Here is a 56,712-nt window from a genome sequence, read left to right as displayed (position 1 = left end):
TCATCATTTCGATTCTCGTGCTGGTGGCCGGTATTGCCGGTCTCTTTGCCCGCAAGAAGATGTGGCCGGCCTTCGAGGGACGCAACTTCATGCCGCGCAGCGGCAACGAGCTCCTGCAAAGCCTGCAAGATGGCTGCGCCAAGCTCGGCCAGGTATTGGGCAAGATGTCCGATTCCCACAACCCGTCCCGTCACATCCTGCCGATCGTCATTGTGATTATCGTCCTGGCGGGGACTACCTTGTTTGGCGAGGGGGTCGACGGCGTACCGCTGCAACCGCGCGTCGATGGTCTCGATAACCCGTGGGACCTGCTGCCGTTGGGTATCATTGCCTTGTCCGTATTCGGGCTGGTACGCACCAAGAACCGCCTAACCGGCGCCGTCATGATCGGCATCGCAGGTACGGGCGTTACCTTGCAAATGTTCCTCTTGGGCGCACCGGACGTCGCGCTGACCCAGTTCATGGTGGAAGCCCTGTCCGTGGTCGTCATGATGATGGTGCTGCGTTACCTGCCGGAGACCTTCCAGCCGGTTACTGATAAATCCCGCAGGGTAGGCTCCATCGTTATCGCCGTATTGGCCGGTATCGCTGCCTTCCTCGGCGTCTGGGGCCTGATGGGCCGCCACGAACGCTCGGACTTGGCGCTGTGGTACCTCGACGAGGCACCGGATATCACGGGTGGCGATAACGTCGTGGCCACCATCATCGTGGAATTCCGTGCACTCGATACCTTGGGCGAGCTGTCCGTGCTGGGCATGGCCGCCGTCGTTATTGCAGCCATTACTACGACGCTGCCGCGCTTCCCGTTCAGCTCGGGTACGCGCCCAGCGCCTTTCGGTCAGTCGCAGCTGAACTCCGTGCCGCTGCGCAAGGGAATCAATATTGTCATTCCTTTGCTCATCATCATGTCCGTCATCGTCTTCTTCCGCGGGCACAATGCCTCCGGCGGCGGATTCCCCGCGGCGCTGATTATGGGTGCGGCCATTGGCCTGACCTATCTGTCCCGCGGTTCCGATGAAATCGTCTTTGGCCGGATGACCCCAGTGCATCTGACCGGCATCGGCATCATTACGGCGCTATTGGCAGGCTTTATTGGTTACTGGCACGACGGCTTTGGCAATGGTGGTTTCCTCACTGCCTTGCACGGCGAAGCCTTTGGCCAGCACTGGACGACGTCCCTCATCTTCGACCTCGGTATTTACCTGGCCGTGTTGGGCATGCTCACGATGGCCATCAACGCCTTGGGCGGCTACCTCAGGCCAGGTACTGAGCGGGACTTCCTGCCGTGGATTCATGATGATGACTCGGCCCTGCCGGCCACGCCGCGCATCGCCGTTGAGGATGCGGACGATCCGTATCCAGACCCAATCAACCCGTCGACGGATCCGCTCGCTTTGCTCAGCCCCAAAGAGGCAAAGACAAAGCAACGTCGCCGTTCTAACGCCAACCGAGGAGGGGAGAAGTAATGATTCTCGCGTTAACTATCGCCATCCTCTTCGGGGGCGCCGTCTACCTCATTCAACAACGCGGCCTGGTCCGCATTGTGTTGGGCATGATGGCATTCGGCCACGGTGCCAACCTGACCTTGTTGGCCACTGGTGTGTACTCCTACCGAGGCGAAGCATTTCCCTCAGAGGTACCCCACGATCAGATGGCCGACCCGCTACCGCAGGCATTCGTGCTGACGGCCGTTGTTATCTCCATGGCAACCTCGACCATCCTGTTGACCATGGCTGCGATGGGCAAAAACGATGACACCGATGTTGTGGAACCCGTCGATGACAACACCATTGACCACGCATTTTCTACCTTGGGCCGCGATGCTCAGAACCGCGCGATTTTGGAAGAGTCCGCGAATGAGCTCGATCGCATTGGCCGGGTAGACCACGACACCCCCGTGGCTGAGCGCGGGGTAAATAGGAAGAAGGAGGATGAAAAATAATGGCTGATGTTGTAGCCCAACTTCTTCCGCTTTTCCCGGGCATTCCGCTCATTGCCGCGGCTCTTGCCTTGCTGGCGCCGTGGCGCGCCGTTCGCGATGCGATCATGCTCATCATCCCCGGAGTCGGTGTCTTCGCCGGCCTGGGACTGTTGATCTACACCATGAACAATGGGGTAGTGGCGCATACCGTGGGCCTCTACGTAGGAAATGTGGGTATTCCGCTCGTTGCGGATGCCTTCTCCGCGCTGATGATCATCACCACGATGATCGTGGCCTTTGGCGCTAACTGGTTCGCCATCGTGGGCGGGGAGACGAAATCTCGTTATTACCCTTCGCTCACGCTGATTCTTATCACCGGTGTATGCGGTGCGCTGCTGACCGCTGACCTCTTTAACTTCTTCGTGTTCATTGAGGTCATGCTGTTGCCGTCCTACGGCCTTATCACCATGTCGGGCACGTGGTCGCGCTTGGCGGCAGGACGCGCGTTCGTCCTCGTTAACCTTTTTGCCTCCACGCTGCTGGTGGTTGGTGTCGGCTATATCTATTCCGTCACGGGCACGGTCAACCTGGCTGCCTTGCAGGGAGCCGCCGCCGGCAACGGCCCGGTGACCGTCGCCGCGGGCATTATCCTTATTGCGATTACCGCCAAGGCCGGTGTCTTCCCGGTGCAGTCTTGGCTGCCGCGCACCTATCCAGGCACGTCGGCCGCGGTGATGGGCCTTTTCTCCGGCCTGCACACGAAGGTCGCCGTCTACATGCTCTACCGGCTGTACGTGCAGCTTTTCGATCTCGAGCAGCGGTGGAACGTACTCATCATCGTCCTCATGCTGATCTCGATGATGATCGGTGCCTTCGGTGGTCTAACCGAAAAGACGATTCGCCGCGTGCTGGGTTACCAGATGCTCAACGGTATGCCGTTCATCTTGGTGATGCTGGCCTTTACCTCGGAAGACCCAAGTCGCGCCTTGGCCGCCGGTATCATGTACACGATTCACCACATGGTGACCGTTGGCTCGTTGATCCTGGCGTCCGGTGCTATCGAAGAGACCTATGGCACGGGTGACTTGACCAAAATATCCGGCCTCGCACGCCGCGATACCATTATCGCCTGGATTTTTGCCGCCGGTGCCTTCTCTGTGGTGGGCTTCCCGCCATTCTCCGGCATGTGGGGCAAGCTCATGATCGTCTTCGAGGTCGCCCGCAATGGCGGCGCTTGGGCCTGGATTGCCATTGCCGCCATCATCATCGCCTCCTTCGCGGCATTCTTGGCGATGTTGCGCGTCTGGCGCGAAGCCTTCTGGGGACACGATCTGCCCTCGGACAAGGTTCCCGATGAGCTCATCATCCGCAAGAAGCTGATGGCACCTTCCGCAGCGCTCATCTTGGTCTCGCTGGGCATGTTCATTTTTTCCGGCGTGGTTATTGATGTGGTGGAAACCGCAGCCGAACAACTGCTGGACACGACGGCTTATACTGACACCATCTTGGGCGATGACTCAGCCGCACTACCTAATATCGATGACATTCAGGAGGGCCGATAAATGCATGCCGTAGCTTATGCACTCTGGCTCATCAAGGAGATTTTCGTTGCTGGGTTCACCCTGGCGATGTCAGCATTTAAGCCCGATAACGAATACCACCCGGTGATCATCCGGTACCCACTGCGCGTTACCAGCGCCTGGGAGATTTTCTGGTTCACCTCCTCCATTACCGCTACCCCTGGCACGCTGTCCTTGGGACTGCGCGAACCACCGCGCAAGGGCTTGCCCCGCATCGTGCTAGTACAAGCGGTACAGGGCTCCGATCCTGCCGCGATCGTGGCTGACTTGGCCGATATGGAAGAGCACTTGGCACCGCGCGTTAAGAGCATCGACTATGGCGTTCCTGGGCAAGGGGATACGACGGAGCTCGATGAGGCTTTCTACGAATTCCCCTTGGATACCCTGGGCCGCTATATGCGCTCGCCGGATCTCGCGCGGGCGGAGGACACTCCGCTTTCGGAGAGCCAGGCGGACGTCGAAAAGCCCAAGCACCTCGCCCGGAAAATTCAACGCAGGAAGGAGACCGACCGATGATTGATTTTGCAACATTGTCCCCATTCGGTTGGGTTGTACTGGTGTGCGTGTTCATCATGGGCGGGGCCGCCTGGTGCGGGGTGCTATTGGCGCTGCGCACTCGCGATGAGCTCACCCGCGCGGTGATGTCAGACATCGTCTTTTACGGCATGATCTGCATGTACCTCGGTTGGTCAATGATCAACAATGCCCCACTGGCCTATGACATTGCCCTGATTGGCGCCATCGCGGCCGGTATTTTGCCGACCTTGTCTATGGCCCGCATTATTTCGAAAGGTCGGCGATAAGCCATGGCTGTTTACGAGATTATTGCTTCGGTTCTGCTCATTGTGGCTACCATCCTTGTGGTGGCAACCGTGGTCTCCTTGTGGCGCGCACCGGATGCCCTGACACGTGCCAACCTGATGGGCCCGACCGTGGGGTTGGCGGTTCCGCTTATTATCCTCGCCAAGCTAGTCGTGGATTTTGGTCAAGATGGCTTTTCTTTGGCGCTTCTTATCAAGGGCCTCATCGCATGCTTTGGCGTCTGGATTATCGGCTCGGTGGGCTCGTTCTACCTGGGACGTTCCATCTATGGCGTTGCGGTTACTGACGTCAAGCACGCCAAACACAATAATGAGAAAATTCAGACCGTCTTCGCCAATGAAGACGAAATCTAGGGATTTCCTACCCTAGTGTGCAGCGCGGGTTCGTACCTTTTCCATGGAGGGTGTGCGGCCCGCGTTTCCTTTGCGCTGCCGCGGTGTTTAACGCAGTGGATGCAGTTGTAATTGCAGATCGCCACCGTAATTCGGGCACATCCGGAAGTTGGGCCGGGCTAGACTGGAACGCAGCATATCCGCGCCGCGCTTGGCCACCGAATTATACTTTTCATTAGGAGGATTAAATGAAACTAATTACCGCCATTGTTAAGCCGTTTACTCTGCCGGATATCCGGGAGGCGTTAAAACAGCAGGATGTACACGGCCTTACAGTGACCGAAAGCCAAGGCTTTGGGCAGCAGAGCGGGCACAGCGAGGTTTACCGCGGCGCCGAATACGCGACGGACTTTGTGCCCAAGGTGAAGTTGGAGGTTTTGACCGCTGATGACCAGGTGGAAGACCTCATTGATGCCATCGTGGATGCCGCTTATACCGGCAAGATTGGCGATGGCAAGATTTGGATTACCCCGGTAGAAGACGTCATCCGCATCCGCACCGGGGAGCGCGGCGAGACCGCCCTGTAATTACAGATGGTGGCAGCATCCGCTCTTCGCAGCGAGGCTTATGCCGGGGCGGTGCGCGTGCTCCAGGACTTAGACCTGCCGCCGCACACGGCGCTAGCTGCAACTGGCTCTTTAGCCAGGCAGGAGATGACTCCCTATTCCGATATTGATGTCATCTTGATCTTCCCGGAGGACCACGAGCCAGATCCCCGCTTGGTAGAGGACTTGTGGTATCCGGTGTGGGATGCCAAGTATCGGTTGGACTTCGCCCTGCGCACCCCGCAGGAGTGCGCCGAGATCGCTCTGCAGGACGCCTCGGCTGGCTTCGCACAATTGGACCTGACGTATATCGCCGGCGAGAAGCCGCTTGTCGATGACGCCCGTCAGCGCCTCCTGCACGCGTGGCGGCGGCAGCTGCAGCGGGGCTTTGATAGCTTCGTCGCTATCGCCATCGCCCGGTGGAACCGTTCTGGCGCCGTTGCCACCATGACCAACCCAGACTTAAAAAACGGGCGAGGGGGATTGCGCGATATTCAGCTCCTGCGCGCTTTAGCCCTAGGAAATCTGTGCGATCTGCCTGTGCTGGAAGAAGAGCGGCGGCTGCTACTCGATGCACGGACCCTGCTGCACGTAAAGGCTCGCCGCCACCGCGATATTTTGGATCCGGACTTTGCCGCAGATGTTGCTGATGAAATGGGCTTTAACAGCCGCTATGAGCTAACGGCGGCATTGGTAACTGCGGCCTCTGCTGTCGATGAAGCGGTAGAGCGTAGCTTGGCCACAGCCCGCGACGTTTTGGGTAGCCGCAGCGCTAGTAAGTCGCAGGGAAGGAGCCGCGTGCGGCGTCCCCTCGACGTGGACGTTGTGGCCGATGGCGACGTTATCTCCCTGGCCCGTACGCCCAATCGTGCGGATCCATGGCTGTTGACCCGAGTCGCGGCGGCCGCAGCACGGACGGGTTATTCCGTATTACCTGCGACGTGGCGGGCGTTGCAGGAGCTGCCGGCTCCACCGGAGCGGTGGCCGCGGGCGGCCGTCGATGACTTTTTCGCCATTTTGTCTTCGCCTTCTCATACCCCGCGGGTGATTGCGGAGCTGGATCGCTATGGCCTGTGGGAGCGCTTGGTCCCCGAATGGGGTCATGTGCGCGGTTTACTGCCCAGGGAACGCAGCCACATGCATTCCGTGGACTATCACTTGGTTGCCACCGTGACGCGCTGCGCCGAGGTCCGGACCTCGGTGGCCCGCCCAGATCTCCTCCTCTTGGCTGCGTTGTATCACGATTTGGGCAAGGGCCATGACCGCCCGCACGAGCAGGTAGGGGCAGAGCTGGTGGCACGGCAGGCCGCGCGCATGCGGTTTAACCTTGCGGATATATCTCGCGTGCAAACCGTGGTGGCAGAGCATACGAGCCTGGCGCGATTGGCGGCGACGATGGATCCGAGTTCGGACGCCGCGCGCGATGCCCTATTAAATGCGTGCCATTATGACCAATTGACCATTTCGCTGCTTGCCACCTTATCCAAGGCGGATGCCTTATCGACGGGCCCTGGGGTTTGGTCCGCTCGCACCGCTCAGGCGCAGGCCCTTATCGTGGCCCGCGCCTTGGAGGCCAATAAGCCACGCATAGTGACCCGCCCCTTAGTGCGTGTTCCGCAGGACGAGTATGGGGTAGGGCTTGCGGTTGATTGGCAGGAGGAAGTGGTCACAGTAACCTGGTCCGGCGCCAATAAGGCGGATTTTAAGCGCATTTTTGCGTTGATTTCCGCCCTAGGGTGGACCATTGTGCGGGCCAATTTCGTGCGCGGTGATGCTGGTGGTTATCAGGCGGAGTTTGTCATCCGCACCGTGCAAAAGACGCTTAGAGAGGCCGCGGAACCGGACAGGTTTATCCAGTCCTATAATTCGCGGACGTACACCGAGCTTCCCGAGATCGCAGGTGAGCCCACGACGGCGGCGTTTAACGTGGGCGGAATCTTAGAGATTCGCACCGTGGAGAGGATAGGCGCGTTGGGCTATCTGGTGGAGGCTTTGCCGGAGTTTATGTGGCTGCGCCATGAAATCTTGGGTGCAACGATGATTGTGCATGTGTTCTTTGGAGCTTCGGTTTCTCGCGCCCAGGTGGTGGGGAATGTGACCAGGGCCCTGGCTAGGGACTAAGATTGAATAATTGAACTTTAGATCGATCTAATTTAAGGGAGCGCATCCGTAGTGTTTGACTCACTATCAGACCGCCTACAGTCAGCCCTGGCGGGCCTGCGCGGCAAGGGCAAATTAACTGAGGCGGATATCAACGCCACGACTCGTGAGATTCGCTTGGCATTGCTGGAAGCTGACGTTTCTCTGACGGTGGTGCGCGGGTTTATCAAGCGCATCAAGGAACGCGCGCGCGGCGCGGAAGTATCTGAGGCGCTCAACCCCGCCCAACAGGTGGTCAAGATCGTCAATGAGGAGCTCATTGAGATCCTAGGCGGCGAAACCCGCCGGTTGAACCTGGCCAAGAATCCTCCGACCGTCATCATGCTGGCCGGTCTGCAAGGTGCTGGTAAAACCACCCTGGCCGGTAAATTGGCCAAGCACCTCACGAAGCAGGGGCACACCCCGATGCTCGTGGCCTGTGATTTGCAGCGCCCAGGCGCTGTGCAGCAGCTGCAGATCGTCGGCGAGCGCGCGGAGGTCCCTACCTTTGCCCCAGACCCAGGTACCTCCCTGGATTCCAATGACCACGAGATGGGTACCTCGCACGGGGACCCGGTGGACGTCGCCAAGCGCGGTATTGCTGAGGCGAAGCAGAAGCAGCACGATGTGGTCATCATCGATACCGCCGGCCGCTTGGGCATTGATGAAACCTTGATGACGCAGGCGCGCAATATCCGCGACGCCGTAAACCCGGATGAAGTGCTGTTCGTCATCGACTCCATGATTGGTCAGGACGCCGTGCAAACGGCGGAGGCCTTCCGCGATGGCGTGGACTTTACCGGCGTGGTTCTCACGAAGCTGGATGGTGACGCTCGCGGTGGTGCAGCTCTGTCCATTCGTGAGGTGACCGGCAAGCCGATTTTGTATGCCTCTACCGGTGAGAAGCTCGATGATTTCGATGTCTTCCACCCAGAGCGCATGTCCAGCCGCATCCTGGGCATGGGTGATCTGCTCTCCCTAATTGAGCAGGCGGAAGCCACCCTGGATCACCAGAAGGCCGAGGAAGCGGCCTCTAAGCTTGGCTCCGGCGAGCTGACGCTGAATGACTTCTTGGACCAGATGCTGATGATCCGCAAGATGGGTCCGATTGGCAACTTGCTGAAGATGATGCCTGGCGGCAAGCAGATGAATGAGATGGCCGCCATGGTGGATGAAAAGCAGCTGGATCGCATCCAGGCCATCATCCGCGGTATGACCCCAGAAGAGCGCGAGAACCCGAAGATTTTGAACGCATCGCGCCGCAAGCGCATCGCCAATGGTTCCGGTGTGAGCGTTTCCGAGGTCAACCAGCTCATCGAGCGCTTCAACCAGGCCAAGAAGATGATGTCCAAGATGGCCGGCCAATTTGGCATGGGAGGTGGCGGACGTTCTGCCACCAAGAAAAAGCCTAAGGGCCGCAAGGGCAAGAACGGCAAGCGCAAGAAGGGCAAGGGCGGCGGTGGCAACCGCGGACCCAAGATGCCGGGCGGTATGCCAGGCATGGGCGGCGGTATGCCGTCGATGGAAGAGCTACAGCAGCTGCAACAGCAGATGGGAGGCGCTGGCGGTGCCGGTGGCCTCGGCGGTGGAAAGATTCCCGGTATGCCCAAGATGCCTAAAGGCATGGAGAATATCGACCTCGATAACCTCAACTTTGGCAAGGGTAAAAAGTAGCCGCGCAGAGAAATAAATAGAAGGTGGCCCATTGCTTACAGGTAATGGGCCACCTTTGTGCGTGCCGTCGCGGGGAGCGTTTACACCGGATCGTTTTCCGGGGTATTGGGGTACGGCACTGGGTTGGCGCGCCGCGCGCCACCGGTGGTGGGGGAAGCTGGCGATTCCTCTAGTGCTGCCTCCGCCTCTTCAGGGGAGATTTCTGGCGCCTCTTGTTGGACCTTTTCGCCGTTCAAGAAGGGGGTGAGGGCTTCTCGGATCATCGGCATCGCGGAATCCGCAAAGGCATTGGTGATGTGGTGCATATCGCGGTAGACCATGGTGTTGCCGATGATGACCGGGCAATCGCCATTAGTATCGCAGAACCACGGCGCGGTATCGAGGGACAGCATGTTCTCATACTGCGATAGGACTACAGCGCCTGGATCATAAGGTTGGTAGACCTGCTCGAACCGCATGCCACAGCCCACAGCGTCCTCGTTGGCAACGTAGCACTCATCGAATTCGCGCGGCTCTCCGTCCTCGTCGAATCCCCACGGGTTATCGCGGAAGCCCAAGAAAGGAATATCGCGCTTGGACAGCTCATCCCAGAAGGCTTGGTAGCCGGCGGGCACCGCATCGGGGCCATGCCCAAACTCGTTTTGCGGGCGGGTGGTATTGGAGATAACCAACTCTGGCTTGGCTTCGGCAATGCGGTCCATGACCAGTTCACCCCACTCGGCGCAATCGGGGCTGACCGTGACGTCATCGCCAAGCTCGATGGGGCAACCTTGGCGCAAGAGGGGAACCAGCTTGAAACCCATCTCTCGGCCCAGGCGGTCGAGGGCAGAGGAGTATTGCTCCGCGTGGGATCCTCCCACCAAATAGACTTCCTTTTCGGCAGTAGTGTCGCCGAAAATGCAGGGGGTCTTGCCGTCCCTGCGCGTTTCAAAGAAGAAATCAGCGGGCTGAGTATCGGGCACGAAGCACCAGTTTGCAGCAACCGGTGGCTCGATTCCTCCAGCAACGACGGGATCAGGTTTGATCTCTACTCCGTCCGGCGGGGTGATGTCATTGATGAACGTGGTAGCGCCGGGATATAGCCGGGGATTAAGTGTTTCCGCGTCGGCGATATTAAGGGTGCGCAGCCACAGCGGCTGAATGAGAAGCAGCGCCGTGACGCAGCTGGCGACCACGACACCGCCGATGGCTCGACCGGCACCGGCACGGGTGGACAGACTAGAGATTGCCTTGTGGGCTGGGAGGTCCTCTGCCAAGGGGCGCTTGCGGTGCTGGCGCAGGGGGCGTTCGATGAAGCGATGCGTGATATCTGCAAGCAGCAGGGAGATGGCAATGATAATGATACCCAGCCACCACGACGGGGTCTGCTGGCCCAAGTAGGAGGTGGACAAAATAAGCAGCGGCCAGTGCCATAGATACAGCGGATAGGCGATATCGCCCAGCCAGCGTGCCTTCTTAGAGGCCATGGCCTTGGAGATCTTGCCGCCACCGCCCAAGATGATGAGCACGGCACCGCCCAAAGGCAAAAGCGAGAGCGGTCCTGGGTAGGCGGTGGTCTCTGCGATGATGGCGCCGGTAAAGACCAGCATGAAAAGGCCGAGGCCGGTAAACAGGTCATAAAAACGTGCAGGAATCTTCCATGCGGAACCGTAGATGGCTAGAACCGCACCGAGGGTCAACTCCCAGGCACGCGACCACGTGGAGTAATAGTTTTCCGGCGTTCCGTGCAGCCCATGGCGCGAGGCATAGGCAAAGGACACGATGGTCACCACGATGAGAATGGGGCCGGCGATTTGGTTGACCGTAGGGAAGCGGCTGGTCCGCAGCGAAGAATGCTGCGGACGCCATTTCATAATCGCGGCCAGGATGAGGGCAAAGGCAATGCCCATCAGGTAGAACTGGCCCTGCACGGACATTGACCACATATGCTGCAGCGGGGAAGTATCGGCGGCGGCCGCAGTGTAGTCAGCGTTTTGACGCGCCAGCTCCCAGTTCTGGTAATACAGCATGGTTGCCGTAATTTGCTGGGTAAATTCAGTGCGCATGAGCTGCGGCGTGAAAAGGCGCACCAATATATACGTCACACCGATGACTAGGACGAGGCTTGGTACCAAGCGGCGCAACGTGCGCCAGATTGGCCACCATGGGTTCAAGGAGGCGTTGGACTTTCCGGCATAGCGCAGCTGCGAGCCTAAGAAGAAATAACCGGAAAGCAGTAAGAAGACATCCACGCCGCCAGATACACGACCGACAAAGACGTGGTAGATAACTACGAGGCCAATTGCGATACCGCGCAGACCATCGAGGTCATAGCGGTATCGAAAGTTGCGTGGAGAATCTTTTGTCATAAAACGTCATTTCGTGCGCTTGTTCATGGAAAACAAACGCGGCGTATTTCAAAGCCTTCTGTGGCAAAGGTTTACATTCGGCTAATAAGGGTACTCTTTAAAGGTCTCGAAAGCATAACGGGGCAACGTAAAATGCGGGAGACGCGAAGATTTTAAAATACTGCCTGCACACGCTAAAATGGTTCGGGTTATCGCAGTGGTGCGAACTGCTGATGATAATGAGACGTTTCATTCTGCGTAACACCGTTCCCGTCTACGGTCGGCCGGTACGTCACGCGCAGATAAAATCCAAGGGTTGAACCGGCGTGCTAAACAGCGCGTGTCTGAACTGCCCAGTGACTAGAAAAGGAGCCATCATGGCTGTCAAAATTAAACTGCAGCGCGTAGGTAAGATTCGCGCCGCTGAATACCGCGTAGTTATCGCTGATGCTCGTACCCGCCGCAGCGGCAAGGTCATCGAGAACATCGGCATCTACCACCCGAAGGAAGAGCCTTCCCTCATCAAGATCGACTCCGAGCGCGCACAGCACTGGCTGTCCGTTGGTGCACAGCCCACCGAGCCGGTCTTGGCACTGCTGAAGGTCACCGGTGACTGGCAGAAGCACAAGGGCCTGCCGGGTGCCGAAGGCACCTTGAAGGTTGCCGAGGAGAAGAAGTCCAAGCTGGACCTCTTCAACGAGGCATTGGCTGAGGCTAATAACGGCCCAACCATCGAGGCCATCACCGAAAAGAAGAAGGCCAAGGAAGAAGCAAAGAAGAAGAAGGAAGCTGAAGAGGCCGCTGCAGCTGAGGCTGCCGCCGCTGCTGCCGGCGAAGCAGATGCTGAGGCAGAAGCTTCTGAGGAGTCCGCAGAGTAATCTGCTTGGGTTTCCAGCGCCCCTTTATTGATAAGGGGCGCTGTGTATAAGCTGCATAAACTTGATCCCCCACCCGTCATCGCGGTATTTACCAGCGATGGCGAGTGGGGGATTTTGCGCGCGTAAACGCCGCGTGTACGCCGCGCGGCCGCACCGCGCTAGTGCCTAACGCTCCTCATCGCGCGGCCGTAATTCGGGGTAATTGGCGTATACATCGCCCGGATCTTCAAAATCCATTCCGCGCAGGCTGCCTGCGACGACAGGCTTAAACAGCTTATAGATTTCCTCCCGCGGCAGTTTAGACAGGGGCCCATCAATGGCAAGTACGGTAAACCCGTGGACGGCGGACCACGACAGCAAGCTATTGTGTAGGAAATATTCTTTATTGGGCGTTTGGCCGAGGGCCTGGGCGTGGCGGGCCAAGAGATCGAAGTAGCGCTGAATCATATTCAGGTGCTCGCTTTTTGGATCATCGGGAGTCGAAGGGTCTACGCCAAGCATAAAGCGCAGCGCCTTCCACTCCAGCATGCAGCGGAAGAAATTCGTTTCATCCAAGGCAAAGTCGAGGTAGGCAAAACCTATCTGCACGAGGTGATCGGGGAAGGCGAGGTCACCAGATTCATTGGTGGTGCGGTGCAGGCGGCGCACGAGCTCATCGGTGGCGAGTTCGGCCACCTTATCGTGCAGCTCTTCCTGGTCCTTAAAGTGCCGGTAGGCAGATGTAGGGGACACTCCTGCCGCGCGGGTAACGGCGCGGATAGTGATAGCCTCGGGGCCTTTTTCTTTGCCTAATTGCACGGCGATGCGCAGCAGCTCGTCGTGGAGGTTTCCGTGGTGATAAGGCTTGTTATGAGACTGCGTTGTATCCAAAATCTGTCCTAATAGTCTGTATTTCAATTAGCCTGTAAGCATCGTTAGAAGCATCAGTGCAGGCTGCGCGTCCGCCTGTTCTGCGGGCGAATTCGAATCCATCTCCGGTAGGGGCGCGGCAACGCTATGTACTTTATAGGCCGGCAAATGCACAATCCTACCCGGGGATAGGGTGACCGTTTTCTCCCCGCAGGTGAAATTCACCTCGCCGCGTATGACCTGCACGGTAATCGGGTGGGCGGCTTTGTGGTCCGGCAAGGTTTGCCCCGGTGCGAAGCTAAAAAGGATGAGGTTTGCGCGCTCACCGTTTAAGACCCGCTTGACCCCAGGGCGCTTGCGTTCAGGATCGGTGGCAGGCGCCAAGGCTACGAGGTCAAGGTCGATCAAGGGCGAGTGCGGTGCCTCCTGATGTGCACCGCGTGGCTCGGAAGCTGGGCTGGGTGAGTCGTTCATGCCACAAGCCTAATCCTTAGCGGCCGGATTGTGGGGAACGCGGCAGGAGATAAAGGCAACGGGGTGCATGCGGTAAACTCTGCGCCATGGAATTGATGATTGGGCGCGTCATTAAGTCGCACGGAATCAAGGGAGAAGTGGTGGTAGAGCCCACCACCGATGAGCCCGAGGTGCGCTTTGCGGTGGGAGAAAAACTGCAGGGCAGGCAGGGCCGCAAGGAGCACGAATTGACCATCTCTGCGGTGCGCAGCCACAAGGGGCGGCTTTTGGTGACGTGCAAGGAAATTGCTGATCGCACCCAAGCGGATAGTCTGCGCGGTACCCAATTTTTCGCCGCCCCATTAGAAGATGACGACGAGGGCTTTTATGATTATGAGCTCGAAGGCTTGCGCGTTATCCGCGACGGGGAAGACATCGGTGCTGTAGCTTCCGTCGTGCACGGGCCTAGCCAAGACCTCTTAGAGGTTGAGCTGTCTAAGGGTAGCTCCGCCTTGGTGCCCTTTGTCCATGCCATAGTCCCAGAGGTCGATGTGGAAGCCGGCACCTGCACCATCGAACCCCCGGAAGGGCTGTTGGACCTATGAGGCTCGATGTAGTGACCATCTTCCCGGAATATCTGCAGCCGCTGCGCCACGCTCTTTTAGGAAAAGCCATCGAGCAGGGCCGCCTTGAGGTGGGCGTGCACGATCTGCGGCAGTGGGCCACGGATGCGCATAAATCGGTCGATGACTCGCCCTTTGGCGGCGGCCCAGGAATGGTCATGAAGCCGGAGGTTTGGGGCCCTGCGCTTGACGATGTCGCACTTGGGACCACCGCTCCCACCCTCGAGTCCTCGTTGCCGCACCTAAACCGTCCGCGCCACGATGAACTAGAAGGCGTCGAAGCCCAGGCATATGGCGCTGAGGCGGCACAAGGCGAGCGAGAAAGCGGCAGCGAAGATGAAGGCCTCCCGCTGCTCTTGGTGCCCACCCCGGCTGGGGCGCCTTTTACCCAGGCGGATGCCCGGGCATGGTCTACCGAGGAGCATATTGTTTTTGCCTGTGGGCGTTACGAGGGCATCGACCAGCGCGTGGTTGAAGATGCAAAGAAGCGCTACCGCGTTCGGGAGGTATCCATCGGGGACTATGTGCTCATCGGCGGGGAAGTTGCGGTACTGGTGATTGCAGAGGCCGTCGTCCGGCTTATTCCGGGGGTATTGGGCAATAAGCGCTCGCATGAGGAGGATTCTTTTTCTGATGGCCTGTTAGAGGGTCCAAGCTATACCAAGCCGCGGGAGTGGCGCGGGCTTGCGGTTCCGGAGGTTCTGACCTCTGGAAACCATGGGCTGGTGGACCGGTGGCGCAGGGAACAAGCATTGGAGCGCACGTGGCAGCGCCGCCCCGAGTTATTGGATCACGTGGAATTGAGCAAGGCGGACAAGGCATATTTAGCGCACGTGCGCGAGCGTGAATCTGAAGGAGAGGCACAGTAGTGCAGGTGAGCGTGGATCTTTCTGTGCTGATGCCCCAGGAAGTATGGGAAGCATACCAGGCAGGCATGCCACAGAAATTGCGCAGCGCAGGCTTTGTACCGGAGAGCATCTTTGCCGCCGTGGTTGCCCCGTCGCCGCCGGCAGATAGCCCGCTCGCCCAGGAATATGAACTCAGCAATGAAACCCCGGCGGAGGGGACGCCGCTGTGGCGGGTCATCGTCAATGGCGATACCGCAGCACCCCTGCCCTCCGTCGCGCCCATGGTTGCCACTTGCCTGCCGCCCACCGCCGCGTGGTTGGGGAGCACGGAAATTGGCCATACCGAATTCGCGTGGTCGGCCAAGCCGGTATGGCGCGCAGAGTCCAGCGAAGAAAATTAGGATAATGCCCTAAGAAGACTTGTATCGGTGCAGGGCAGTGATACTGTAAGTGCAGCACACACTCGCATTTTTACTTGCTCTTCAAGGATTCTCTCGCATGACTTCTCCCAACGGACATGACTTTGGCGGATACAACCAACAACCGCAGTACAATCAGTACCCCGCGTATTCTCAGCCCCAACAGAGCCGTGGCGGGAATGGAGCCATGGTTGCGGCGATCATTTTGGGAGTCGTGGCGCTTTTAGCCATCGCCGCTGCGGCGTTCTTTTTTGTGAAGGGAAATGGCGATAACTCCAGCGCCACCGCGCAGGAAAGCCAATTCCAGCAAAAGGTTGACACCACAAAGGTCGAGGACAAGGACGACGGGAAGTCGGGCAGTGAAGCTACCGTAACCAAGACCGAGCAGGCCCCCGCGCCCGCCCCGGCACAGGCGCCTGTGAGCAGCGGCAATGGGCATTCATGGGGCGATTACACGAGCTATTATGCTGCCTCGAGCAAAACGTCAGATCCGTTTGCCAAAAACGTCTATGACACCTTCATGAATAACTGGATGTCCGGTGGCGGAACGGATGCCACCTTGAGCGTCTATTCGCCGACTACCGGCGGTACCTACACGATGTACTGCTCGGGTAATTCCTCGCGGGTGAGCTGCTCCGGCGGCGATAGGGCCAAGGTAGTCATCCACTAAAACCGAGCACGTCCGTTCCTCTTCTTCCTGCGTTTAGCGTGCGGGAGGGAGAGGATTTTTGTGTGCCCCGCGGCGGCAGACCGGGGCAGTGGACAAGGCATGCGGTAAATTGGGTGGGTCCCATGCCAAGCTGTGAAATAGAAGTGTGAGGAATCTACGTGAATATTGCGGCCACCATCGCGGCGGAGATCGGCGCTCAAGAAACCCAGGTTTCGACGGCGCTGAAGCTCCTGGCGGAGGGAAATACCGTGCCTTTCATTGCGCGCTACCGCAAGGAGGTCACGGGTGGTTTGGATGATGCGCAATTGCGCACCATCGAAGAGCGGGCCACCTACCTGCGCGAGCTAGAAGAGCGCAAAGAGACGATCCTTGCCGCCATCGAGGAGCAGGGCAAGCTTAGCGATGACCTGCGTAGCCAAATCCTTGCCTGCGATACCAAGGCGCGGCTCGAAGATTTGTATCTGCCGTATAAAAAGCGCCGCAAGACAAAGGCTGATATCGCCCGCGACGCCGGCTTGGAAGACTTGACCGACAAGCTGATCGCGCAGCCGGCGGCCCAGCCCGAGGAATTAGCGCAGAGCTATCTCACGGAAGGTTTTCCCGATACCAAGAAGGCGCTCGAGGGGGCGCGCTCCATCCTCATCGATCGCTTCGCACTCGATGCGGACTTGGTGGGAGGCGTGCGCGAGCGCATGTTTGACCAGGGTGCCATGCAAGCGCAGGTGGTAGAGGGAAAGGAAGCCGAGGGGGCGAAGTTCAAGGATTACTTCGACTTCAACGAGCCCTTTTCTTCGCTGCCCTCTCACCGCATCCTGGCGCTACTGCGCGGGGAGAACGAGGGCGTGCTCCAGCTGCACCTGGACGCCGGTGATGACGCCGACTACGAGGACCTCATTGCGGATCGCTTCGATCTGGATCGCAGCTCCGCGTGGCTGGATAATGCCGTGCACTGGGGATGGCGCACCAAATTGTATGTTTCCTCCAGCCTGGATGTGCGCATGCGCTTGAAAGAAGTGGCAGAAGAAGGCGCGCTCAAGGTCTTTGCCACGAACCTGCGCGACGTGCTGCTCGCCGCCCCCGCGGGCCAGCGCGCGACCATCGGCCTCGATCCGGGCTACCGCAACGGCACCAAGTGCGCCGTGGTGGATAAAACGGGCAAGGTGCTCGATACGACCATCGTTTATCCCCACCAGCCCCAAAACCAGTGGTCGCAGGCGGTGCAGGTCCTGTCCACGCTGTGCGCACGGCACTCGGTCGACCTCATGGCCATCGGCAATGGCACTGCCTCCAGGGAAACGGAAAAGCTTGCGCACGAGATTGCTGACCTGCTCAAGCAGGCTGGCAGCCAGCGTCCGACGCCCGTCGTTGTCTCCGAATCCGGAGCATCGGTCTACTCCGCATCGCAGCTGGCGGCGGAGGAATTTCCCGATATGGACGTCTCGCTGCGCGGGGCGGTCTCCATCGCCCGGCGCCTCCAGGATCCGCTGGCAGAGCTAGTGAAAATCGATCCGAAGGCCATCGGTGTGGGCCAGTATCAGCACGATGTGAACCAGACGTCGCTGGCGCGGACGCTGGACGGCGTGGTGGAAAGCGCCGTCAATGGCGTTGGCGTTGACCTCAATACAGCCTCGGCGCCGCTCTTGGAGCGCGTGGCGGGCGTAAACCCCACCATCGCCGCCAATATCGTGGCCTACCGCAATGACAATGGCTCTTTTGCCACCCGCAAGGAACTGAAGAAGGTGCCGCGCCTGGGACCGAAGGCCTTTGAACAGTCCGCCGGCTTCCTGCGCATTAATAGGGGAGCGGACCCGCTCGATGCGTCCGCGGTTCACCCCGAGGCCTATCCCATCGTGACGCGGATCGCGGAGCAGACGGGGCTGGGCATCGGCGAGCTCATTGGCAATGCCCGGGTGCTGGACAAGCTGGATCCCGCCGATTTCGCAGACGAGACCTTCGGCATCCCAACCGTGAGCGATATCATCGCCGAGCTGGATAAACCCGGCCGCGATCCGCGCCCTGAGTTTAAGACCGCCACCTTTAAAGAAGGCGTGCATAAGGTCTCTGACCTCACCCCAGGCATGGTGTTGGAGGGCACGGTCTCCAACGTGGCGGCTTTTGGCGCGTTTGTGGATGTCGGCGTGCATCAGGACGGCCTCGTCCATGTCTCTGCGATGAGCCATCAATTTGTCTCCGATCCGCACGAGGTCGTGCGCTCCGGCCAGGTGGTCAAAGTCAAGGTGATGGAGGTTGACGTCGATCGCCAGCGCATCGGCCTAACGCTGCGGCTGGATGATGAGCCAGGCCAGCCCGCGCCGAAGCGCCGCGGCGGTGACTCACAGCGCGGATCTGGCAAGCGTGGCGGTCAAAAGCCTTCGCGCGCAGCGGGGAAGAAGGGCGGACGCAACTCCGACCGCGGTGGCTCCCGCGGGCGCCCGGCAGCCAAGGGGACCATGGCGGATGCCCTGAAGAAGGCAGGCTTCTAGCTACCGACATCGGCCCCATCAGCCGCGCGGTGGAGGGCCGCTGCCTGCTGCGGTGGTGGGGGCGGGGCATTCGTCCCGCCAACCGCGCACGCGCAGAAGAAATTTTCCCGCGACATCGCAGCCGATGCGGCCTCTCCCGTTCAATAATGGTAAGTTTGGCAAAACTAAGTAAATGGCGTCCTGCTTCTCCCCGCTTTAGCGAGGCACTCCTGGGTGGATGAGACAACGGGGCGTCGAACTACTGCCATAAGGAGACAACTATGAGTCGTGCGGCCGATAGCGGTCACGGTGCCGAGGACACCGCAGCGATGCCTTCGATAAGCGGCGAGGGGAACAAGGGTCGGGGAGTGCTGGGCTGGCACCGCCTTCTGGATTGGCGCCCGCGCAGCGCTTTGTCGCGGGTGCTTATCGTATTCTTCCTCGTTGCGCCCATCATCGTGGCCGGAACCATGATGTGGGCCATGTGGGATCCATCCAAGTACATGCGCAATATTGACCTCGCAGTGGTCAATGAAGACGCGGGCGTGGACAAGCAGGGCAAGCACACCAACTATGGCGACCAGGTGGTCGAGGGCTTGCTAGAGACTGACTACCTCAAATTCTCTGAGGTCAACAAGGACGACGGCGAAGAGGGCTTGGTCAAGGGCAAGTACTTGATGGTCGTGACGATTCCGAAGAACTTTTCCGAGCAGGCCGTGACCATCATCAGCGATAAGCCCGAAAAACCGGAGATCAACTTCGCTACGAATGACTATTACGGCACGAATGGCTCGGTGATTTCCTCCAGCCTCATTCCGCAGGTGCAAACGAGCGTGGAAAACGCCATTTCCAAAAAGTACGCCGACCAGGTTATTGAGGGACTTACTAAGTTGAGCGACGGCCTGGGCAATGCCGCGGACGGCGCGGGGCGCCTTGATGAGGGCGCTGGAAAGCTGCAAGAGGGCGGCGGGCGCGCGGTTGAGGGCATCAACAAGCTCGACAACGGTGCGGGCACGCTCAATAACGGCACGGCCGAGCTCCTCAACGGAACGACGCGGCTCAATGACGGCGTCGTGCGGTTGAATGATGGTGCGGGCAAGCTTAGTGATGGCGCAGCGCGCCTCGATGACGGCGCCTCCCGGCTTGCCGATGGCTCCGACAAGCTCCTTGCCGGTACCGGCCGCCTTGCCGATGGTGCAGGCCAGATCGACGCCGGGGTCAATCAGCTCACCGGCATGCTCATCCCCGTGCTGAAGCAAGCCCAAGCCGTGGTTCCTGGCCTTACCCAGCTGGTAGACATCCTGCGCGGGCTCGGCATGACCCAGCAAGCGGATCAGCTCTACTCGTTGGTATCCAGGCTCGATCCCGCCTCTAGTGGAAATATGGTGGGGCAGCTGGAGAAGCTTTCCGCAGGCACCGGGCAGCTGCACTACAACCTGTCCGACCCGCAGTCGGAATACCTCGGCGGGCTGACCTCACTGAACGGCGGTGCGCACCGCCTATCCGATGGCATCAAGGAGCTGCGCGGCGGAGTTGGCAAGCTCAGTGACGGTACCTCGCAGCTGCAGGACGGTGCGACCCGCCTGCAGGATGGCGCCTCTCGTCTCCACGATGGCACGGGCGCGCTCAAGGAGGGCACCGGCCGCCTGGCTGAAGGCGGAGCCGAGCTCAAGGGCGGCTTGGACCGCCTCCAGGAAGGCTCCGGCGAGCTATCCACGAAGCTTGCCGAAGGCGCCGCCAAGGCACCTACCATTTCCCGCCCAGAGGATTCCGCGCAAAATATCGCAGTACCCATTAACTTCACCGCATCCAATGTCCACCCCGTGCAGACGGTGGTCAACCCAGCGGACCCGACCGAAAAGAATATTACCGGCGGCGCCTCCATGCTCTTCGTGCTCGTATTTGGCTTCCTCGTCATGCTGCTCTTGGCGATGACGCTGCCGTACTACATGGCGCGCCGGGGAGCCCGCGTCACCAGCCCGGCCCGCAGCGTATTCGACGCCTTTGCCGCGCTGACCGGCCTGAACTTCGTCATACTGGCGTTTATGGCCCTGATGTCTTCCACCTTGGGGTGGCAGCCGGCAAGCTGGTCCATGATTGCGCTCGTACTCGCCGCGATTTCCGCCGTGGGTGCGGCGACCTACCAGTTCTTCCTGATTACCTTCGGGCGCAAGATCGGTTCGATCTTTGCCGCCGGCGCGTTCGCCCTGGGCGGGATGGTCTTTGGCGGGGTCTGGCCGGTCCTGGCGATTCCGCGCGCGCTCAGCCTGCTGCACCCTTTCCACCCGATGTCCTACGCCAAGGACGCGTTCACCCGCGCCACCGACGGCATTCATGATGGCACCTTCTGGAGCAGCATCATTATCCTCTTTAGCATCACGGTGGGTGCCGTGGTGGCGTCGTACTTGGTCTTCCGGGCGCGGCACCTGGGCACGGCAAAGATCCTCGATGAGCACCACTCCATCCTCCGCTCGCCCATGCCTGCCTAAGGCGTGCTGCGCGCCCGGCTCGCCCCAGGTAGGGTAGTAAATCCGCGAAGTAGAGGAATTTGGAATTGGCCGGTTCCTATGGAAAGATAATCCATCGTTCTATGTAACGGGCACGAACCGGTCAGGCCTCCGGCCGCCAGGGTCCTCTGTCCCAAACTGAAAAGGAATATTGGTATGACCAACATTATCGACAAGGTCGATGCAGCACAGCTGCGCGACGACATCCCGTCCTTCCGCCCCGGCGATACACTCGACGTCAACGTCAAGGTTATTGAGGGTAACAACGAGCGTGCACAGCTCTTCAAGGGCATCTGCATCCGCCGCCAGGGCTCCGGTATCCGCGAGACCTTCACCGTGCGTAAGGTTTCCTTCGGTATCGGCGTAGAGCGTACCTTCCCGGTTCACTCCCCGAACCTCGAGTCCATCAAGGTCTCCCGCCGCGGCCGCGTTCGCCGTGCGAAGCTGTACTACCTGCGCGATCTGCGCGGCAAGAAGGCTCGCATCAAGGAGCGTCGCTAGTTCTAACGCCCGCCCTGGGCAGCGCCTATCTCCCTTCCTTTCCTGCATACACAGTGCCGGAAAGGAAGGGAGATTTTTATTGTGCACTCCTCGAATCATTTCGATTTCCTGTGAATCGCCCCGCAGTCACGGGAGCCAATCCGGATCGCGGGCACGCAGTTGCTAGGATCTGACGGGTGAATAACGAAAGCATCTCGCAGGGCAAAGAAGCGGCCGCGGAGGAATCAACCACGGAGAAAAAACAAATGCCGTGGTGGCTGGAGACTCTCGTGGTCGTCGTCTCCGTGCTGGTGGTCGTGGGGCTATTCCAAAACTTCATCGGCCGCCAATACGTGATTCCCTCAGGATCCATGGAGCCGACGCTGCATGGCTGTGAGGGATGCACGAATGACCGCATCTTTACAGAAAAGGTCTCTTACTACGGCGATAAGGGCCCAGAGCCAGGCGATGTCGTGGTCTTTAAGGGCACCGACGACTGGAACGGGAGTTACGTCTCCCCGCGCTCATCCAATGCCGTCATTCACGGCATTCAGGATGCGCTGAGCTTTATCTCCTTGGCGCCACCAGATGAAAATACCCTGGTCAAGCGCGTTATCGCCACCGGCGGACAGACGGTGTCCTGCCAAGAGGGCGATCCCGCCGTCATGGTGGATGGCAAGCCCATCAAGCAGGACTACGTGCAGGATCCGCCGACCTACCCAGTGGATGAATCGACCGGATCGGAAGCCTGCGGTGGCCCGTATTTCGGCCCAGTGAAGGTGCCTGAGGATAATATCTGGGTCATGGGGGATAACCGCACCGCGTCTGCCGATTCGCGCTACCACATGGGCGATAACTTCCACGGCACGATCCCCGTAGATAACGTGCGCGGAAAGGTGCAGTTCGTATTCTGGCCGTTCAACCGCATTGGTGGGGTCGATGACCCAGACATCCAAAGCTAAACCACAGCAACAGCGCCTGCGCACGCGCGATTTCCTTGCGCCGGTCATAGGCGGCTTCGTGCTCCTAGTTTTATTGCAGGCATTCGTCGGCCGGATGTATGTCATCCCCTCCGCGTCGATGGAACCCACGCTGCATGGTTGTACCGGCTGCGATAATGACCGCATCGCGGTGCAGAAGATGAGCTATTACTTCCACGACCCGGACCCGGGCGATGTCGTGGTATTTGAAGGACCTGAGTCCTGGAATACGGAATTTGAGGTGCAGCGCTCCGATAACGTGCTTGTGCGCGGCGCCCAAAACGCCTTGGCGTCGGTGGGGCTTTTGCCCAATGGGGAAAATATCCTAGTCAAGCGCGTTATCGCTACCGAGGGTCAGACGGTCAAGTGCGAGGAGGGCGATTCCGCGGTGATGGTGGATGGTGCACCGATAGACCAGAGCTTCACGTTGGATCCGCCCGAGATCCCGGTCGATCCCAGCTCCGGCTCGCAGGCTTGCGGTGGCCAGTACTTTGGCCCCGTGACCGTCCCAGAAGGCAATATGTGGGTCATGGGGGATAACCGCACCAATTCCCTGGACTCTCGCGCGCACATAGGCGATCACCTGCAAGGCACCGTACCGGTGGACAACGTGCGCGGCAAGGTAGAAGCCGTGATCCTGCCCGTATCGCGCTTTGGCGGCATCGACGATCCGGATATCCAGGATGCGGCGGCTTAAACAGCAGCGCACCTTTGAAGTGGCGTTGGCCCGGGCGGGGCTCGGCCCCGTCGCCGGGGTGGATGAGGCCGGCCGCGGTGCGTGCTGCGGCCCCGTCACCGTCGCCGCCTGCATCCTGCCCGAGCGCATCGTGAGCGAATTGGATACCTTAACTGATTCCAAAAAGCTCACGCCCCGCCAGCGCGAAAAGCTCTTCCCCATCATCAAAGACAAGGCTGTAGACTGGTCTGTGGTGCATATTGGTGCGGGGGACATCGACGAGCGCGGCATCCAGCACGCCAATACCTCAGGCATGCGCCGGGCGATAGCGCGCCTGGAACAGCGCCCAGGCTATGTGCTTTCCGATGCCCTCTTTATCCCCGGCCTCACCCAACCCCACCTGCCCATCATCGGTGGGGACGCGGCGGCGCGGTGCATCGCGGCGGCGAGCGTGCTGGCCAAGGTAAGCCGAGATCGCCTCATGCGGGATCTAGACGAGCGCTTTCCAGGTTATGGATTGGCTGGGCATAAGGGCTATGGAACCAAGGCACACGAGGCCGCGATTGCCGCCTTGGGGGCGAGTCCAGAACACCGCATGAGCTACAGCAATGTGCAGCGCGCGCATGCCCACTTCACTGCGCGTGCCTAGCGAAAATTGTGGTTTCTGCGCGCTAAGCTAGGGCGAGCTATCCCATATTTTGGAGGTCCACAGTGAGTGCAGAGGAACTCGAAAACTACGAGGCAGAGGTAGAGCTGTCCCTTTACCGCGAATATCGCGATGTCGTCAGCCAGTTTTCTTATGTCGTAGAAACCGAACGACGATTCTACCTGGCCAATGCCGTAGAACTGATTCCCCATACCGCCGGGCCCGATGTGTACTACGAGGTGCGCATGTCCGATGCCTGGGTATGGGATATGTACCGTTCCGCCCGATTCGTGCGCTACGTCCGCGTCATTACCTACAAGGACGTCAATATCGAGGAACTGGATAAGCCGGATTTCATCATGCCGGACTAGGGAACTGGGCGCCTGTCAACTCGGCGCCCGCTTCATCCCGCCGCAGCTGTGGATAACTCTTCGTGATGCCGAAGTTATTCACATCCGCGGCGGTTTTCTGGTTTTCGGGCTTGCAGCCGGCCCGCATCCTGCGATGTTCTGTGCGTGCAGCACAAACAGCACGAAAGAAAAGGACGCCGCACATGCAATTTGCATCCGATAATCACCTCGCTACGAAGCACCCTCGGCACAGGCAAGAACTGGGCAAGCGGGGAGAATCATTCGCCGCGCGCTACCTCCGCGAGCGTGGCTCCGATATCATCGCCGCCAACGTCTCCTACCGAGTGGGAGAAATCGACCTTATTGCCCGCGAGCCCGATGGCACGATCGTCTTCGTAGAGGTAAAAACCCGCTCTACCGCGAGCTATGGCACAGCCGAGGCCGTGACTCCACACAAGCTTGCCCGCATGCGCAGGGCCGCCGTCCAGTGGCTAGACGGCAAGCCACTGGCCACCGTGCGCTTCGATGTCATAGCCCTCGTGGTCAAAGGCGAGGGTTTTGAACTAGAGCACTTTACGGGGGTCGACGATGGCTCTCGGTAAATGCTTAGCAGTCTCCCTGCACGGCGTGCTCGCCCGCGTCATCAACGTCGAAGCCAACGTAGGGCACGGCCTGCCCGGAATCCATGTGGTGGGGCATGCGGATACCGCGATATCTGAATCCCGCGACCGCATCAAGACCGCCGCCGCGAATTCCCGCCTGCCATGGCCGAAAACCAAGGTGATCGTGTCCATGTCGCCGGCCTCGCTCCCAAAATCAGGATCCCATTTTGACCTGCCTATGGCGCTTGCGATTCTCGCCGCCCACGTAGAACAGCACGGCGCTGACTACGCGCGTTCCGTGCAGTCACCCAGTCAGGTTCTTAAAGAAACCCTGGTGCTTGGGGAACTAGGCCTGGACGGCACGGTTAGAGCAGTACCCGGTATCATCCCAGCGCTTCTCGCTGCCCGCGAGGAGGGCATTTCTACGCTGGTCATTCCGCCAGGAAATGCTGCCGAGGCTACCCTCGTTCCCGATATGAATGTGCTGGTTGCAGCCACGCTCTTTGATGCCTTTGCGTGGGCGCTAGGAGAGCGCGACCTACCCCGCGCGGCCGAGTGCTGCTCTGACCAACTCGCACCGGCACCCACACAGGAACGGCTCGACTATTGCGATATAGCCGGCCAGCACCATGCAAAGTGGGCTGCAGAAGTCGCCGCCGCCGGTGGGCACCACCTGTTAATGATCGGCCCACCGGGCTCGGGGAAATCCATGATTGCCTCGCGATTGCCCAGCATTCTTCCGGCGCTAAGCCCAGACCAGATGGTAGAAACCACTGCCATCCACTCGCTGACGGGAACTCCCGGTGAAGTGGTGTCCCACGCACCCTTCATCGCCCCGCACTCTTCGGTTACCCGCGCGGCGCTCCTTGGTGGAGGAAGCGGCCATCCTCGCCCAGGCGCGGTGAGCTTGGCCCATAATGGGGTGCTCTTCCTCGATGAGGTCAGCGAGGTAAGCGCCCCAGTGCTCGACGGCATGCGCGCGCCTTTGGAAGAAGGCCATGTCCGCCTGGCACGCGCGCAGCAGGAGATTGACTACCCGGCGCGATTCCAACTGATTATGGCAGCCAACCCCTGTCGGTGCGCCGCCGAAGATCCCTCTAAATGTACGTGCAATCCGCATGACCGGCTTAATTATCTATCGAATCTCTCCGGGCCGTTGCGCGACCGCTTGGACATGGTGGTCACCCTCTCCGGACAGTCAGCCACCATCAATGCGGAGGGCGAAGAATCCTCTGCTGCCATTGCCGAGCGGGTCGCCGCGGCCCGCGACCGTGCCCGGGTGCGCTGGGCGGCCGACGGCATTCCCGCGCGCGTCAACGGCGCCGTGCCCTCGTCATATTTGCGCCGGCACCGCCCGGCTTCCGAGTCCGCCATGATCATGTTGTCTGCCTACCTCGCCGAGGGCGAGATTTCGCAGCGCGGCATCGACCGCGTCCTGCGCGTGTCGTGGACCTTGGCGGATTTGCACGGCAGCTCCACACCCGATCTTGCGGAAGTGGGCCAAGCCCTCGACCTTCGTTCGAGCCAGACGGTAGGGAGGATTTCGGCATGAGCGATCTTGATTTATCGACTCCACTTGCCACATGGGTATATCTCAATCGCGTGGTGGAAGGCCCGTCCGCCTCCTTGCAGGCCTTGCTGGAACATCATTCGGCCGAAGAGATTGCCCACGGGATTTATCACCGAGCCGATTGGATCGGTCCTCTTTTAGCCCGCACCGCCTCGCGGTTTGATTGGGTGCGGCAAAAAGAAGACCTCGCCGCCGCAGAGCGCGTGGGGGCGCGATTGATCACTGCCGATAGCCCCGAGTGGCCAGCCGAGGCGTTTTCTTCTGCCTTTGGCTTCTACCAGAATGGCGCGGATGCGCCGGCCACATTCGATGAGCAAGCGGTGCCGCCACATAGCTTGTGGGTACGCGGCTCAGCGCTTAAACCCGAGGTAGGGCAGGCCGTTGGAATCGTAGGCACGCGCGCCATTTCGCGCTACGGGTGGCAGGCAACCCAAAGCGTGGTCTCAGGCCTAGTGAATCATCAGTGGACTATCGTCTCCGGCGGGGCTTTGGGGGTAGATACCGTGGCGCATGAGACCGCCTTGCACAATGCGGGGCGCACTGTCGCGGTCGCCGCGTGCGGAATCGATAAGAATTATCCAGCCCGCAACGGTGGACTCTTTGATCAGATAGCCGATAATGGCTGCATCGTCTCCGAATTCGCTCCAGAGACTGCACCCAAGCGGCATCGCTTCCTCATTCGCAACCGCCTTGTTGCTGCGCTAAGCCAAGGAATCGTGGTCATGGAAGCGGCATATCGCTCGGGCGCGCTTAATACCCTCAACTGGGCAGAAGCCTTGGGGCGCGTTGCCATGGCCGTGCCGGGACCAATTACGACGAGCGGTTCGCTCGGGTGCCACCAGCGCATCCAGGATGGACGAGCCCAGTTGGTCGCCAGCGCCGACGAAGTCCGCGCCCTGGTGGGCCGCGCCGGGACGGTTGATCCGGAGGCGCAGTATGAAATGAATTTTGCGGCGTCTTTAACGCAGCGATTATCGCGGAATGAGCTGCGAGTCTTTGATGCGACCCCGCCGCCAGGAAGCCCTCCGGCTACTGCTGAAGATATTGCGCGGGACGCGGGATTCCGCCTGCCCCTCACCGTCCACTTATTGCTTGCCTTAGAGAAAATGTGTGTGATCGTGCGGGAGGGAAATAACTGGGTTCGCTTAGAGATGGGCTGAAAAGCAAGTAAACTCGTGGGGTATGAGTGATAAATGGAAGGCCGCAGTAAGTCGTGGCCCGGTCGGGCAGATGGACGAGGCTATCGAGGACTTCGCGGACTTCCAACTCCACGTCAAGGGCCGTGCGGAGGCCACGGTGCGTGGCTACCGCGCGGACTTAAAAAACCTGGCCCAAGACATCGATGCATTTGCGGACTTTAACCTCAATAACCTGCGCCAGTGGCTAGGAAACGCGGTCGCAGAAGGAAAGGCGCGCGCAACGCTGGCGCGCAGGACAGCCTCAGTTAAAGCCTTTTCTACCTGGGCGGAAAGGGAAGGCTACCTAAGCCGCGATGTTGCGGCACGATTGGTAACACCGAAGGTGGGACAGCATCTCCCGACGGTGATGGCCCCGCAACAGGCGGGCGAACTTGTGGGCAACGCCGTTTCTGTCGATGAAGCGCATTTTCAGCGCGATAGCGCGATTTTGGAGTTGCTCTATGCCACCGGAATGCGCGTGGCGGAATTGGTCCGCCTCGATATAGAAGACGTGGACTTTAAGCGGTCCACCGCACGTGTTACTGGTAAGGGAAATAAGCAACGGGTCGTGCCCTTTGGTGCCGCCGCAACCGATGCCCTGCAGCAGTGGATAGACGGCGGGCGTAAAGAAATGGCGCGGGGAGATACCCAGGCCATCTTTGTAGGCAGCAGGGGAGCGCGCATTGACCAGCGCCAGGTGCGGCGCATCGTGGACAAAGCCGCCACGGTCACCGGCACAAGTGGCCTAACCCCGCACGGGGTGCGCCACCTTGCGGCTACACATCTCTTAGAAGGCGGCGCGGACCTGCGCGTGGTCCAAGAGTTACTGGGGCACTCGTCTTTGAGTACCACGCAAATCTATACACATGTCTCCGCAAAGCGGCTAAAGCAGGTTTATTCCCAGGCCCACCCGCGGGCCTGAGTGATTCTTATAAAGGCTTGAGGCGGATAACCGGCATATCCAGCAGGCTTAAGGGGTCAATGTAGCTGTCCTTGGCAATCCGGGCGCCCCAATGCAGCCCTGGTGTGCCGTCTACTGGGTGGGCGAGCTTGCCTATAGTTTGGCCCTCGTGCACCGCTTGGCCTTGGGTGACGCTCGCGTGCACGGGTTGATACGTGGTGCGTATGCCATCTGCATGGTCGATCGAGATGACCGGGGTTCCGGCGACGGTGCCGACAAAAGCGACGGTGCCGGATTCGGCGGCGACGACGCGGCCGCCAATTCTTAGGGCCATATCGACGCCGCGGTGTCCCGCACTCCACTTATGCTCGGGCTTATCAAAGCCGCGCAGCACTCGCACCGGGCGCGGTTTACCCGAGGCGGGATCGACGTATGCGGCAGCGGGCGCGGCGCACAGTAGCACTAGCGCACCAGTGAGGATGGTGGCGAGGGTGGGGATAAGGGGGCATCGGCAAGCGGCGGTATTTCGTGGTCGTGGCAATAAGTGCATGTGGCACAGTGTGGTGCGCTGCGGTCAATAATGCCCGGCGAAAGGTGGACCGGCTGTGGATAAACCAGCAGCGGTGGGGCGGAAGAAACTCAAGTGACAACCGAGGTAAAACGCTCAAAGAAACTTGTGGAAAAGTGCTTGTTCGGTTTGGAAAATCCAGCTGGCTGGGATTATTGTCTTTCATAGCAGTGCGTCCGCTGGGAGTTAACCCTCACGGAGGCATTGACTACGCGCGACGAAGTTGTCGCATCCTGAGTTAAGGGTGTGGCGGTCCGACAGCTGACGCGGTCCTTGGAAACAAGGTGTTGGCAGGGCCTTCGTTGCTAGGGTGCGGAATAAAACACCGCACAATTGGAAAACCGAAAGACAATTAAAAGAAAGCGAGCGAATCATGGCAGTTGTAACCATGCGCGAGCTCCTCGACGCTGGTGTGCACTTTGGTCACCAGACCCGTCGCTGGAACCCGAAGATGCGTCGTTTCATCTTCACCGACCGTAACGGCATCTACATCATCGACCTGCAGCAGACGCTGACCTACATCGATGAGGCATACGAGTTCGTTAAGGAAACCGTCGCTCACGGTGGCACCATCCTTTTCGTTGGCACCAAGAAGCAGGCGCAGGAAGCAGTTGCTGAAGAAGCAACCCGCGTCGGCATGCCTTATGTTAACCACCGCTGGTTGGGCGGCATGCTCACCAACTTCCAGACCGTGTCCAAGCGCCTGAAGCGCATGAAGGAGCTTCAGGCAATGGATGAGCGCGAGGACGGCTACAAGGGCCGTACCAAGAAGGAAGTTCTGATGCTCAACCGCGAGCGCGCCAAGCTTGAGCGCGTTCTGGGCGGCATCTCCGAGATGGCCAAGACCCCGTCCGCACTGTGGATTGTTGATACCAACAAGGAGCACATCGCGGTTAAGGAAGCCCACAAGCTGAACATCCCGGTTGTTGCCATCCTGGACACCAACTGCGACCCGGATGACGTTGACTTCCCGATCCCAGGCAACGATGACGCAATCCGTTCCACCAAGCTGCTGTCCGGCATCGTGGCTTCCGCCGTCGAAGAGGGCAAGAAGGCTCGCGAGGAGCGCCAGCTCGCAGCCGCTAAGGAAGCTGCCGGCGATTCCGCAGAGAAGGAACAGCGCGATGCTGAGGCTGCTGCAGCCGCATCCGATCCTGCTTCTGCAGAAAAGGCTGAGGAAGCACCCGCAGACAAGCCTGCACAGTAGGCCTGCCTCTTGTGAGGATTCTTTCTTAACTGCACTTAATTGAATACCCCACGCACATTTTGGTGTGGGGCAGCTAGGGAATAATTCCTGTACAAGGCTGTTTACCTAACCCCTACCACCGTGTGCTACGGCGGTGGGGGTTACTTTTATCTATGCTGGAGGCGGCTAAACCTAGCCTCCGTACAATCGCATTGATGAAGGAAACTGGGGTAGATACCCCCACCCAAAGACGGCGCGAGACCGCTTCTTCGGCTACGCTGTCTCAACGAACACTGACTGATTTTCAAGGAGGATCGCCCTAACTATGGCGAACTACACTGCTGCAGACGTGAAGGCACTGCGCGAAGCAACTGGCTCCGGCATGCTCGATTGCAAGAAGGCGCTGGAAGAAAACGGCGGCGACTACGACAAGGCCGTTGAATTCCTGCGCATCAAGGGCGCAAAGAACGTGTCCAAGCGCGCTGACCGCGAGGCTACCGAGGGCCTCGTTGCCGTATCCGGTAACACCATGGTTGAGATCAACTGCGAGACCGACTTCGTGGCAAAGAACGAGGGCTTCCAGTCCTTCGCTAAGAAGATTGTTGAAGCTGCAGCCGCAGCCAAGGCTAACTCGCCGGAAGAACTCAACAACGTAGAGATCGACGGCCAGAAGGTCTCCGAGTTCGTTGACCAGGAGTCCGCAAAGACCGGTGAGAAGCTGCAGGCACGCCGTGCAGTCACCGTCGATGGCGACAACGTTGCTGTCTACCTGCACCAGCGCTCCGCTGACCTGCCTCCTGCAGTCGGTGTCTTGGTTTCCTACGAAGGCAACAAGGAAGGCGCACACGCTGCCGCTCTGCAGATTGCAGCTATGAACGCTGAGTACCTGAAGCGCGAAGACGTTCCTGCAGAGATCGTCGAGAAGGAGCGCTCCATCGCTGAGGCCACCACTCGCGAGGAAGGCAAGCCTGAGGCTGCGCTTCCAAAGATCGTGGAAGGCCGCCTGAACGGCTTCTACAAGTCCGTTGTTCTGCTGGAGCAGGCTTCCTTGTCCGATAACAAGAAGACCGTCAAGCAGGTCGCAGAAGAGGTCGGCACCACCATCACCGGCTTCGTCCGCTACGAGGTTGGCGCTTAAGCCTCAGCCGCTTTTTAGCCTTTAAAGCCCACGGGAGGTACACCCTCTCGGTGGGCTTTTCTGCTGTCTAGGGGCAATGGGGAAGGGGCGGCTGCCGGGCCGCGGTGCGGTGTGGGGAAGCGAGGGCAGTGTAGGTAAGATAGAAAAGAAATAAATCAGCCCCCGCAAAAGGAGACGATGAAGGCGTGACTTCTGCAGACGAGAAGCGAACCGGATACAAACGAGTAATGCTGAAACTCGGTGGCGAAATGTTTGGCGGCGGCAAGGTTGGCATCGACCCGGACGTTGTCGATAACGTCGCTCGCCAAATCGCTGAAGTGGCCGAGCAGGGCATCGAAATCGCCGTGGTGATCGGCGGCGGCAACTTCTTCCGCGGTGCAGAGCTTTCACAGCGCGGCATGGACCGCGCCCGGTCTGACTACATGGGAATGCTGGGCACGGTCATGAACTCGTTGGCCCTGCAGGACTTCTTGAAGCAAAAGGGCGTTGATTGCCGCGTGCAAACGTCTATCAACATGGCGCAAATCGCGGAGCCATACCTGCCACTGCGCGCTGACCGCCACTTGGAGAAGGGCCGCGTCGTTATTTTTGGTGCCGGCATGGGCATGCCGTACTTTTCCACGGATACCACCGCCGCGCAGCGTGCCCTGGAAATCGGAGCCGATGTCCTCTTCCTGGCCAAGGGTGTTGATGGCGTGTACTCCGACGACCCACGGACGAACCCCGATGCGGAGCTCTACACCCGAATCACTCCGCGCGAGGTTATTGAAAAGGGGCTCAAGGTAGCCGATGCAACCGCCTTTAGCCTGTGCATGGACAATGACATGCCGATTTTGGTCTTTAACCTCTTGGAAGAGGGGAATATTGCCCGCGCCGCAAGCGGCCAGGTTATCGGCACGCTGGTGCAGTCCTAATTCTAAAACGGCACAGAACCTGCTACCTTTTATACAGCTACCCCTCAACGTTGAAGGATGATTCAGCCTCATGATCGATGACATTCAGCTCGAAGCCGAAGAACACATGACCGCTTCCGTCGAGCACACCCGCGAGCAGCTGGTGACCATTCGCACCGGCCGCGCGAACCCGGCGATGTTCAACGGACTCATCGCGGAGTACTACGGTGCGCCGACCCCGATTACTCAGATGGCTACCATCTCCGTGCCAGAGCCGCGCATGTTGCTCATCAAGCCATACGAGCAGTCCATGATCCAAGAGATTGAAAACTCCATCCGCAATTCGGACCTGGGCGTTAACCCCACCAACGATGGCCACGTACTGCGTGTGACCGTTCCGCAGTTGACCGAGGAACGCCGTAAGGAAATGGTCAAGCTGGCCAAGAGCAAGGGCGAGGACGGCAAGATTGCCATCCGTAATATCCGCCGCAAGGCCATGGAACAGCTGAAGAAGCTCCAAAAGGATGGCGAAGAGGGCGAGGATGAGGTCCTTGCCGCAGAAAAGGAAATGGAAAAGATTACCGCTGGCTATGTCGAGCAGGTTGACAAGCTGGTGGAAAACAAGGAATCCGAATTGATGGAGGTCTAGGCCTTTTCCGCTGCCGCCGCGCCCACCTCGGCCGGCGGCGCTTTTCTGTACGTAGTATTTTTGTATAGGAAATAGATAAGCCCCGCGACGCGCATACAACGCCAAGTGAAAGGAGCCGGTCACGGTGAGTGACGCCTTGAACCGCCGATTGCCGCAGCCGAAAAATGGCCCTGGCCGTGACTTACCGGCGGCTATTGGAGTAGGCGTGGGGCTCGGCGCCCTCGTTGTCCTCGCCGTGTGGGCTGGCCCCTTGGCCTGGTATGCGGTGGTAGCCGTCGCCGTCGGCGGGGCCATGTGGGAAGTTCTTACCCGCCTGCGGGAGAACTCGTACTATATCCCGCGCACGCTGTTAATCATCTTGGGCCAGGCCATGGTGTGGATTTCCTGGCCGCTTGGCGCGCCCGGCCTCGTGGCCGTCTACGTCACCGCCGTACTCATTTTGATGTTCGGCAGGCTTTTCCATAATGGGCGGCATCGCCCACCCATCAATTATCTGCGGGACATGTCCGTCGGCATTTTCGTGCTGACGTGGATTCCGCTTTTCGCCACCTTTGCTGCGATGCTATCGCTGATTTCTACCCCGGTGGCCAGCGGCGCTGCTTCCATCGTGGTCTTTATGCTGTGCGTGGTCGCCTCCGATACGGGCGGCTATATCGTCGGCGTGATGTTTGGCTCCTACCCCATGGCACCGGCCGTGAGCCCGAAGAAATCCTGGGAGGGCTTTTGCGGCTCCATTGGCTTCGGCGTCATCGTTGGTGCCGTGTCCGTCCATTTCCTCTTGCATCATTCGGCGTGGATAGGCGCCTTGATGGGGCTCGGCCTTGTGATTTGCGCCTCGTTGGGTGACTTGGTGGAATCGCAGTTTAAGCGAGAGCTGGGCATTAAGGATATGTCCCACATCCTCCCCGGGCATGGTGGTTTGATGGACCGCCTTGATGGCATGCTTCCCTCTGCCATGGTTACCTGGGTGGCCATGAGCCTCATGGCAAATTTCGCGGTCTAAACCGAGTCGCAGTCACCGCGTATAAGGACTGCTGCGCATAAACCGCCGCTTCCCCTGTGCCACCGGAAATATCTCGAGGGCAGGGAGGAGAGCGGCGGTACGGCTCTTTTAGCCTTCGGCCTGCTTACGCAATTGGCGGCGCAATTCAAGCATCCGCCACACACCCACAAGCGCCATGATGAGCGCGCCGCCGATGGTAAACATCAGGTAGGCAATGCCCGCTGGGAACTGCCCCGACCAGCCCAGGAAGTTCATCGGCACTTCTTGCTGGTTTTGCATGATGAAGATGATCAACACGATCAGCAAGAGGAAGCCGACAATGAGCGCTGCCCAAGTGCTAGCGGCGAACGAGCCTTGGGCTTTTTGTGGTGCGGCAGCGGGCTCGGTGGTCCCAGCGTCGGCGCCGGCACCGGTGGAGACTTCCTTGTTTCCGGTTTCGGCCAAAGCGGCATTATCGCCTGCCGCGGTGGCCTCATCATTGGAGGCGGAAAAGTCATCTTCGGGGTATTTCGGATTGGTCATGTGTCCATTATTTCTGTAAACCCTTCCAAAATTCCACTTGGCTATAAATTGAGGCCTTCCCAATTGGAAAAGTACCGGTAAACCGTGGAAAGATGGGCGTTATTATGGCTCAACCAGTAAAACTTAACTTCTCCGCGCCGCGGCGCGGTCTGCCACCCAAGCACTTTGCAGATCTCTCTGAAAGCGAGCGCATCGATAAGCTCGCAGAAATTGGCCTACTTAAATTCCGTGCTAAGCAAATTGCCAAGCACTACTATGAGCATCTCACTGACGACGTCGAAGAGATGACGGATATCCCCGCCGGCAAGCGCGAGGAAGTCAAAGAGGCCTTCTTCCCTGAGCTCATGAAGCCTATTCGTACGACTTCTACCGACGATGGGGAAACCACCAAGTCCCTGTGGCGCTTGCACGACGGCACCTTATTGGAGTCCGTTCTGATGCGGTATCCTGGCCGCGCTACCTTGTGCATTTCTTCCCAGGCTGGCTGCGGAATGGCCTGCCCGTTCTGTGCTACCGGCCAGGGCGGACTAGACCGCAACCTTTCTACCGGCGAAATCGTCGAACAGTTCCGCCACGCAGCCGCAGCAATGGCGGCCGAAGGCGGGCGCTTATCCAATGTGGTCTTCATGGGCATGGGAGAGCCGCTGGCAAACTACAAGCGCGTGGTCCAGGCGGTGCGCCAGATTACCGGCCAGGATGGAACGGGCTTTGGGCTCTCGCAGCGCAATGTGACCGTATCCACCGTGGGTTTGGCACCTGCCATCCGCAAGCTCGCGGACGAAGACCTTGCCTGCACGCTTGCGGTGTCGCTGCACACCCCGGATGATGAGCTGCGCGATAGCCTGGTTCCGGTAAATAACCGCTGGTCCGTTGATGAGGTCCTTGACGCAGCACGGTACTACGCCGATAAATCCGTCCGCCGCGTATCTATCGAGTACGCCCTTATCCGGGATAAGAATGACCAGGATTTCCGCGCCGATATGCTAGGCCGCAAGCTGCACCAGAAGCTCGGCTCCAAGGTGCACGTTAACGTGATCCCTCTTAACCCGACCCCTGGCTCGGAGTGGGACGCAGCTCCTAAGACGCGGCTTGATGAATTCGTGCGCCGCGTCCAAGCACAAGGAGTGCCGTGCACTGTGCGCGATACTAAGGGCGATGAAATCGCGGCAGCCTGTGGCCAACTTGCCGCCGATGAACGAGAAGACATGTCGGCCTAAGAGCCCGCTGTCACAGTCACCTAGGCATTTTTGGATAAGTGCTTAGGTGGTTTTCTCGTTGTATTCTGCGTTTACACGTGCGGTGCAGTCAAACGCAGTACGGCTACGTACCCGGTAAAACCACGAAACCGCCGAGCCCCTCGCAATGAGGAGGATCGGCGGTTTTCCGTAGCTAGGATTATAGCGCGTGCTTGCCGGAGCTTACCTCGGCAGCGTCGGACGCGGAGTCAACGCGCAGGTGGGCTACGCGGGAAGGCTCGATATTCAACGCGCGCAGCTGGGAGTCGGTCAACTCGGTGTAGGCGCCAGAAACGGTCTTCTGGTCATAAGTCCAGTCCCGTTCTTGGTGGTCGGCCGGCTTATTATTAGCGGTGATGGTGCGCACCTGGTTGAGCTTCGGCTCGAAGGTGAAGATGAGCAGGCCCACAACCAACAGGACGGTCAGGGCGACGAGCCAGACGGTCTCCACGTGGCCCTTGTGGTTACCAAAGTTGAAACCAATCATGAAGATCACGGAGATCCAACCCGCGATTTGCACACCAGAGCGGCTGATGCGGGACCAACCGAAGCCTGCGGATGGAACATCTTCGGTAGAAACACCGTCATAAACCTGCGGTACCGGCTTGTGGGAAGACACTTGCTCTCCTTCGCTATCGCGTGTGTCCATTAATCGAGGGGGCACACCAATGCCATTTGACTGACACCTATTTTAAAACATCGTGGCTGCAAAGGCGATTAAACACCCCCGCCTGCTTGACCGGCTCCACCCCATAGCAGGGCGCGGTAAATGACCGCTAGGGTAGAGGGGTGACTACTCAGCGAATCCTTATCCTTGGCTCCACCGGCTCTATTGGCACGCAAGCATTAGAAGTAATTGCGGATAACCCCGATAAATTCGAGGTCGTGGGCATTGCCGCGGGCGGCTCTAACCCGCAGCAGATCATTGAGCAGGCCCGTAGTTTCCATCTTTCGTTTGACCACATTGCTGTGGCCCAGCCTGCGGCGGCTGCGGAGGTTTCTGCGGCTTTAGGCGGTACGGTACTTTCTGGTGATGGTGCTGCAGAAGAGCTGGTGCGCTCGGTTCCCGCCGATACCGTGCTCAATGCCCTAGTGGGCTCCCTCGGGCTTAAGGCCACTTTAGCCACGCTGGACATGGGCGAGTACCTCGCACTAGCGAATAAGGAGTCCTTGGTTGCCGGCGGCACGCTGGTCACGAAATCCGCGCGGCCAGGCCAGATCATCCCCGTGGATTCGGAGCATTCTGCGATGGCGCAATGCCTGCGCGCGGGCGAAGAGGGCGAGCTGGCGAAGCTCGTCCTCACGGCCTCGGGCGGCCCCTTCCGCGGCCAGACGCGTGAGCAGATGTGGGACGTTACCCCGCAGCAAGCCGCGCAGCACCCCACGTGGTCCATGGGGCAGATGAATACGCTGAATTCCGCCACCTTGATCAATAAGGGGCTCGAGCTCATTGAGGCCACGCTGCTTTTTGATATTGAGCCAGAGCGCATCGATGTCACAGTTCACCCGCAGTCGGTCATTCACTCTATGGCCACTTTTAAAGATGGTTGCACTATCGCCCAGGCTTCGCCGCCGTCGATGAAGCTGCCCATCTCCCTGGCGCTGAATTGGCCCCAGCGTGTGCCGGGGGCGCAGCCGGCGCTCGATTTTTCACAAGCGCATACGTGGCATTTTGAGCCGCTTGATGATGTTTCTTTTCCCGCCGTATCCCTCGCCCGCGAGGCCGCGGCGCAGGGAACTGGAGTGATTTATAACGCGGCCAATGAAGAGGCCGCTGCGGCCTTCTTGTCTGGTCGCATCCACTTCCCAGAGATTGTTGATGTTGTAGGCGAGATCCTCGGGGAGTCTTCCCAGTTTGCTGGTGTAGTCTCTACCCTCGATGAAATCCTCGCCGTAGAGGGTGAGGCTCGCAGGCGCGCGAATGCGCGCATTGACCGTTTAGCTGACTAGAAAGCTTTCTTTAATGGCAAATTTGCTGGGCATCGTGTTTTTCGCCCTTGGCATCGGGCTGACCGTGGCACTCCATGAGGCAGGGCATATGTTTACTGCCCGCGCCTTTGGTATGCGGGTGCGCCGGTATTTCATTGGTTTTGGCCCGCGCGTTTTCTCCTTCCGCAAGGGGCATACCGAATACGGCCTAGCCGCGTTCCCGGTGGGTGGATTTTGCGATATCGCCGGGATGACCGCGCAGGATGAATTCCTTACGGAGGAAGAAAAGCCCTATGCAATGTACAAAAAGCCTTGGTGGCAGCGCATCATCGTTCTTGCAGGTGGTATCGGCGTCAACCTGATCCTCGGCTTTGTCATCTTGTATTTCGTGGCGATGACTGCGGGGCTACCCAACCCAGATGCCGATGTGCGCCCGCGGGTGGGAGAGGTAACCTGCACCGCTGACCAAAAAGAAAACCAGGAGCTGGAATCATGCACCGGGAACGGGCCCGCTGGTAAGGCCGGTGTGCAGGAAGGCGATATCATTCTCGCGCTCGATGGCGAGCACCTAGATTCCTTTACGCAATTGCGCGATGAGGTCATGCAGCGCCCCGGCGAGACCGTGACTCTTACAGTAGAGCGAGACGGTGAGGAAAAAGATTTCTCCATCGAATTGGAAACGGTCAAGCGCCTGAATCAACAGGGCGAATTGGTCGACGCCGGTTCGATCGGGCTGAGCAATGAGGTCCTCGACATCGTCGAGAAGTATTCAGCAACGCAGGCGGTCCCCGCAACGTGGCATTTCACCACCTATTCGCTCGAGGCCACGGTGGAAGGAATCAAACAATTCCCCGCTAAGGTACCGGGCGTGGTGGCCTCCATCTTTGGCCACGAGCGGGATGTCAACGGGCCGATGTCTGTCGTCGGTGCATCGCGGGTTGGTGGCGAACTCGTGGAGCGTTCCCTGTGGGCATCGTTCTTCATGATGCTGGCGACGCTGAACTTCTTCCTCGCTCTGTTTAACCTCATTCCGCTGCCGCCCTTTGACGGCGGCCACATCGCGGTCATCTTGTATGAGAAGATCCGCGATGGCATTCGCAAATTGATGGGCAAGCAGCCGCTGGGTCCGGCCGATTACACCAGGCTTATGCCCATTACCTATGTCATGGCGGCCTTACTTATGGCGCTGGGCGTAGTGATAATCATCGCGGATGTGGTCAATCCGATCAGGCTATTTGGCTAGGTTCGTTAGCCCCTGTGCCCGCCGCTCGGCGTGAGTAGAGCGCCCAACGCTTAGCGCACGTGTACAGCGCGAGCGCGCACTTTAGCGCTTAACCATCTAGTGCTAGAGTGGGGACGTTCAACACTTATTGTGCAATAACATTTAGCAACGAGCCACGAGCTAGAAATAAGGAGCATTCATGTCTAGTCCTATCGGTCTAGGAATTCCTGACGGGCCTCCGCCAGTATTGCACCCGCGCCGGAAAACGCGGCAATTGCACGTAGGCCCAGTGGGCGTTGGTTCTGACTACCCAATTTCGGTGCAGTCGATGACTAATACCAAGACCCATGACATCAACGGCACCCTGCAGCAAATCGCACAGCTTACTGCCTCTGGCTGCGATATCGTGCGCGTGGCCTGCCCTAAGCCGGTGGATGCGGAGGCGCTGCCGGCCATCGCCAAGAAATCCCCGATCCCGGTCATCGCGGATATCCACTTCCAGCCCAAGTACATCTTCCAGGCTATCGATGCTGGCTGCGCGGCAATCCGCGTCAACCCCGGCAACATCCGTGAATTTGATGGCCGCGTTAAGGAAGTGGCGAAGGCCGCTGGCGATGCGGGAATCCCCATCCGCATCGGCGTCAATGGCGGTTCGTTGGATAAGCGCCTGTTGGAAAAGTACGGCAAAGCCACCCCAGAAGCGCTCGTGGAGTCCGCTATCTGGGAGGCGGGCCTGTTTGAGGAGCACGGCTTTGGCGATATCGCCATTTCCGTCAAGCACTCTGACCCCGTGCTGATGGTGGAGGCCTACCGCCAGCTGGCCGCGCAGACCGATTACCCACTGCACTTGGGTGTGACGGAAGCGGGCCCGAAGTTCATGGGCACCATTAAGTCCTCCGTCGCCTTCGGCGCCCTTTTGGCAGAAGGCATCGGCGATACGATTCGCGTTTCGCTCTCCGCCCCGCCGGAAGAAGAGGTCAAGGTGGGAGACCAGATTCTGCAGTCCTTCAACTTGCGCCCGCGCAAGCTGGAAATCGTCTCCTGCCCGTCGTGTGGCCGCGCGCAGGTGGACGTGTACAAGCTGGCGGAGGAAGTTACCGCCGGCCTCGAGGGCATGGAATTTCCCATCCGCGTTGCTGTCATGGGTTGCGTCGTTAACGGGCCGGGCGAGGCCCGCGACGCAGACTTGGGCGTGGCATCCGGTAACGGAAAAGGTCAGATCTTCGTCAAGGGCGAAGTGGTGCGCACCGTGCCGGAAGACAAAATCGTGGAAACCCTCATCGAAGAGGCAATGCGCATTGCGGATGAGGAAGGCCTCGAAGCCGTGGACGGCGCTAAGGCCGATGTCCGCGTGACGCAGTAAGCCGCGCGCCTCTACGCTAATTATTAATAGACTGCCCTGCACCTCGGTGTGGGGCAGTCTTTTTTGCTGCGTGCGCTGCTAATGTGCCAAAGCATGAAGAAGTTATTCGCACTGGTTGCTACAGTCTCGCTTGCTGCAACTGGTGTGGTTGCTTGTACCCCTAAGCCCGTATCTGCACAGCCGGTGGCAGAAGAGTTCATTGAAGGCATGGAGAGCCGAAATAACGAGGGCTTGGCAGAGCTTACGGATTCCCCCGATGACGCCACGCAGGCCCTCGATGCTTCTTACTCGGGTTTGCAGGCAGAGGGCCTCGATATTGAGCTCGAGGGGGTAAAGCAGGACGAAACCGTGGCCACGGCGGATTATAAGGTCACGTGGGATCTGCCCAAGGATCGCAGCCTGAGCTATACCACGCAGATGACCTTGACCAAGGCCGAAGATGAGTGGACGGTGCGGTGGAAGCCCAGCATTATTCACCCGGACCTGGGTGCGCACCAGCATTTGGAGCTGCGCGCCTTGGAAGCCACGCGCGCTAGCGTCGTCTCCTCCAACGGGGTGGAGCTGATGAGCCCCGGGCTGAATTACCGTGTCATCGTGGATACGAGCTCGCTTTCCGATGTCCGCCCCACGGCCTCCAAGGTCAGCAGCGCCCTTGCTGCGGCGCACCGCGAGGACGACTCGATCGCGGAGGTGGACGCCAAAGAGCTCGCCGAAAAGCTAGAAAAGGCAGATTCTGCCTATTCGGTGGGCCTTTATACAGAAGAGCAGGAGTCCGTCATCCGCGCCAAGATGGAGGGGATGGACGGCGTCCGCATTAATGAAGAACCCGCGCTGGTGACCCGGGACCGCGGCCTCGCACCCGATCTCTTATCGCGCGTGCGCTCGGCCGTCAATGACGAGCTCGACGGCGAGACCGGCTGGTCCATTGCCGTCGTCAATGAGAACGGTGCGGCGCTTTCCGATGTCGAAAAGCATGCGCCCGAGGCCGCCCCCTCCATCAAGGTGGGCTTGGATTATGACGTCCAACGCGCGGCCCAAGAGGCAGTGGATCAGCGCTCGGACGCCCAGGCCATGCTGGTGGCCATCCGGCCTTCCAATGGCGATATCCTGGCCGTCGCACAGACCGAGAAGGCGGACGAAGACGGCGACGTCGCCTTGCAAGGCCAATACCCGCCCGGCTCGGTTTTCAAGATCCTTACCGCCGCTGCGGGCGTAGAAAAACAAAACCTGAACACGGATACCATCGTTCCGTGCCCTGGCACGATGGATATCTATGGCCGCGTGGTGACCAACTACAACGCGTTTTCGCTCGGCAATGTGCCGTTAAGCCGGGCCTTCGCCCAATCGTGCAATACCACCTTCGCGGATATTTCTACCAAGCTGGCACCCGGTGAGCTGAAGGAAACCGGCAAGAAGTTTGGCTTCGGGGTGGATTATGAAATCCCCGGGCTCACCACTACGACCGGCTCGATTCCGGAGGGCAAGGAAGTACTGGAGCGTACCGAAGCCGGTTATGGTCAGGGCTACGACCTTGCCAGTCCGTTCGGCATGGCTATGGTTTCTGCCTCTGTGGCGGCGGGAAAGACCCCAACGCCGACGCTTATTGAGGGCCGCGAGACCAAGGCCTCGGATAAGCCGGCGCAGATTCCCGAGGACGTGTTGAATAACGTGCGCGGCATGATGCGCCAGGTGGTCACCAGCGGTACCGCTCGCGGAATACAAGCAGGCGGAACCATTTACGGCAAGACTGGTGAGGCCGAGATCAATGAAGGCTCGCACGCGTGGTTTACGGGCTACCGGGAAGAAGACGATATCGCCTTCGCCACGCTCGTCGTGCTGGGCGGTGGCTCTGAATCCTCGGTAGCCATTACGGATAACTTCTTGCGGAAGCTGGATGATTACCGCTCGCGTCCCAATGATGGCCCAGCGCCGATGGTCGAGTAATCCGCAGCCTCGGACGCGATACCCGGATACTGCGCTACGCGGTATGAGGACTACCATGGGCAATTATGAGTACTCGTGGAAAATTGAAGCCAGGTAAACCAACCCCCATGCGGCCGGTGCCAGAAGATATCGAGCGCCCGGAATATGTGTGGAAAGACGAGGTACAAGAGGCCATCGGCGAGCCTTTTGTACAGTCCCCCGAAGTGATTGAGAAGATGCGGGAGGCCTGCAAGATCGCGGCCAACGCGCTGAAGGAAGCCGGCAAGGCCGTAAAGCCTGGCGTAACGACGGATGAGGTCGACCGCGTGGCGCACGAGTATATGTGTGATCACGGCGCATACCCATCTACCTTGGGATACCGGGGATTTCCCAAGGGTAGCTGCGTTTCGCTGAATGAAATCGTCTGCCACGGCATTCCGGATACCACCGTGATTGAAGAAGGTGACATCGTCAATATCGATGTCACCGCTTATAAAAACGGCGTGCACGGCGATAATAACGCCACCTTCTTGGCCGGTGACGTATCAGAGGAGCACCGCCTATTAGTAGAGCGCACCAAAGAGGCAACGATGCGCGGCATTAAGGCCGCAAAGCCTGGCCGCGAGATTAACGTTATCGGCCGCGTTATCGAGTCATATGCCAAGCGCTTTGGTTATAACGTCGTGCGCGATTTCACCGGTCACGGTGTAGGACCCACCTTCCACAATGGGCTGGTGGTCTTGCACCACGATTCCACCACGTACCGCGACATCTTGGAACCGGGCATGACCTTGACGGTAGAGCCGATGATCAACCTGGGTTCGCTGGATTACGATATTTGGGATGATGACTGGACCGTGCAGAACCGGGACGGTAAGTTCACCGCCCAGTTCGAGCACACCTTGGTCATCACCGATGATGGCAATGAAATCCTGACCATCCCAGATGAGGATTAATCGCTAGGGCCCTTCTTCAAGGCCTAGGCACGGCGAAAGCCGCCTCCTTAACCGCCGCGCATGAATCTTTGCGCGTGGCCAGGGAGGCGGCTTTTACTATGGAATCTTAGCTACGGTGCCTTAGTCCCATTCGAGGCCCAAGAGGGCGTTTTCTACGACCTCAGGCAGGGCTGGGTGGATCCAGTACTGCTTGCGGGCAAAGTCCCGCAGGTCGATCTTGTAGGCCATTACGGTAATCAGCTGCTGGATCAGGGTGGAAGCCTGCGGGCCCATCAGGTGGGCGCCCAAGAGCTGGCCCGTCTTGCGGTCCGCAATCAGCTTGCAAATACCGGTGGTATCTTCCATGGCCCAGCCGTAGGCCACGTCGCCGAAGTTCTGAATCTTTACGGTGACATCGAAGCCCTGCTCCCGCGCTTCTTCTTCCTTCAAGCCCACAGAGGCGATCTGCGGGTGGGTGAAGATGGCGGCAGGAACATTGTCGTGCGGAAGATCCTGCAGATCCTCTGGGTGGAGCAGGTTGTGCTGGATGGTGCGGGCTTCGGCGTTGGCGACGTGCTTGAGCATGTAGGGCGAAGAGACATCGCCAAGCGCCCAGACGCCTTCTGCATCCGTGAGGCCATGAGCATCGGTGGAAATGCGGCCATTGTCCAGCAGCTTGATGCCGGCCTTGTCCACATCCATGAGATCGCCATTTGGCTTGCGGCCGGTGGCTACCAGGATGGCGTCTGCCTCGAGGGTTTCGCCATTATCGAGCTTCAGCTTTACGCCCTTGTCGGTTTCTTCCAGCTTGGTGCCGTTAGCAACCCGTATATCGAAACGCTCGCGGGCAATTTCGTTGAAGCGTGAAGAGATATCGGAATCGAGGTGGCGCAGCAAGGTCTCGCTGCGGTTGACCACGGTGACCTTGGTGCCGAGGCCATCGAATACGTGGGCAAATTCCATGGCGATATAGCCGCCGCCGACGATGATCAGGCTTTCTGGTTGGCGGTCCATCCGCATGATGTCTTCGTTGGTGTAGTACTTCACACCGGAATTGGCGTAGACCTCAGGGATTACCGGGCGGGAGCCGGTAGCAACAACGATCTGATCGGCGCTGATGACGTGATCGCCGGTCTGGATGGTCTTAGAGCCGACGAAGCGTGCGTGCTCGTCGTAGACGGTGATATTCGGGGTCTTGTCGCCGCGACGGTAGTCCTCGCCGCTTTGGGCGATCTGGTCAATGCGGTTGTGGAAGACGCGCTCCACAATGGAGTTCCACTCCACGTTGTTGACCTGGGCGTCAATGCCGAGGCGCTCGCCTTCGCGGGCGGCGAGGGCGACATCGGCTGCGTAGACGTACATCTTGGTGGGGATGCAGCCGACATTCAGGCAGGTGCCACCGAAGCGGCCCTTTTCAATGATGGCAATCTTCTTATCGTGAAAATCGCGGTTGGCAATGGAGTTGCCGGAACCGGTGCCAATGATGATGAGGTCGTAGTGTTCCTCAGCGGCCGGAGTATTTGCTGTATCAATTGTGGTCATATTTGTACCTTAATCCATGTGTCCAATTTGGGTATTTATGCTGGTGTGGGCGCTTCCACAATGGTGGGAAGCCACGCATCGCACGCCGCGAAGGCCTCTTCTAAGGGGTGGGGGAGGGATAAAAAGACATCGTGGCGCGCGCCTTCGATGGAACGCAGCGTGTAGTGCGCATTGAGCTCTTTTGCCCACCGTCGGGTCTGTGCGACATCGATGATGCAATCGGCATGATTGACCGCATCGCAGTAGGGCGTGCCCAATAGCGAGCGGGTAGATTGCAGCGTCAATACGGGGACCCCGGCATTAATGCGGCCGCTGTGTATGGCGTCAAAACCGTGGAAGACGGCGGCCAGCCAGCCGATATATTTCTTATGCCCGGCTAATGGTTTCAGGCTGAGGTCGTAGTCCCACTCGCCGTAGAAGTCGCTGTGCACCGATTCGCCATAGGCAGTGAGGTTGCCCCCAGGCAAGGCGATCTTGGGTGCGATCTTGGCGGTGGAGTATATCGCCGGCTTCAGCGCTGATACGGCCCAGCTGGGAACGTCCATCATGTCCAGCCAGGGGCTATTGAGGATGAGGCCCTTCAGGCGGGAGAAGCGCTCCGCGTCATGGCGGCGTAAGAAGTCCATCCACAGCGGCGCAATCAGGCCACCGGTGGAGTGGGAGATAACGATTACCTCGTCGTTTGTAATGGCATCGAGGGCTGCGGAAAGATCCGCGTTATATAAGGACAAGTCCGAAACGTAGTGCCAGGACTGGCCCGGGCGGTGCGATCGGCCGCATTTGCGCAGGTCAACCGCGTAGAAGTCATAGCCTTGTGCCGCGAAGTGCTGTGCGACGTGCGTTTGGAAGAAGTAGTCAGTCATCCCGTGCAGCCATACCAAGGCCGGGCGGGAAGTGGCAGAAGGCGAAGAAGGATCGGCGGGGCCCGAATCCGTGGAGCCTGCGGCCGAGCCTGGCGCATAGCGGACGAGGGTGGTGACAATATCCCCCTCGCCATCGGGATCGGGGCCAAGGTCGAGGGTGGCTGATTGAAAATCGGGGCCGAGGATATCGGGCCCCCATGACGGAGTTGCTGTAGCCATGACACGAGTCTAGTCAACAGTTGGTCGTCACTACGGTAGCTGCGTGACCTGCCATTATTTCAGTGAAATGTGAACTGTATAACAGGTCGCCCCATATTGTGGTGACCAGGGTGGGGGAGAAAAACCAATCGAGAAAAGAAAAGCGTAAGGTAAGGCGTTAATGCGTGACACATCGGCAGGTTGGCTGTGCACAACAGTCGCGGTGTGGGGCGCAAAGCGCTTAAAATATATGGTGCAGAACGCGCCGATGTATATAAATTTTCAATTCGAAGAGGTTATAACACAGTGTCCTCAGCAAAGAAGACAGCACAAGTTGTAGATGAGGTCGATGTCGCACTGGTCGGTGCCGGCATCATGAGCGCCACTCTGGGCGCTATGCTCCGCGAGTTGGAGCCGAGCTGGACCCAGATGATCTTTGAGCGCCTTGATGGCCCCGCCCTGGAATCCTCCTCGCCGTGGAATAACGCTGGTACCGGCCACTCCGCCCTGTGCGAGCTCAACTACACACCAGAGAAGAACGGCCGCATCGATATCTCTAAGGCCATTGCGACCAACGAGAAGTTCCAGAAGTCGCGCCAGTTCTGGTCCCACCAGCTCAACAACGGCATCCTGACTGAACCCAGCGAGTTCATCAACCCAGTCCCGCACGTCTCCTTCGCCCAGGGCGAAATCCAGGCGGACTACCTGAAGCGCCGCTACGAGGTGCTGAGTGAAAAGCACATGTTCCCCGGCATGCAGTTCTCTGATGACGAATCCACCTTTGCGGAGAAGCTGCCGCTCATGGCGGACGGCCGCGACTTTTCCAATAAGGTCGCTATCTCTTGGACCGAAGTCGGCACCGACGTGAACTTCGGCGCCCTGGCCAAGCAGTTCCTGACCGCGGCGCGCGCATCTGGCACGGAGATCCGTTACGGCCACGAGGTCTTCGATATCGACCGCGACGGAAACGACTGGAAGGTTTATTCCAAGAACAAGCACACTGGCGATATCACCGTGGTGAAGGCGAAGTTCGTCTTCGTCGGTGCCGGCGGCTACGCCCTGGACTTGCTCCGCAAGGCAAAGGTGAAGGAAGTAGCTGGCTACGCCGGATTCCCCATTTCCGGCCTGTGGCTGCGCGCCAAGAATCCGGAGCTCATTGAGCAGCACCAGGCTAAGGTTTACGGTAAGGCAGCGGTGGGTGCTCCTCCGATGTCCGTGCCGCACCTGGATACCCGCGTTATCGACGGCGAGAAGGGCCTGCTGTTTGGCCCGTACGGCGGCTGGAGCCCGAAGTTCTTGAAGAAGGGTTCCTACCTGGATCTCTTCAAGTCCATCCGCCCGGATAACATCACCTCCTACCTGGGCGTTGCCGTGCAGGAATTCGGCCTGACCAAGTACCTCATTGATGAGGTGCGCAAGGACTTCTCTGACCGCGTTGATTCCCTCCGCGAATACGTCCCGAATGCGAAGGAAAGTGACTGGGAAACCGTGATTGCCGGCCAGCGCGTACAGGTCATCAAGCCTGCTGGTGCACCGCGCTTTGGCTCCCTCGAGTTTGGTACCGCCTTGGTTAATAACCAGGAGGGCAATATTGCCGGCCTGCTCGGTGCTTCCCCGGGTGCTTCGATTGCCCCAGCCGTCATGCTGGAGCTGCTGGAGCGTTGCTTTGGCGAGCGCATGATTGACTGGAGCGATAAGATTCGCGAGATGGTCCCGTCCTACGGCATGAAGCTGGCCAATGATGAGGACTTCTACAACGAGATGTGGGAATACACCCAGAAGACGCTGAAGCTAGAGCGCTAAAACGCCTTCGGCTGGGACTAAGTCCCAGCCCGTGCCCTCCGTGCAGAACGTACTGCGCGGAGGGCTTTGTGCTGTGCAACTTTTGAATTCGGGGTGGCTAGAAAATTAGGTACCGCAGTAGGTGAGAAGACCTGCAAGCCCATTCGGGTCGGGCTGTTCGTAGGACGGATGCGGCTCCCACGGGTGGGTCACGGCGTGGAGGAGCTCAGTAAAGGGCTGCATATCGCTCGCCTCGGCGGCGCGCAGCGCGGCTTCGACGGCCATGTTGCGGGGAATGACCCGGGGCATGGCAGCATCCACGGCATCCGGGGCGGGGTGAGTGGCTAGGTAGCTATCCAGGAAGTCCGTACCTGTGAAGAGCTCTTGGGCAGGAAGGGTGTGGCCGCGGGCGGCATCGGCAAGCGCACGGTGCGCCAACGTGATATCCGGGCGAGATAGCTGCATCGCAGTAAGGTAGGCGGAGGCTACCTCGGTGGTGGAATCGAGGGCCGCGGCTATATCGCTGTGGCGCTGGGTGGCGAATTTCTCCTGGAACCCGTTGATGGTCTCTTGCGCGAAGTCGACCCCGGCATTGATATCGGCATCAAAAAGCGGCACGAGCGATTCCGCGAGCCGGGCGAGGTTCCAGCCCAGGATGGCTGGTTGATTGCCAAAGGCATAGCGTCCCTGCTGGTCAATGCTGGAAAATACCGTATCGGGAGAGTAAGCCTCCATAAAGGCGCACGGGCCATAATCAATGGTTTCACCGGAGATGGTGGTGTTATCCGTATTCATTACCCCGTGGATAAAGCCCAAGCGCATCCACGAAGACACGGTGGCTATCTGGCGGTCCATCACGCCCTGGAAGAACTCCCGGTAGTCTGCCCCAGGGTAGTGGCGCGCGATGGCGTAGTCCGCGAGAGCCTGGAGGTGGCCGGACTGCGCGGCATAGTGAAAAGTTCCGACCCGGATGTGGCTGGCGGCCACGCGGACCAGGACGCCCGCCGGCTGCACGTGGCCGCGCTGGATGGGCCGGCCGGTGGAAATCACGGCGAGCGAGCGCGTGGTGGGCACGCCGAGGGCATGCATGGCCTCAGAAATCAGGTATTCGCGCAGCATGGATGAAAGGGTGCCGCGGCCATCGGCACCCAGGCGGGAATAGGGGGTCAGCCCCGTGCCCTTGGCATGGAGATCCCACAGTTTTCCGTCTTTTTCCACCTCGCCCAAGAGCATGGCTCGGCCATCGCCCATCTGCGGGTTGAAGGAGCCGAATTGGAAACCGGAATAGGCCATGGCATGCCCGCCGCCGCGGCCCAAGAGGAAATCCAGGCCCTCTGCAGAGCGCAGCCAGTCCGTATTGAGGCCCAGCTGTCGGGCCAGCTCTTCATTGAGAACCACGAGCTTAGGATCCGGTTGTTCCTCGCCGTGCGTTGCCGCCACCAAGTCCGGCAGGTGCTTTGCATAGTCGTGGTGTAGGTGCATTTTAGACCTCCAATTTTCCTTGCACGCGGATGTGGACGCGGCCGCCGACCCAAATATCGGCGCCGTCATCGTGGATAAAGACCTCCCCGTCTCGTCCCAGCTGGCTGCCCTGGCAGGCGGTGTAGCGGGCAGGGACCAGCCCGCGCGAGCGCATGAATTGTGCGGCACCGCCGTTGAAGGAGCCGGTGACAGGATCCTCGAATCCTGCGGTAAACGCGCGCACTTCATAGGCGGCGGAATCAGTACCCGCGCTGCTATTACACATGCCCACCACGCCCACCTTGGGTCGGGTTGCGGCGGGCTGAACCGCGCGCACGGCCGCGGCATCGCGCAGCTGTAAAAGCCGCCAACCAGGCCCATTGTCCACCCAAGCGGAATCGATGACATCTGCTTCTGCGATATTCAAGCCCGCGCAGGCCTCTGCCAGTTCGGCGCTGCTCAGCGGCCCGCTCGCGCGCAGGGGAGGGGTGGCAAAAGAATAAATTCTCCCGCTTTCGCGCACGGAGACCATCCCCACCCCGCATTCCTGCACTATGGTGCCTTCCTTCTGCGGTTTATTGCCGAGTGCCCGCCAGACGGCGGCGCTGCCCAGGGTGGGGTGGCCGGCGAAATCGAATTCCTCGTGCGGGGTAAAAATGCGCACGCGATAGTCCGCCGCGGGATCGGTGGGCTCGAGCAAGAACGTAGTTTCAGAAAAATTGGTCCAGTGCGCGATGGCCTGCATCTGCTGCGTCGAGAGCCCATCGGCATGGGCCACGACGGCGAGCGGGTTACCGGAAAACGCCGAGGTGGCAAAGACATCGACTTCAAAGAACTGGAGTTGCATGCCCGCCAGTCTAGTCAGCCCTGGGGATGAGGCCGGCAGGCTGGCTTCTGCGCTAGCCTTGCCCTTATGACTAAGCTTTGGCCGGATCGTCTGCGCGACTGGATTGGACCGCCGTGGCGAATCATTATCCCCGTGTTCTTCGGCGTGCTGTTGCCCAACGCCGCGAACTTTTTACACACCGATTCGCCCTTCCAGGCCATCGTCGCGGTCTTGTACACCGTCGGCATCCCGCTGGCGCTGTGGCTGCATCCCAAGCTGCAAGAAAAGTCCATTTTCTTCGTTGCCGGCACCATGACGCTGTGCATTTTCACGCCCTTGGCCTCCCTGGCAAACTTCCACGCCCCGATTTTTGCCTACACGGCCTTTCTCATCGGCACGCATTCCCGCAAGCGCTTGCGCTATATCTGGCTTGCCTGGATCGCCTTGGGCTCTTTGGCCGGAACCACCGCAAGCCTATTTGGGGAAAAGCTCTTCGCGGGTAGCGACATCGGCCTGGGCGATGCGACCATGAGCCCGCTGCTTGCCTATGCCGGCACGGTCCTGCTCGGCTGGCCGGTCTTGGGCTTTTTCTACCTGCTCGGCACCAATAATCGGAAGCGCCGGGAGGGCCAACAGCTGCTCATCGAGCGCGCGGAGATGGCCGGCGCCGTCGAGCGCAACCGCATCGCCCGCGAGATGCATGACATCGTCGCCCACAACCTCGCTGGCGTCATTGCGCTTGCCGATGGCGCCCGGTTCGCCGCCACCAAAGACCCCAAGGTAGCCACGGAGGCGCTCGATACCATCGCCTCCACCTCGCGCGAGTCTTTAAAACAGATGCGCAGCCTGCTCTCCGTCTTGCGCGAAGAGGATTCGCGCGGGGAAACCAAGGCCCCAGGCACCTCAGACATCGCCGGGCTGTTTTCGGAGGCCCGGCGCGCCGGCTTCGATATCACCGTCTACGGCATGGAAAAGCTACCCGCCGATAGCGATGAGCTCTATCAATTCACCATCTACCGCATCGTGCAGGAGATGCTGACCAATATGCTCAAATACTCCAGCCAAAATAGGGGAACCCTGCGCTTTCGCAGCGATAGGTCGGCGCTTGTTATCGAGGGGCACAACCCCATGGCGCAGCCGGACAAGGACCACACGCCAGGCTACGGCCTCATCGGGATGAAAGAGCGCGTAAAGGCCTATGGTGGCAGTGTGTCCACCAAGGCCGAGGATGGAACGTTTGCAATCACCGTGGAGGTACCGCATGTCTAATCCGGAACAGGAACCTGAGCCCATTCGCATTGCGCTTGTCGATGACCAACCGCTCCTGCGCGCCGGGTTCGCCATGCTGATCGGCTCGCAGGAGGATATGAGCGTGGTCTGGCAGGCCTCCGATGGCGATGAGGTACTGGACCTTGCGCGGCAAGAGCCCGTCGATATCATCCTCATGGACGTGCAAATGGCGCGGGTCAACGGCATTGCGGCCACGGAGGAAGTTCTCCCAGAATTCCCGGAGACCAAGGTCATCATGCTGACCACCTTTGATGATCACAACTTTGTCCACGGCGCAATCTCTGCTGGGGCGTCTGGATTCTTGCTCAAAGACGTCGAGCCCGAGGAGCTGCTCTCCGCCATTCGCACCGTGCACTCGGGCGAGGCCGTGCTTTCGCCGCGCATTACCGCCCAGGTGCTCCAACAAGTCCGCAGCGAGGAGGGTGGGGATAGCGGGAAGGAGCACTCGGCTTCGCATACCGCTGCGGCAGCGCAGCCCGGCGCCGATGCCGCCACGACCCCGCCTGCAGCGGAGCTCACCCCGCGCGAGATGGATATTTTAAGGCTCATGGCGCTGGGGTATTCCAATACCGAAATATCCGAAGAGGAATTTGTCTCCATGGCAACGGTCAAGACCCACGTGCGCCACGTGCTGACCAAGACTGGGTCCCGCGACCGCGTCCAGGCCGTGCTGTATGCCTATACCCATGGGGTAGTCACCGTAGAGGAGCTGCTTTCTCATCCCCAGGGATGAACGGCTAAATCCGCCTCGAGGATGGTTACTTCGCGCCGGGAAAGCGCCAGGATAAAACCATGCTCACAGTCACACAGCTTTCCAAGAAATACGGTTCCTTTACAGCAGTAGACAACCTCTCCTTCGAGGTTCCCGATGGCCAGGTCACCGGGTTCCTTGGACCCAATGGTTCCGGCAAATCCACCACGATGCGCATGTGCGTCGGTCTAGAAAATCCCACCTCCGGCACCGCCACTTTCGATGGCACCCCATTTCGCGAACTATCCGATCCTGCCTCCATGGTGGGCACTCTGCTCGATGCCAACTGGTTCCACCCCGGCCGCAGCGCCCGCGCGCACCTGGGCTATATGGCAGCACTGCAGGGGGTATCGATGAATCACGTCGATGACACCCTGGAGCGCGTCGGGCTCGGAAAGGTGGCGAAAAAGCGCATCGGGGGCTATTCGCTTGGTATGAAACAGCGCCTGGGCCTCGCCTGCGCCATGGTGGGACAGCCCAAGCACTTGCTTCTCGATGAACCCGTCAACGGCCTCGACCCCGAAGGCGTGCACTGGATGCGCGACCGCATCCGCGAATTCGCCGCCGGGGGATGCTCCGTGCTGGTGTCGTCCCACCTGCTCTCAGAAATGCAGCTCACGGCGGACCGCCTAGTGGTCATCGGCAAGGGCAAGCTCGTCGGCGAAGGCACGGTAGAAGAATTCGTCAACGCCTCTGGTGCTACCACCGTGGAGGTCGTCGTGGACCAGCCCGAAGAGCTGGCTCGCCTGCTGCACGATTCGCAGGCGGAGACCTCCTTTGATGGGGAAGTGCTGCGCATTACCGGTCTAGACCGCGACGAGGTCGGCCAATTGTGCTTTGACCACCGCATCCGCATCAGCAGCCTTGAGGTCAAGCATCCCTCCTTAGAAGACGCCTTCCTCGGCGCTACCGCAGACCACCTGGACTACCGCTCCGCATAACTCGCTTAAGAAAGGCAGATGACGAGCCATGAATACCATCGTTTCCGAATCCCGCAAGATATTTTCCCTGCGCTCAACGTGGGTATACCTCGCTATCATCACCGTCGGGCTGACAGCCGCCAACGTGCTGATGGGAGCTATCCGCAATGACGACAGCGCCCTCCAATCCTCTGACCTAGCCATCGGCGCCATCTTCGCCGTGGTCATCATGATCTTTTCTTCGGCCACGCTCGTCGGTGGCGACTTACAGAAAGGCACCGTAGCCTGGAGCTACCTATCTACCAACCGGCGTTTACAAGTGCTTTCGAGCCAGATCCTCGTCATTACCGTGGCTAACGTTGCCGCCGCGGCCTTGGCAGGCATCCTCGGAATGTTGTTTAACGCTGCGCTCGGCAGCTCGTATGACTTCTCCAGCTTCGTGCACTACCCAGATAACGCCGTGTTCCTATTTACCTTTGTGGAATACATCGTCTACACCCTGCTCGCTACCGGCTTGGCATATATCCTGCGCAGCGGCACTTTCGCGGCCATGTTGCTCATTATTGAGTACTTCGTCATCGAAAGCGTACTGACCTCGATGGATATGGGCTGGGCCAAAATCATCCTGCAGATTTTGCCCGATGCCAACCTGCGCACCTTCTTCCAAGGCCAAAACACCTTCGGGCTCATGGCCCCGCAGTGGGTATCCGGCGTTATCGTCCTAGCCATGGTGGTAGCTGTCCTCGGTGGGGCAGCGGCCGTCCAGCGCCGCCGCGCCGTGGTCTAAGCTCCTGCCAGGCACTCACACCCTACGGGGATACGACGAGGGTAAGCTCCCGTGAGCCGTGCGGCGGTTCCTCCACCGTCATGCCGGCCGCGCGGGCGATAGCGGCGACATCGGCGGCGCTGAAGGCATCGGCGGGCGAAAGCGCCAGCTCCCGGGCCAGCAGGCCTTTAAAGTGCTTATTAAAGTGGCTGACCACCTTGCGCGAGCCATCCGGTTGCACGCTTTCCACCCGCACCGTCACCGCCGAAGGCAGCCGGCCCAATTGCTGGTAGGTGCCCGATCGCAGATCCACAACCAGCTCGTCGATGTTTTCTAGTGCCTGCGTTATCTGCTTGCCCCAAAAAGACTTCATGGTGCGACCGCCCAGCTTGGTTCCGCCCGATAAGCGGTAATGGGGGATGGGGTCGTCGGCGCGCAGGAGGCCGAAGAGGGCATCGCCAATAGCAAGGCGGCTCCACGAGGGAAGGGTGGATGCCGAAAGTGCATCAAAAAGCACGCCAGTATAGCGCTCGACCGCCGGCATGGTGGGGGTGGTAAAAAGCTGGCTGTTGGATTCGGCCTCACTGCGCAGCTTTTCCGAGAGCTTCAGCGTCACCATCGCCTCATCAACGGGAAGAGACTGCAGCTCAGCGGCGATTTCGCGCCGCGTATCGGTAAGTTCTGGAAAAGATAGGTGCGCAAAATCGAGCGGCTTTCCCGTGCCGCCATGGGCCTTGGTTTCTGAAGGAGGGAGGACAATGAGCATATAGATAGGGTAGCGATGTATATTTTGACCATGATTACCCGCCTTTCTGAACTATTTCTCCGCACCCTTCGCGAGGACCCAGCCGATGCCGAGGTCCCCAGCCACAAGCTGCTGGTGCGTGCCGGTTACGTGCGCCGCGTCGCGCCGGGCATTTATACCTGGCTGCCATTAGGGCTGCGCACCCTGCGCAAGATTGAAGACGTGGTACGCCAAGAAATGGATGCCATTGGCGGGCAAGAGATGCTTTTCCCAGCGCTGCTACCGCGCGAGCCCTATGAAAAGACCAACCGGTGGGTGGAATACGGTCCCAACCTATTCCGGCTGCAGGACCGCAAGAATGCGGACCTGCTGCTGGGGCCAACACACGAGGAAATGTTTGCCAATGCCGTAAAGGACATGTACTCCTCGTACAAGGATTTCCCGGTCACCCTGTATCAGATTCAGACGAAGTACCGCGATGAGGAACGCCCCCGCGCCGGGGTGCTGCGCGGGCGCGAGTTCGTGATGAAGGATTCCTACTCCTTCGATATGAACGATGAGGGCTTAGACTCCTCCTACGCCCGTCACCGCAAGGCATATCAGAATATTTTTGACCGCTTGGAAATCGATTACGCCATTTGTAAGGCCACTTCTGGCGCGATGGGCGGATCCGCCTCCGAGGAGTTCTTGGCGCTTTCTGAGGTGGGCGAAGACCTTTTTGTTCGCTCCACCGAAGGCGATTATGCGGCCAATGTAGAGGCGGTCGTGACCCAAGCGCCCCCAGAAAAGGACATTGCGGGTCAGCCCGCGGCAAAGGAATATCGTACCCCGGATGCCGCCACCATTGAAGCGCTGGTGCACTGGGCGAAGACCGAGGACATAGCGGTCGACGGCCATGAGGCTCGGGCCGCGGATATCCTCAAGTGCGTCATGGTGGAGGTAACTCACCCGGCGCTAGAGGATGCTGAAGAGAAGAAGGAATTGGCGGCGATTCTGATCCCGGGCGACCGCGAACTAGATCCCAAGCGCCTTGAAGCGGCCTTGGAACCGGCAGAATTCACCCTGGCAAGCGATAAGATCTATGCGCAATACGATTTCTTGGAACAGGGCTTTGTGGGCCCGCGCGCGCTGAACTCCAATGGCGTGAAGGTCTTTGCCGATCCCCGCGTGGTCAAGGGATCTTCCTGGATCACCGGCGCGGATGCGCAAAACTGCTACGTCGTGGGCTGCGTGGCCGGCCGCGATTTCCACGTCGATGAGTTCGTGGAAGCAGCAGAGGTCAAAGAGGGCGATCCCGCACCGGATAACCAGGGCACCTTGGCCTTGCAGCGAGGCATCGAGCTGGGCCACATCTTCCAGTTGGGCCGCAAGTACACCGAGGCCTTTGACGTGCAAATCCTCGATGAAAACGGCAAGCGCGCCATCCCCACGATGGGCTCTTATGGCATCGGCATCTCCCGCATGCTGGCCGTGCTGGCAGAGCAGCGCCACGATGAAAAGGGCCTGAATTGGCCGGTGGCGGTGGCGCCGTACCAAGTGCACGTGGCGGTGGCGAATAAGGATGCAGCGGCCATGGAGGCCGGCGATAAGCTGGTAGAAGAGCTATCCCAGGCAGGCCTTGAGGTGCTTTTCGATGACCGCCCCAAGGTCTCCCCGGGCGTGAAGTTCAAAGATGCAGAGTTACTTGGCATGCCCTTTGTGGCCATCTTGGGACGCGCCTTCAAAGACGGCATCATTGAGCTGCGCATCCGCGGGCAGGAACCTCTGGAAGTTCCGGCGGAGAAAATCGTGGATAAACTCCTCGAGCTTGTGCGGGCTTAACTTAAAGCACCGCGCCAAGGCCCAGCGCTCATAAGCAGGGGCAAGGTAGCCTGGGGAAGCATGAGACTTAATAAATACGTGCTCCCCATGGCCCTTATTACGATGGGCACGCTGCATTTCCTGCGCGCTAAAAATTTTGAATCTATCGTGCCGCCGCAGCTGCCGGGCTCGCCGCGGTTGTATAACTTTGCTTCCGGCGCCTGGGAAATAGCTACCGGCTGTTTGCTCACTGAACGCGCCACTCGCGAGTCCGGTGGCGCGTCAGCCGCGGCGCTATTTCTTGCCGTGTGGCCGGCGAATATGTACCACGCCTGGATCGAGCGCGACGCGGGATGGCCGAAGAAGCTGTATCACATCATTCGGTTGCCGCTGCAGATTCCGTTGATTCGCTACGCATGGAAGATCGCGCAGGGTAGGACATAAAACCAAAAAGAACCGACTCCCCAATTTTCCAAGAAAATAGATACCCAGAGGAAATCGGGGGTCGGTAGCTTGCGTGATGCCGCCGCTAGCGCAGCATCACGCGACCGCTGCGGGCGGAAGAGGTTTAGCCAGCCACGGGGCCGCCGCAATTAGGCCATGCGCCAGCTCCCTGGTTTGCAAGAACATTTTCAGCGATTTCAATCTGCTGCTCCTTTGTGGCTTGGTCAGCGGTAGCCGCGTACTGGGTGCCGCCGCTACCGGCCCAG

Annotated in this window: 55 protein-coding genes (2 of these 55 cut by a window edge); 43 read left to right on the top strand and 12 right to left on the bottom strand. The window is 59.4% G+C overall.

Annotated features, from left to right (window positions below):
• The 9 genes from ACLI1O_RS07700 to ffh all read left to right on the top strand — a co-directional run.
• On the top strand, positions 1 to 1,466 hold the end of the coding sequence (locus ACLI1O_RS07700; protein ID WP_239269458.1) for a DUF4040 family protein. Its footprint begins 1,510 nt before the window's first position; 1,466 of the gene's 2,976 nt are visible here — the last part of the coding sequence; its start codon lies beyond the left edge, outside the window; its stop codon occupies positions 1,464 to 1,466.
• Positions 1,466 to 1,942, top strand: coding sequence for a sodium:proton antiporter (locus ACLI1O_RS07695; protein ID WP_239269459.1), 477 nt, complete (start codon positions 1,466 to 1,468; stop codon positions 1,940 to 1,942). Before ACLI1O_RS07700 ends, ACLI1O_RS07695 begins: the two co-directional genes overlap by 1 nt.
• Positions 1,942 to 3,483, top strand: a complete 1,542-nt coding sequence (locus tag ACLI1O_RS07690) for a monovalent cation/H+ antiporter subunit D family protein (RefSeq protein ID WP_239269460.1) — start codon at positions 1,942 to 1,944, stop codon at positions 3,481 to 3,483. The genes ACLI1O_RS07695 and ACLI1O_RS07690 overlap by 1 nt, the downstream gene beginning before the upstream one ends.
• Positions 3,484 to 4,017 (top strand): monovalent cation/H+ antiporter subunit E, encoded by a 534-nt coding sequence (locus ACLI1O_RS07685; protein WP_005278609.1) that lies wholly within the window; start codon positions 3,484 to 3,486, stop codon positions 4,015 to 4,017.
• Entirely contained in the window at positions 4,014 to 4,304 is a 291-nt protein-coding gene (locus tag ACLI1O_RS07680; RefSeq protein ID WP_005278611.1) for a cation:proton antiporter, read from the top strand. The genes ACLI1O_RS07685 and ACLI1O_RS07680 overlap by 4 nt, the downstream gene beginning before the upstream one ends.
• Before the next feature lie 3 nt (positions 4,305 to 4,307).
• On the top strand, positions 4,308 to 4,676 hold the full coding sequence (locus ACLI1O_RS07675; RefSeq protein WP_239269462.1) for a Na+/H+ antiporter subunit G: 369 nt from the start codon (positions 4,308 to 4,310) through the stop codon (positions 4,674 to 4,676).
• Positions 4,677 to 4,903: 227 nt separating this feature from the next.
• The gene (locus ACLI1O_RS07670; protein ID WP_005278617.1) at positions 4,904 to 5,242 is read left to right on the top strand and encodes a P-II family nitrogen regulator; all 339 of its coding nucleotides are present in this window, start codon (positions 4,904 to 4,906) and stop codon (positions 5,240 to 5,242) included.
• Between the two features lie 6 nt (positions 5,243 to 5,248).
• A complete protein-coding gene (locus ACLI1O_RS07665) occupies positions 5,249 to 7,381 on the top strand; it encodes a [protein-PII] uridylyltransferase (protein ID WP_239269463.1) in 2,133 nt (710 codons plus the stop codon).
• Between the two features lie 51 nt (positions 7,382 to 7,432).
• Entirely contained in the window at positions 7,433 to 9,073 is a 1,641-nt protein-coding gene (gene ffh, locus ACLI1O_RS07660; RefSeq protein ID WP_005278622.1) for a signal recognition particle protein, read from the top strand.
• An 80-nt stretch (positions 9,074 to 9,153) separates the two neighbouring features.
• On the opposite strand, the gene ACLI1O_RS07655 is transcribed toward ffh, so the two are convergent.
• Positions 9,154 to 11,421, bottom strand: coding sequence for an acyltransferase family protein (locus ACLI1O_RS07655; protein ID WP_239269464.1), 2,268 nt, complete (start codon positions 11,419 to 11,421; stop codon positions 9,154 to 9,156).
• Between the two features lie 356 nt (positions 11,422 to 11,777).
• Between ACLI1O_RS07655 and rpsP the strand changes: the two genes are divergently transcribed.
• Positions 11,778 to 12,278, top strand: coding sequence for a 30S ribosomal protein S16 (gene rpsP, locus ACLI1O_RS07650; RefSeq protein ID WP_005283672.1), 501 nt, complete (start codon positions 11,778 to 11,780; stop codon positions 12,276 to 12,278).
• Between the two features lie 165 nt (positions 12,279 to 12,443).
• Here rpsP and ACLI1O_RS07645 read toward each other — a convergent pair whose 3' ends face one another.
• Both ACLI1O_RS07645 and ACLI1O_RS07640 read right to left on the bottom strand, forming a co-directional pair.
• Positions 12,444 to 13,148 carry a TetR/AcrR family transcriptional regulator gene (locus tag ACLI1O_RS07645; RefSeq protein WP_239269465.1) on the bottom strand — a complete coding sequence of 235 codons (705 nt, stop codon included), beginning with the start codon at positions 13,146 to 13,148 and terminating at the stop codon, positions 12,444 to 12,446.
• A gap of 27 nt (positions 13,149 to 13,175) precedes the next feature.
• The gene (locus ACLI1O_RS07640; protein ID WP_411706795.1) at positions 13,176 to 13,601 is read right to left on the bottom strand and encodes a cupin domain-containing protein; all 426 of its coding nucleotides are present in this window, start codon (positions 13,599 to 13,601) and stop codon (positions 13,176 to 13,178) included.
• 86 nt (positions 13,602 to 13,687) lie between these two features.
• Here ACLI1O_RS07640 and rimM point away from each other — a divergent pair, with 86 nt between their 5' ends.
• The 15 genes from rimM (at position 13,688) to ACLI1O_RS07565 (ending at position 28,513) form a co-directional block, all read left to right on the top strand.
• Positions 13,688 to 14,185, top strand: a complete 498-nt coding sequence (gene rimM, locus ACLI1O_RS07635; protein ID WP_239269467.1) for a ribosome maturation factor RimM — start codon at positions 13,688 to 13,690, stop codon at positions 14,183 to 14,185.
• Positions 14,182 to 15,072 carry a tRNA (guanosine(37)-N1)-methyltransferase TrmD gene (trmD, locus tag ACLI1O_RS07630; RefSeq protein ID WP_239269468.1) on the top strand — a complete coding sequence of 297 codons (891 nt, stop codon included), beginning with the start codon at positions 14,182 to 14,184 and terminating at the stop codon, positions 15,070 to 15,072. Before rimM ends, trmD begins: the two co-directional genes overlap by 4 nt.
• A gap of 5 nt (positions 15,073 to 15,077) precedes the next feature.
• Positions 15,078 to 15,452, top strand: a complete 375-nt coding sequence (locus tag ACLI1O_RS07625; protein ID WP_239269469.1) for a hypothetical protein — start codon at positions 15,078 to 15,080, stop codon at positions 15,450 to 15,452.
• A gap of 97 nt (positions 15,453 to 15,549) precedes the next feature.
• Positions 15,550 to 16,140: a hypothetical protein gene (locus tag ACLI1O_RS07620; RefSeq protein WP_239269470.1), complete on the top strand. Its 591-nt coding sequence runs from the start codon at positions 15,550 to 15,552 to the stop codon at positions 16,138 to 16,140.
• 158 nt (positions 16,141 to 16,298) lie between these two features.
• Positions 16,299 to 18,623 carry a Tex family protein gene (locus ACLI1O_RS07615; RefSeq protein WP_239275473.1) on the top strand — a complete coding sequence of 775 codons (2,325 nt, stop codon included), beginning with the start codon at positions 16,299 to 16,301 and terminating at the stop codon, positions 18,621 to 18,623.
• Between the two features lie 260 nt (positions 18,624 to 18,883).
• Complete coding sequence (locus ACLI1O_RS07610) at positions 18,884 to 21,091, top strand: YhgE/Pip family protein (RefSeq protein ID WP_239275475.1); 2,208 nt, start codon at positions 18,884 to 18,886, stop codon at positions 21,089 to 21,091.
• 174 nt (positions 21,092 to 21,265) lie between these two features.
• Positions 21,266 to 21,610, top strand: a complete 345-nt coding sequence (rplS, locus tag ACLI1O_RS07605; protein ID WP_005278655.1) for a 50S ribosomal protein L19 — start codon at positions 21,266 to 21,268, stop codon at positions 21,608 to 21,610.
• A 245-nt stretch (positions 21,611 to 21,855) separates the two neighbouring features.
• Positions 21,856 to 22,551, top strand: a complete 696-nt coding sequence (gene lepB, locus ACLI1O_RS07600) for a signal peptidase I (protein WP_239269541.1) — start codon at positions 21,856 to 21,858, stop codon at positions 22,549 to 22,551.
• Positions 22,529 to 23,266 (top strand): signal peptidase I, encoded by a 738-nt coding sequence (gene lepB / locus ACLI1O_RS07595; protein ID WP_239269473.1) that lies wholly within the window; start codon positions 22,529 to 22,531, stop codon positions 23,264 to 23,266. Before lepB (ACLI1O_RS07600) ends, lepB (ACLI1O_RS07595) begins: the two co-directional genes overlap by 23 nt.
• On the top strand, positions 23,244 to 23,894 hold the full coding sequence (locus ACLI1O_RS07590; RefSeq protein ID WP_411707043.1) for a ribonuclease HII: 651 nt from the start codon (positions 23,244 to 23,246) through the stop codon (positions 23,892 to 23,894). Before lepB (ACLI1O_RS07595) ends, ACLI1O_RS07590 begins: the two co-directional genes overlap by 23 nt.
• A gap of 62 nt (positions 23,895 to 23,956) precedes the next feature.
• Positions 23,957 to 24,262 (top strand): DUF2469 domain-containing protein, encoded by a 306-nt coding sequence (locus ACLI1O_RS07585; RefSeq protein ID WP_005278666.1) that lies wholly within the window; start codon positions 23,957 to 23,959, stop codon positions 24,260 to 24,262.
• Between the two features lie 182 nt (positions 24,263 to 24,444).
• The gene (locus ACLI1O_RS07580; protein ID WP_239269474.1) at positions 24,445 to 24,843 is read left to right on the top strand and encodes a YraN family protein; all 399 of its coding nucleotides are present in this window, start codon (positions 24,445 to 24,447) and stop codon (positions 24,841 to 24,843) included.
• Positions 24,830 to 26,395, top strand: a complete 1,566-nt coding sequence (locus tag ACLI1O_RS07575; protein ID WP_239269475.1) for a YifB family Mg chelatase-like AAA ATPase — start codon at positions 24,830 to 24,832, stop codon at positions 26,393 to 26,395. The genes ACLI1O_RS07580 and ACLI1O_RS07575 overlap by 14 nt, the downstream gene beginning before the upstream one ends.
• Positions 26,392 to 27,573, top strand: coding sequence for a DNA-processing protein DprA (gene dprA / locus ACLI1O_RS07570; protein ID WP_239275479.1), 1,182 nt, complete (start codon positions 26,392 to 26,394; stop codon positions 27,571 to 27,573). The genes ACLI1O_RS07575 and dprA overlap by 4 nt, the downstream gene beginning before the upstream one ends.
• Before the next feature lie 22 nt (positions 27,574 to 27,595).
• Positions 27,596 to 28,513, top strand: a complete 918-nt coding sequence (locus tag ACLI1O_RS07565; protein ID WP_239269477.1) for a tyrosine recombinase XerC — start codon at positions 27,596 to 27,598, stop codon at positions 28,511 to 28,513.
• Positions 28,514 to 28,520: 7 nt separating this feature from the next.
• On the opposite strand, the gene ACLI1O_RS07560 is transcribed toward ACLI1O_RS07565, so the two are convergent.
• The gene (locus tag ACLI1O_RS07560; RefSeq protein WP_239269478.1) at positions 28,521 to 29,042 is read right to left on the bottom strand and encodes a M23 family metallopeptidase; all 522 of its coding nucleotides are present in this window, start codon (positions 29,040 to 29,042) and stop codon (positions 28,521 to 28,523) included.
• Between the two features lie 391 nt (positions 29,043 to 29,433).
• Between ACLI1O_RS07560 and rpsB the strand changes: the two genes are divergently transcribed.
• From rpsB to ACLI1O_RS07535, 5 genes are all read left to right on the top strand, one after another.
• Positions 29,434 to 30,267, top strand: coding sequence for a 30S ribosomal protein S2 (gene rpsB, locus ACLI1O_RS07555; protein WP_005278684.1), 834 nt, complete (start codon positions 29,434 to 29,436; stop codon positions 30,265 to 30,267).
• A 304-nt stretch (positions 30,268 to 30,571) separates the two neighbouring features.
• Positions 30,572 to 31,384, top strand: a complete 813-nt coding sequence (gene tsf, locus ACLI1O_RS07550) for a translation elongation factor Ts (protein WP_239269479.1) — start codon at positions 30,572 to 30,574, stop codon at positions 31,382 to 31,384.
• 227 nt (positions 31,385 to 31,611) lie between these two features.
• Positions 31,612 to 32,298 (top strand): UMP kinase, encoded by a 687-nt coding sequence (gene pyrH, locus ACLI1O_RS07545; protein WP_005278688.1) that lies wholly within the window; start codon positions 31,612 to 31,614, stop codon positions 32,296 to 32,298.
• Between the two features lie 70 nt (positions 32,299 to 32,368).
• Positions 32,369 to 32,926, top strand: coding sequence for a ribosome recycling factor (frr, locus tag ACLI1O_RS07540; RefSeq protein WP_005278690.1), 558 nt, complete (start codon positions 32,369 to 32,371; stop codon positions 32,924 to 32,926).
• Between the two features lie 124 nt (positions 32,927 to 33,050).
• Positions 33,051 to 33,929, top strand: coding sequence for a phosphatidate cytidylyltransferase (locus tag ACLI1O_RS07535; RefSeq protein ID WP_239269480.1), 879 nt, complete (start codon positions 33,051 to 33,053; stop codon positions 33,927 to 33,929).
• Positions 33,930 to 34,037: 108 nt separating this feature from the next.
• Here ACLI1O_RS07535 and ACLI1O_RS07530 read toward each other — a convergent pair whose 3' ends face one another.
• Entirely contained in the window at positions 34,038 to 34,451 is a 414-nt protein-coding gene (locus tag ACLI1O_RS07530) for a lipopolysaccharide assembly LapA domain-containing protein (protein ID WP_239269481.1), read from the bottom strand.
• 104 nt (positions 34,452 to 34,555) lie between these two features.
• On the opposite strand from ACLI1O_RS07530, the gene rlmN reads away from it, so the two are divergent.
• A complete protein-coding gene (gene rlmN / locus ACLI1O_RS07525) occupies positions 34,556 to 35,668 on the top strand; it encodes a 23S rRNA (adenine(2503)-C(2))-methyltransferase RlmN (protein WP_411706794.1) in 1,113 nt (370 codons plus the stop codon).
• 178 nt (positions 35,669 to 35,846) lie between these two features.
• Here rlmN and ACLI1O_RS07520 read toward each other — a convergent pair whose 3' ends face one another.
• A complete protein-coding gene (locus ACLI1O_RS07520; protein ID WP_239269483.1) occupies positions 35,847 to 36,335 on the bottom strand; it encodes a DUF2631 domain-containing protein in 489 nt (162 codons plus the stop codon).
• Between the two features lie 140 nt (positions 36,336 to 36,475).
• Between ACLI1O_RS07520 and dxr the strand changes: the two genes are divergently transcribed.
• From dxr to map, 5 genes are all read left to right on the top strand, one after another.
• Positions 36,476 to 37,636 (top strand): 1-deoxy-D-xylulose-5-phosphate reductoisomerase, encoded by a 1,161-nt coding sequence (dxr, locus tag ACLI1O_RS07515; protein WP_239269484.1) that lies wholly within the window; start codon positions 36,476 to 36,478, stop codon positions 37,634 to 37,636.
• Positions 37,637 to 37,649: 13 nt separating this feature from the next.
• A complete protein-coding gene (locus tag ACLI1O_RS07510) occupies positions 37,650 to 38,858 on the top strand; it encodes a M50 family metallopeptidase (protein WP_239269485.1) in 1,209 nt (402 codons plus the stop codon).
• A 178-nt stretch (positions 38,859 to 39,036) separates the two neighbouring features.
• Positions 39,037 to 40,200, top strand: coding sequence for a flavodoxin-dependent (E)-4-hydroxy-3-methylbut-2-enyl-diphosphate synthase (gene ispG, locus ACLI1O_RS07505; RefSeq protein ID WP_239269486.1), 1,164 nt, complete (start codon positions 39,037 to 39,039; stop codon positions 40,198 to 40,200).
• Positions 40,201 to 40,293: 93 nt separating this feature from the next.
• Complete coding sequence (locus ACLI1O_RS07500; protein WP_284771441.1) at positions 40,294 to 42,144, top strand: penicillin-binding transpeptidase domain-containing protein; 1,851 nt, start codon at positions 40,294 to 40,296, stop codon at positions 42,142 to 42,144.
• Between the two features lie 65 nt (positions 42,145 to 42,209).
• Entirely contained in the window at positions 42,210 to 43,079 is an 870-nt protein-coding gene (gene map, locus ACLI1O_RS07495; protein WP_411706793.1) for a type I methionyl aminopeptidase, read from the top strand.
• Between the two features lie 120 nt (positions 43,080 to 43,199).
• On the opposite strand, the gene mtr is transcribed toward map, so the two are convergent.
• The gene (mtr, locus tag ACLI1O_RS07490) at positions 43,200 to 44,600 is read right to left on the bottom strand and encodes a mycothione reductase (RefSeq protein WP_239269488.1); all 1,401 of its coding nucleotides are present in this window, start codon (positions 44,598 to 44,600) and stop codon (positions 43,200 to 43,202) included.
• 35 nt (positions 44,601 to 44,635) lie between these two features.
• Positions 44,636 to 45,682: an alpha/beta hydrolase gene (locus tag ACLI1O_RS07485; protein WP_239269489.1), complete on the bottom strand. Its 1,047-nt coding sequence runs from the start codon at positions 45,680 to 45,682 to the stop codon at positions 44,636 to 44,638.
• Positions 45,683 to 45,967: 285 nt separating this feature from the next.
• Between ACLI1O_RS07485 and mqo the strand changes: the two genes are divergently transcribed.
• Complete coding sequence (mqo, locus tag ACLI1O_RS07480) at positions 45,968 to 47,464, top strand: malate dehydrogenase (quinone) (protein ID WP_005278731.1); 1,497 nt, start codon at positions 45,968 to 45,970, stop codon at positions 47,462 to 47,464.
• 105 nt (positions 47,465 to 47,569) lie between these two features.
• Here the strand turns inward: mqo and ACLI1O_RS07475 are convergent, their stop codons facing one another.
• Entirely contained in the window at positions 47,570 to 48,925 is a 1,356-nt protein-coding gene (locus ACLI1O_RS07475; protein ID WP_411706792.1) for a protein adenylyltransferase SelO, read from the bottom strand.
• Between the two features lies 1 nt (position 48,926).
• Positions 48,927 to 49,751, bottom strand: a complete 825-nt coding sequence (locus tag ACLI1O_RS07470) for a PhzF family phenazine biosynthesis protein (RefSeq protein ID WP_239269491.1) — start codon at positions 49,749 to 49,751, stop codon at positions 48,927 to 48,929.
• Between the two features lie 66 nt (positions 49,752 to 49,817).
• Here ACLI1O_RS07470 and ACLI1O_RS07465 point away from each other — a divergent pair, with 66 nt between their 5' ends.
• Genes ACLI1O_RS07465 through ACLI1O_RS07450 form a run of 4 tightly spaced genes read left to right on the top strand, consistent with a single transcriptional unit; the run spans position 49,818 to position 53,478 of the window.
• Positions 49,818 to 50,999, top strand: a complete 1,182-nt coding sequence (locus tag ACLI1O_RS07465; RefSeq protein WP_239269492.1) for a sensor histidine kinase — start codon at positions 49,818 to 49,820, stop codon at positions 50,997 to 50,999.
• Positions 50,992 to 51,753, top strand: a complete 762-nt coding sequence (locus tag ACLI1O_RS07460; RefSeq protein WP_239269493.1) for a response regulator — start codon at positions 50,992 to 50,994, stop codon at positions 51,751 to 51,753. The genes ACLI1O_RS07465 and ACLI1O_RS07460 overlap by 8 nt, the downstream gene beginning before the upstream one ends.
• Before the next feature lie 59 nt (positions 51,754 to 51,812).
• A complete protein-coding gene (locus ACLI1O_RS07455; RefSeq protein ID WP_239269494.1) occupies positions 51,813 to 52,712 on the top strand; it encodes an ABC transporter ATP-binding protein in 900 nt (299 codons plus the stop codon).
• 28 nt (positions 52,713 to 52,740) lie between these two features.
• Positions 52,741 to 53,478, top strand: coding sequence for an ABC transporter permease (locus ACLI1O_RS07450; protein WP_239269495.1), 738 nt, complete (start codon positions 52,741 to 52,743; stop codon positions 53,476 to 53,478).
• Between the two features lie 22 nt (positions 53,479 to 53,500).
• On the opposite strand, the gene yaaA is transcribed toward ACLI1O_RS07450, so the two are convergent.
• On the bottom strand, positions 53,501 to 54,223 hold the full coding sequence (yaaA, locus tag ACLI1O_RS07445; RefSeq protein WP_239269496.1) for a peroxide stress protein YaaA: 723 nt from the start codon (positions 54,221 to 54,223) through the stop codon (positions 53,501 to 53,503).
• Between the two features lie 30 nt (positions 54,224 to 54,253).
• On the opposite strand from yaaA, the gene ACLI1O_RS07440 reads away from it, so the two are divergent.
• Both ACLI1O_RS07440 and ACLI1O_RS07435 read left to right on the top strand, forming a co-directional pair.
• A complete protein-coding gene (locus tag ACLI1O_RS07440; RefSeq protein WP_239269497.1) occupies positions 54,254 to 56,023 on the top strand; it encodes a proline--tRNA ligase in 1,770 nt (589 codons plus the stop codon).
• Positions 56,024 to 56,083: 60 nt separating this feature from the next.
• Positions 56,084 to 56,446, top strand: coding sequence for a hypothetical protein (locus tag ACLI1O_RS07435; protein ID WP_239269498.1), 363 nt, complete (start codon positions 56,084 to 56,086; stop codon positions 56,444 to 56,446).
• Positions 56,447 to 56,570: 124 nt separating this feature from the next.
• On the opposite strand, the gene ACLI1O_RS07430 is transcribed toward ACLI1O_RS07435, so the two are convergent.
• Positions 56,571 to 56,712, bottom strand: partial view of a transglycosylase family protein gene (locus tag ACLI1O_RS07430; RefSeq protein ID WP_370657795.1) — the 3' end only. The gene runs 188 nt beyond the window's last position; only the last 142 of its 330 coding nucleotides appear in the window; its start codon lies off the right edge, out of view; it ends in the stop codon at positions 56,571 to 56,573.

The organism is Corynebacterium sp. LaCa78, assembly GCF_046717505.1.
Lineage (GTDB): Bacteria > Actinomycetota > Actinomycetes > Mycobacteriales > Mycobacteriaceae > Corynebacterium.
This window is presented reverse-complemented; position numbering and strand designations above follow the sequence as displayed.

Excerpts from the sequence above, each read along its gene's own strand:
- ACLI1O_RS07695 (WP_239269459.1), top strand. The coding sequence starts at position 1,466 with ATGATTCTCGCGTTAACTATCGCCATCCTCTTCGGGGGCGCCGTCTAC.
- ACLI1O_RS07690 (WP_239269460.1), top strand. The coding sequence starts at position 1,942 with ATGGCTGATGTTGTAGCCCAACTTCTTCCGCTTTTCCCGGGCATTCCG.
- ACLI1O_RS07685 (WP_005278609.1), top strand. The coding sequence starts at position 3,484 with ATGCATGCCGTAGCTTATGCACTCTGGCTCATCAAGGAGATTTTCGTT.
- ACLI1O_RS07680 (WP_005278611.1), top strand. The coding sequence starts at position 4,014 with ATGATTGATTTTGCAACATTGTCCCCATTCGGTTGGGTTGTACTGGTG.
- ACLI1O_RS07675 (WP_239269462.1), top strand. The coding sequence starts at position 4,308 with ATGGCTGTTTACGAGATTATTGCTTCGGTTCTGCTCATTGTGGCTACC.
- ACLI1O_RS07670 (WP_005278617.1), top strand. The coding sequence starts at position 4,904 with ATGAAACTAATTACCGCCATTGTTAAGCCGTTTACTCTGCCGGATATC.
- ACLI1O_RS07665 (WP_239269463.1), top strand. The coding sequence starts at position 5,249 with ATGGTGGCAGCATCCGCTCTTCGCAGCGAGGCTTATGCCGGGGCGGTG.
- ACLI1O_RS07655 (WP_239269464.1), bottom strand. The coding sequence starts at position 11,421 with ATGACAAAAGATTCTCCACGCAACTTTCGATACCGCTATGACCTCGAT.
- rpsP (WP_005283672.1), top strand. The coding sequence starts at position 11,778 with ATGGCTGTCAAAATTAAACTGCAGCGCGTAGGTAAGATTCGCGCCGCT.
- ACLI1O_RS07640 (WP_411706795.1), bottom strand. The coding sequence starts at position 13,601 with ATGAACGACTCACCCAGCCCAGCTTCCGAGCCACGCGGTGCACATCAG.
- rimM (WP_239269467.1), top strand. The coding sequence starts at position 13,688 with ATGGAATTGATGATTGGGCGCGTCATTAAGTCGCACGGAATCAAGGGA.
- trmD (WP_239269468.1), top strand. The coding sequence starts at position 14,182 with ATGAGGCTCGATGTAGTGACCATCTTCCCGGAATATCTGCAGCCGCTG.
- ACLI1O_RS07620 (WP_239269470.1), top strand. The coding sequence starts at position 15,550 with ATGACTTCTCCCAACGGACATGACTTTGGCGGATACAACCAACAACCG.
- ACLI1O_RS07610 (WP_239275475.1), top strand. The coding sequence starts at position 18,884 with ATGAGTCGTGCGGCCGATAGCGGTCACGGTGCCGAGGACACCGCAGCG.
- rplS (WP_005278655.1), top strand. The coding sequence starts at position 21,266 with ATGACCAACATTATCGACAAGGTCGATGCAGCACAGCTGCGCGACGAC.
- lepB (WP_239269541.1), top strand. The coding sequence starts at position 21,856 with ATGCCGTGGTGGCTGGAGACTCTCGTGGTCGTCGTCTCCGTGCTGGTG.
- lepB (WP_239269473.1), top strand. The coding sequence starts at position 22,529 with ATGACCCAGACATCCAAAGCTAAACCACAGCAACAGCGCCTGCGCACG.
- ACLI1O_RS07580 (WP_239269474.1), top strand. The coding sequence starts at position 24,445 with ATGCAATTTGCATCCGATAATCACCTCGCTACGAAGCACCCTCGGCAC.
- ACLI1O_RS07575 (WP_239269475.1), top strand. The coding sequence starts at position 24,830 with ATGGCTCTCGGTAAATGCTTAGCAGTCTCCCTGCACGGCGTGCTCGCC.
- dprA (WP_239275479.1), top strand. The coding sequence starts at position 26,392 with ATGAGCGATCTTGATTTATCGACTCCACTTGCCACATGGGTATATCTC.
- ACLI1O_RS07565 (WP_239269477.1), top strand. The coding sequence starts at position 27,596 with ATGAGTGATAAATGGAAGGCCGCAGTAAGTCGTGGCCCGGTCGGGCAG.
- ACLI1O_RS07560 (WP_239269478.1), bottom strand. The coding sequence starts at position 29,042 with ATGCACTTATTGCCACGACCACGAAATACCGCCGCTTGCCGATGCCCC.
- rpsB (WP_005278684.1), top strand. The coding sequence starts at position 29,434 with ATGGCAGTTGTAACCATGCGCGAGCTCCTCGACGCTGGTGTGCACTTT.
- tsf (WP_239269479.1), top strand. The coding sequence starts at position 30,572 with ATGGCGAACTACACTGCTGCAGACGTGAAGGCACTGCGCGAAGCAACT.
- pyrH (WP_005278688.1), top strand. The coding sequence starts at position 31,612 with ATGCTGAAACTCGGTGGCGAAATGTTTGGCGGCGGCAAGGTTGGCATC.
- frr (WP_005278690.1), top strand. The coding sequence starts at position 32,369 with ATGATCGATGACATTCAGCTCGAAGCCGAAGAACACATGACCGCTTCC.
- ACLI1O_RS07530 (WP_239269481.1), bottom strand. The coding sequence starts at position 34,451 with ATGACCAATCCGAAATACCCCGAAGATGACTTTTCCGCCTCCAATGAT.
- rlmN (WP_411706794.1), top strand. The coding sequence starts at position 34,556 with ATGGCTCAACCAGTAAAACTTAACTTCTCCGCGCCGCGGCGCGGTCTG.
- ACLI1O_RS07520 (WP_239269483.1), bottom strand. The coding sequence starts at position 36,335 with ATGGACACACGCGATAGCGAAGGAGAGCAAGTGTCTTCCCACAAGCCG.
- ACLI1O_RS07510 (WP_239269485.1), top strand. The coding sequence starts at position 37,650 with ATGGCAAATTTGCTGGGCATCGTGTTTTTCGCCCTTGGCATCGGGCTG.
- ispG (WP_239269486.1), top strand. The coding sequence starts at position 39,037 with ATGTCTAGTCCTATCGGTCTAGGAATTCCTGACGGGCCTCCGCCAGTA.
- ACLI1O_RS07500 (WP_284771441.1), top strand. The coding sequence starts at position 40,294 with ATGAAGAAGTTATTCGCACTGGTTGCTACAGTCTCGCTTGCTGCAACT.
- map (WP_411706793.1), top strand. The coding sequence starts at position 42,210 with ATGAGTACTCGTGGAAAATTGAAGCCAGGTAAACCAACCCCCATGCGG.
- mtr (WP_239269488.1), bottom strand. The coding sequence starts at position 44,600 with ATGACCACAATTGATACAGCAAATACTCCGGCCGCTGAGGAACACTAC.
- ACLI1O_RS07485 (WP_239269489.1), bottom strand. The coding sequence starts at position 45,682 with ATGGCTACAGCAACTCCGTCATGGGGGCCCGATATCCTCGGCCCCGAT.
- ACLI1O_RS07475 (WP_411706792.1), bottom strand. The coding sequence starts at position 48,925 with ATGCACCTACACCACGACTATGCAAAGCACCTGCCGGACTTGGTGGCG.
- ACLI1O_RS07470 (WP_239269491.1), bottom strand. The coding sequence starts at position 49,751 with ATGCAACTCCAGTTCTTTGAAGTCGATGTCTTTGCCACCTCGGCGTTT.
- ACLI1O_RS07465 (WP_239269492.1), top strand. The coding sequence starts at position 49,818 with ATGACTAAGCTTTGGCCGGATCGTCTGCGCGACTGGATTGGACCGCCG.
- ACLI1O_RS07460 (WP_239269493.1), top strand. The coding sequence starts at position 50,992 with ATGTCTAATCCGGAACAGGAACCTGAGCCCATTCGCATTGCGCTTGTC.
- ACLI1O_RS07455 (WP_239269494.1), top strand. The coding sequence starts at position 51,813 with ATGCTCACAGTCACACAGCTTTCCAAGAAATACGGTTCCTTTACAGCA.
- ACLI1O_RS07450 (WP_239269495.1), top strand. The coding sequence starts at position 52,741 with ATGAATACCATCGTTTCCGAATCCCGCAAGATATTTTCCCTGCGCTCA.
- yaaA (WP_239269496.1), bottom strand. The coding sequence starts at position 54,223 with ATGCTCATTGTCCTCCCTCCTTCAGAAACCAAGGCCCATGGCGGCACG.
- ACLI1O_RS07440 (WP_239269497.1), top strand. The coding sequence starts at position 54,254 with ATGATTACCCGCCTTTCTGAACTATTTCTCCGCACCCTTCGCGAGGAC.
- ACLI1O_RS07435 (WP_239269498.1), top strand. The coding sequence starts at position 56,084 with ATGAGACTTAATAAATACGTGCTCCCCATGGCCCTTATTACGATGGGC.